Raw genomic sequence first — 57,671 nt, forward strand, 5'->3', positions numbered from 1 at the left:
ACCGGATTGACGCTCTCCAGCATCTTTATCCTCTATTCCGGGCAATCGATCGCCAGCACCTTTGTCATTACGGCGGGAATGTTTGGTGCCATGAGCCTGTATGGCTACACCACCAAACGCGACCTGAGCGGCTTGGGTAGCATGTTGTTCATGGGGCTAATCGGTATCGTGCTGGCATCGTTGGTTAATATCTGGCTGAAAAGCGATGCCTTGATGTGGGCGGTGACCTATATTGGCGTAGTGGTGTTTGTCGGGCTAACGGCCTACGACACGCAAAAACTGAAAAATATCGGTGAGCAACTCTCTGCGGACGACAGCGATAACTTCCGCAAATACGCCATCGTGGGCGCATTGACACTGTATCTGGACTTTATCAACCTGTTCCTGATGCTGCTGCGCATTTTCGGCAACCGTCGCTAAGACGCAACACGATACATAGCCCCGTACGTAATACGTGCGGGGCTTTTTTTTGGCGGTTCACGCCATGTTTCGCCGGAACAACCCGTAGGCCGCGCTGCCGGTCGTCGCTGTGATAGCCAGCAGCGGCCACAGACTGTGCCATACCACGCTGAAATCGGCCCCTTTCAGGTAAATTTGCTTGGTGATGTCAGTGAAATGACGGATGGGATTTACCCAGGTCAGGTTCTGTAACCACAGCGGCATGTTTTCCACCGGTGAGACGTAGCCTGAGAGCAGGATGGCGGGCATCAGAAAGACAAACACGCCGATAAACGCCTGCTGCTGCGTGGCGCACAGCGACGAAATCAGTAAACCAAATCCCACCAGCGACAAACCGTACAGCAGCATCGCGGAATAGAACAGCAGCAGTGAACCGGCAAACGGAATCTGGTAAGCAAAGATCCCTGCCAGCAGCACGATGGTAGCCTGGCCGGTGGCGACGATTAGCGCCGGGACCGCTTTACCAATAAAAATTTGCCAGGTCGCCAGCGGCGATACCAGCAGTTGATCCAGCGTACCTTGCTCACGCTCGCGCGCGACAGAGAGCGCCGTCACAATCAACACGCCGATGGTCGTGATCATGGCGATAAGCGAAGGCACCACAAACCACTTGTAGTTGAGATTCGGGTTATACCAGTGACGCACCACCAGTTCGCTCTGATTACTGCGCGTTTTTCCTGCCATCAGTTCGCGTTCATAATCCTGAACAATCTGCTGTATATCATTTGCCGCAATTTGCGCGCTGTTAGAACGCCGTCCATCCAGAATCACTTGCAGCGAGGTGCTGTTGCCGTTGACCAGGTCGCGGGAGAAGTCGGGCGGAAACCGTACCAGCAGTAACGCTTTCTGGTTGTCGATAGTTGGCGCGATGGCCTGCGGGCTGCGCAGCGTTAATACCTGAGAGAAGGTGCGCGCGTTGGCGATGCGCTGTGTCAGTTCAATCGATGCCGGTCCACTGTCTTCGCTATAAATCGCGATGGTGGCATTGGTGACATCCAGCGTCGCGGCAAACGGAAACAGAGAGACCTGAAGCACTACCGGGAGCACCAGCAGGCTGCGGGTTTGCGGTTCGCGCAGCAACGATTGAAGCTCTTTGACGATCAGCGTCCATAAGCGGTAAAACATCGTTATCCCTCCTAATCCAGTCTGCGCCGCGTTTTCAACGCGGTCAGCCCGATGAAAAACAGTGTGGCAAGGCTTAAAAAGCCCAGATTGACCAGCAAAATGCTGACCACGTTACCGGTGAGGAATAAGCTTTGCAGCGTACTGACGAAATAGCGTGCCGGAATGATGTAAGAGACGGCGCGCACCAACGCTGGCATGCTGTCAATTTCAAAGATAAACCCGGAGAGCATGACCGCCGGTAAGAATGCGGCGTTCAGTGCCACCATTGCCGCATTGAACTGGTTGCGCGTCAGGGTGGAAATTAGCAGCCCCATGCCGAGGGTGCAGGCAAGAAACAGGCTGCTGATGCCAAACAGTATCCACAGCGAACCGCGGTAGGGAACGTGCAGCACGAAGACAGCCACCACCATGCACAGCGCCATGGCTATCATGCCCAGCCCATAGTAGGGGATCAGCTTGGCCAGCAGCAGCTCGGCACGCGTGACCTGGGTGGACAGCAGTGCTTCCATAGTGCCGCGTTCCCATTCGCGGGCAATCACTAACGAAGTCAGGATGGCGCCAATGACGGTCATGATAATGGTGATGGCACCGGGAATGATAAAGTGCTGGCTAACGGCTGCCGGGTTGAACCAATAGCGCAGTTGTACCTCAATGGGTTGCGTAAAGGTTCCCCCCTGAGCCAATGCGCGCTGCTCCTGCCAGACTTTCCAAACCCCTTGCACATAACCGGAAACGAAGTTGGCGGTATTCGGCTCACTGCCGTCAGTGATCACCTGTAGCGGGGCCAGCCCTCCGGGCCGGGACAATTGCTCGGCAAAATTGCCAGGGATGGTGATCAAACCGCGAATGCGTCCCGCTTGCATCAGCTGAATCAATGTCTGGCGGTCGCGGCTGATGGTCGGTTCAATATAGGGGGAGGCGGCAAAGGTTTGGGCCAAATCACGCGCCGCTTCACTCTGTTCTTCCAGCAGAATACCGACGCGTAAGCGACTGGAGTCGAGGTTGATACCGTAGCCAAAAATAAACAACAGCATTAAGGGGATGACAAACGCAATCAGACTGCTGCTGGGATCGCGCACAATCTGCTTGCTCTCTTTACGACACAATGCCCGCAAGCGTCGCCAGGAAAAGGCGGTGCTGCCCGACACGGGGCTGTGGTTGGCGTTAATCATGGGCATTCTCCGCGTCGTAGGCATGAATCAGGGCAATAAACGCCTGCTCCATGCTGGGATCGGGCATATCTGGCGTCACCGTTTGCTGCTTTAAGGCATCGGGTGTACCGCTGGCAATCAGTTTGCCGCGATAAACCAGCCCGATACGATCGCAATATTCCGCTTCATCCATAAAGTGAGTGGTTACCATGACGGTTACCCCCCGACTGACCATGCCGTTGATATGCATCCAGAACTCACGACGGGTGAGGGGATCGACGCCAGAGGTGGGTTCGTCAAGAAACAGAATATCCGGCTCGTGCATTAAGGCGCAGGCCAGGGCTAAGCGCTGTTTGAACCCGAGCGGCAGGGCATCGGGCGTTTGTCGGCTTATTGGCGCAAAATTGAATGCCTGCGTCATGGCCACGACTTTGTCGCGTTGTTGGCGGCCACGTAGACCGTAAACGCCAGAGAAAAAGCGTAAGTTCTGTTCTACCGTAAGATTACCGTACAGAGAAAATTTCTGTGCCATATAGCCCAGATGCTGACGCGCTTTGCCTGAGCTGATTTTAAGGTCCATGCCCAGCACGCGCGCATGGCCTTCACTGGGCGTGAGCAAACCACACATCATCTTGAAGGTGGTTGATTTCCCCGCGCCGTTGGGGCCGAGCAGGCCGAAAATTTCGCCGCGCCGCACGGTAAAATCGACCCGATCGGTCGCGACAAATTCACCAAATCTTTTGGTCAGATGACCGGCCTCAATCACCTTGTCGTCGCCGTCATCGGGGATGAGCGGCATAATGCGCGCCAGTGACGAATCCCCTTTGGGGCCGCCGCCTAACAGATCGATGAAGGCATCCTCAAAGCGGGGGGCTGTCGCTTCGATGTTGTCCGGCGTCAGCGGTAGTGTGTCGCACAGGCTGGACGGGGTTGCGCCAGCCTTCAGCATCAAACGCACATATTTGCCTTGAATGACGCCGTCACTGACGGCGGGGTGCTGCAATGCCTGTTGCAGCAGCGTGCGGTGTGCTACGCCATCGGCATGCGCCAACACACAGCGACCGGCCATGGTGGCGGTAAGATCTTGCGGCGCACCGCGATACAGTAATTCGCCGTTATTCAGCAGCAGCACATCACGACACTGCTCTGCCTCATCAAGATAAGAGGTGCTCCACAGGATCAGCATGCCGTCGTCGGCGAGCTCATGCACCATGCGCCACAGCTCGCGTCGTGAGATGGGATCAACGCCAACGCCCGGCTCATCCAGCAACAGCACATTAGGTTGGCCTAGCAGGGTGCAGGCCAGTCCCAGCTTCTGTTTCATGCCGCCAGAAAGCTTTCCGGCCAGACGCGTGGTAAAGCGCGCGAGGTCGGTAAACGTCAGCAGACGTTCAAAAGTTTCCTGACGCTGTGTACCGGTAATGCCGCGCAGGTCGGCGTACAGCGTCAGGTTTTCCATCACGCTCAGGTCTTCATATAGCCCAAATTTCTGTGGCATATAACCAAGGATGGCGTGCAATTGCCGGTCATCCTGAACCGGATCGAGCCCCATCACGCGCAGCGTCCCACTGCTCGGTGTTAACAGGCCGGCCAGCATGCGAATCAGCGTAGTCTTACCCGCGCCGTCGGGTCCCACTAAGCCGATAACCGCCCCCGCATCAAGCGTGGCCGTCAGCGGTTTCAGCGCCGGCGTGGTGCTGTCAGGAAAGGTTTTCTCTACCCCGTCCAGCGTAATGCGTGGCATGGGGCTGTTCATGGCGTTACGCTGTCAGTAGCGAAACGCAACGTGACTGGCATGCCTTGGCGCAGCAGGTCGTCCGCATCGTTCACGATGATACGCAGCCGATAAACCAGGTCGGTACGCAGCGCGGGGGTTTCTACGCTTTTAGGGGTGAATTCTGCGCTGGGGGACACAAATCCGACCGTGCCGTGGTAGGGGTGGTCGGGGCGGCTGTCGGTGTAAATCAGCACTTCTCGCCCCGGTTTCGCTTGTCCAAGCTGTGGCTCATCAATATAGGCACGAATCCACACCGGGCGGGTCAACGAGAGCGTAAATACGGTGCCGCCCGCGCTGAGCATGCTACCTGCTTCCGCAGCGCGGGTGAGGATCACACCATCAGAAGGGGCCGTTAGCGTGGTATCGCTCAGATCGAGCGTGGCCTGTGCCTGTACGGCTTGCGCCTGTGCCACTGCTGCCTCGGCGGCGGCAATCTCCTGCGGGCGGTTACCGCTTTCGAACTGGCTCAATTTTTCTTTAGCGGCTTGCAGCGTCGCACTTGCCTGTTGACGCGTTGAACGGGCATCATCCAGCGTATTTTGTGCCACGGCACCCTTGCCCCACATGCCTTGCTGGCGTTGATAGAATTTGTCGGCGTATTCATAGGCGGCCTGCGCTTGGTCCACTTGAGAACGCACTTGAGCCACCTCTTCACGCCGATAACCTTCCTGAAGCAGCGCCAACTGGGCCGCTGCGCTGGCAACATTGGCATCAGCCTGGCGCAACGCATTACGGTGCGGTGCGCTATCCAGCGCCGCGATCGCCTGTCCTGCCTTAACGCTGTCACCCTCATCCACCTGCAAGCTTGCCAGACGTCCACTGACGCGAAACGCCAGATTCACCGTGCGAATATCCACGTTACCGTACAGCGTGATGGGGGTGTCACGGCGTGCATAGTGCGCCCAGCCCGCATAGAGTGAGGCTGCCAACAGTAAAAGCACCAGAATGGTCACGCGCGATTTAACTTTACTCATGGAAGGCTTCCCTTTTTGACCGGCTAAAGGCATTCGCGCTGCTGGGCGGCTCTTAGGCCGTCAAGCACCAGCGCGATGTGTTGTGTCACCACATCGTTAATCACCAGACTCTGTTCCAAACCGATATCGTCCCAACCGGCGCGTAGCCGTATGGTTTCTCGGGCAACGCGGAACGCCAGCGCTTCACCAATCAACGCATGGGCATGGATAACGGTTCTGCGATCGCTGCTGTCTAGCCCGGTATAGCCAGCGACCAGTTGCGTCATTAACTGGTGCATTGGCGCGATAATGCGCTCGTGCATCAGCGGGTAGGCGTCCGTCGGTGACAACTGCTCGCGCGACATAAAGCGGCTGAAGTGCAAGGTCTCTGGGCTGGTCATCAGCCGAGTAAAGTTCAGTACCAGTTTTTGCAGATACGCCATGTAGCGCTCTGGCGTGCCTGCGGGCTGTTGCAGATACTCGGTAATTTCTGAGCGTAAAGGGAGATAGGTGTGTGCCACTTCATCGGCAATAGCGCTTGCCACTGCGCGATATAACCCCTCTTTGGAATGAAAATGATAGGTAATGGCGGCGATGTTCTGTCCGGCACGGCGGGCAATGTCGCGCGTGGTTGCGGCTTGCAGGCCAAACTCGCCAAACACCTCCAGGGCTGCCTGTAACAGTCGTTGCTTGGTTTGATCGCCTCGTGTCGGCGACGTTGCCGGGAAAAGCATGGCATAAGCCCCATTTAATCAATCGTATGATTAAATTTAGTGGTTTTTGGGATTTTTTATGTGACCTGATTCTCAGTTAACAGGTGCGGTTGTTTCTTCTATCAGGGGGCCGGCACTGGATTGGCGATTTCCGGCGACAAGCATTTCCCATATCCTTCTAATTTGTAATGAAAAAGAGGTGATTGCTCGCATAACGAAAATATAACGTAAAACTTGTTATTGTTGCTTCGTAATGGTAATAATTACCATTAACAATCTCATTATCGATAGTGCGTGAACATCACCGCATGGCGGCATACGACCTGCCATGCGCTAGCAGTGAATTCTGTCCGTCAACGACATTCCTAATTGGGGTGGTGTTGGGCGGATTTTTTTATGTCGGGCAATGTGGGTTCCCGGCGTCTCATTATCAGGTGAAAACAGGAGGATCGCGTGATTCGGATGCGCATGTTATTGGCGGCGGCGCCGTGGGTGTGGGGGGTATCGCAATGCGCTTATGCAGAAGGTACAAGTCGAACCGCAGGTAATGATGAAATGGTGGTCAGCGCGTCGCGCTCCAACGTGGAACAGCCTAAAGCACCGCAGATGATAACCATCATCAACCGCCAGCAAATTGAGCAGCAGTTGCGCGTAACGTCAGACTCCTCACAGGTGTTGAGTAACTTGTTGCCTGCCTTTGCCCCCAGCCGACAAAAAATGAGCGGCAGCGGTGAAACCTTCCGTGGTCGGTCGGCGCTGATTTTGGTCGATGGTATTCCACAATCAAATCCGCTACGTCCTACCGGACGTGAAATGCATACCATCGATTTTTCCATGATCGAGCGGATTGAGGTTATTCACGGCGCCAATGCCACAAATGGCCTGGGTGCGACCGGTGGCGTTATCAACCTGATCACCCGTCGCCCGGAAAACGGGGCGTTCAATCAGCATGTTTCCGTGCAAACCACGCTGCCCACCGAGAAAGTCCGCAGCGAAACGGCCAGCTATAAAACCACTTACCGCGTCGATGGTCGCGTGGATAAACTCGATTATCTGGTGTCTCTGGGGTACGAAAATCAAGGACTTTTTCTTGATGGTAATGGACGCGCCATCGGCGTGGATAACACCCAGGGCGATACCATGGATTCCCGCGCCTACGATGTGTTGGCCAAGGTAGGGTACTGGCTAAATGACGACCAGCGCGTGCAATTGAGCGTTAATCGTTACCACATTCGCGGAGAAAATGACTACCTGAGCGTCGATGGCGTGCGTGCGCAAGGTATTCCGACTACCTCCGTGCGCGGTACGCCAGCGGGCGATGCGCCGTTTAACAGTGTGTGGAGCACGGGCATTACTTACGATCACAATAATCTGGCGGGATTCAAACTCTCAACGCTGTTATTCAGCCAGGAGTATGAAGCGCTGTTCGGTGCCACCAATTCGTCATCGTTTCAGGACATAACCCTTGCGCCTAACAAAACGCTGTACGATCAATCCCGCGCGGTATCCTCCAAACTTGGGGCAAAAATCGCGCTCACCCGTGACGACCTTCTGGACGATACGTTGAAAGTGACGGCGGGTTTTGATGTGTTGCTGGATAAGAACAAGCAGGATCTCTATCTGACCAAACGCACCTATGTGCCGGAAATCGAATACACCAACTACTCGCCTTTTTTACAAACCGAGTACGCGCTGCTGGATAACGTGACGTTGCATGCTGGCGTGCGCCACGAAATAGCCAAGCTTAAGGTCGATGACTATCGCACACAGTCGGCAGATAAAAACGGTGTTTATGACGGCGTGGCGGTAAAAGGCGGAACCCCCAAGTTTAACCAGACGCTGTATAACGCTGGCATTGTCTATTCACCGTGGGAACCGCTGAGTCTGTTCGCCAACTACTCTGAAGGGTTTGGTATGCCGGATGTCGGGCGTGCACTGCGCGACATTGATACCGAAGGGGTCGATCTGAGCCGGGCGAATAACCTAAAACCGGTGGTGACCAAAAATATTGAGACGGGATTCCGGGTTCAGCAGGGCGCCGTTGATTTTGAAGCCAGCTATTTCCGTTCCAGCGCCAAATTGGGGGATTCTGTGACGCTGAATAGCGATGATGATTTCGTTTCCAAGCGTGAGAAGACCCGCGTGCAAGGGGTTGAGGTCCGAAGCGGTTACCAGATTAATGAGCAGCATAAAGTCAATCTTTCCTATGCCCATACCGAAGGCAAGCGCGACAGCGATGGTGATGGCAAGTTGGATAAAAAGATGACCGGCCTGAACATCGCACCGGATCGGGTGATCGCCAGTTGGTCGGCAAGCTGGACGGAGAAGGTGAACACGTTTGTCCAAGGCAACTACGCCTTCAGCCGCAGTTTTGATGATGCCGGACTAGGGTTCGACGGTTATCTGCTGGTGGATGCTGCGGTGGGCTACAAACTGCCTTATGGTCGTGTGAATCTGGCGGTTGCTAACCTGCTGGATAAACAGTACATCACTTACTATTCGCAGTCAGTGGGGCTGGGGACTGCGGCCAATACCCGCTATTTCTCCGGGCGTGGACGTACCGTGACATTGGGCTACTCCATTGATTTCTAAGTATCACTTATCCCGTCTCGTGGCCCGTGGCTGCGGGATGGGGAGATATTTGAAGTTATGGCTGGTACTGCTGTGCCTGTCGTTATCGGTTACCACAAGCTGGGCGCGTCAGGTGTCACACGCGCTTGGCGTAACTGTGATTAACGGGCAGCCTAAGCGGGTGGTTACCCTGTTTCAGGGGGCAACGGATACGGCTGTTGCGTTGGGGATAACGCCGGTAGGCGTCGTGGATTCATGGATTGAAAAGCCGATGTATCGCTATTTGCGTAGCGCATTAGGTGATGTACCCCATGTCGGCTTGGAAACGCAGCCGAATTTGGAAGCCATCGCATTGCTCAAACCCGATTTGATCATCGCGTCCCGTTTTCGCCATGAGCGGGTGTATACCCTGTTGTCGCAGATTGCACCCACGGTAGCGATGGAGGATGTGTTTGAATTCAAACGCACCGTGCAGTTGATGGGGCAGGCGCTGGGCAGGGAGACACAAGCACAGGGTTTGCTCACCGCCTGGCAGGGGCGAGTGTCGGTATTGCGCGATCGCCTGCGTGCTCATTATGGTTCGCAGTGGCCACTCCGGGTTTCTCTGATCGAGTTTCGTGATGATCACATTCGTCAATATTTAGCACGCAGTTTTGCCGGCTCAGTACTCTCGGAAGTGGGTTTTATCTGGCCGGGAACTCAGGCTGACCCGCTCAGCGTGATGCGCAAACTGAGCACGCCAGAGAGCTTGCCGGTGTTGGATGCCGATCTGTTTTTTGTCTTTATGCGCTCGGAAAAACCAGCGGTGACGCAACTTTACCGCACCTGGACAGCGCACCCATTATGGCAACGCCTGACCGCCCCACAACGCGAGCGCGTCTACACCGTGGACAGTGTGGCCTGGAGTTTGTCGGGAGGCATTTTAGGCGCGAACCGGATACTGGATGAGATCGTACAACGTCTACTGCCTGTGGAGACAACCCCATGAAGCCCGTGTGGGTGTTGTGTGCTGTGGGGCTGCTATTGCTCATTTCCTGCTTTGCCAGCCTGATGGTCGGAGCACAACCGATCGCACCGCGTACCGTGCTAGCCGCATGGCTTCAGCCAGATGCGACGCAGATTGAACATATTCTGGTACAGACCACGCGTCTGGCGCGCACCTTGATGGCCCTGACGGTCGGTGCCAGTCTGGCTGTTGCCGGAGTGCTAATGCAGGCGATGACGCGCAATCCGCTGGCCTCACCGGGGTTATTCGGCGTCAATGCTGGTGCGATTTTTTTCATCGTCCTGAGTAGTGTGTGGTTAGGTGCTGCATCGCTGGCGACGTTGGTGTGGGCTGGGTTTCTCGGTGCGGCATTAGCGGGGGGAGTGGTGTTCGGTATTGGTTCGTTGGGCCGGGGGGCTACAAGCCCTGTGAGAATTCTGCTGGCAGGGGCGGCGATCACGGCGCTTTTCCTCTCGTTTACCCAAGCAATGTTGGTGATTAACCAGGATGGATTGGACAGCGTGCTGTTTTGGCTGGCGGGTTCGGTGGCTGGACGAGAGAGCGATCTGCTGATGCCTTTGCTGCCTTATGTGGTGGTGGGGTTGGTATTCAGTCGGGTACTGGCACCGCATATTAATATTTTGGTGGCGGGTGATGATGTGGCGCGCGGGTTAGGATTGCGTACCGGATGGATTCGCGGCCTGATGGGCGTGTGTGTGATTGCGTTGGCGGGCAGTGCAGTGGCGATCGCGGGTAACATTGGTTTCATCGGTTTGATTGTGCCACACATGGCCCGTCGGTTGTGTTCCCACGACCACCGTTGGCTGATCCCTACCAGCGCCTTGCTGGGTGCGTGTTTGTTGCTTTGGGCGGATATGGTGGCTCGTATAGCGATTTTGCCGCAGGAACTGCCGCTGGGCGTCATGACCGCTGTGCTGGGGGCACCTTATTTTATCGCGTTGGTTCGGCGGGAGGCGCGTCATGGCTAACGCATACTCGCTACGTATCGGCATGTTGTCTCGTCGGGTGGATAGCCGTGCGTGTCTCTGGAATCTTGCACTGCTCGGTATAACGCTGGTGACGATACTCCTGGTGCTATCGCGAGGTACTGTACCGCTCTCACCGTGGGAGGTGATGCACATCCTGTTGGCCCCGCACCAGACCACCGAGGGTAACGCCTTTATCGTATGGGAGTTACGTCTGCCACGTATCGTGTTGGCGGTGATGGTGGGAGGGGCATTAGCGCTTTCGGGGCTGATATTGCAGAGCCTGGTGCGCAATCCGTTGGCATCACCCGATCTGCTGGGGGTTACCAGCGGCGCGTCTGCCGCCGCCGTCGCTTTTCTCACTTTCGGCGCGGGCGTGCTCGGGCAGCGATGGATGCCGTTGGCGGCTATCGCTGGAGCCTGGGGAACGGCACTGCTGATCTACCTGCTGACCTGGCGACGGGGGGTATCGCCTTATCGTCTGGTATTGGTCGGGGTAGGGATCTCCGCCTTGATGGGGGCGGTGGCGACGGGGTTGCTGCTCCTTAGCCCATTCAATACCACACTCTCCTCCTACATCTGGCTGACCGGCAGTGTTTATGGCGCTAACTGGCAGGATGTGACCTCTCTGGCTGGATGGCTGGCGCTAGTGGCACCGCTATTGGCACTACTGGCGCGCCATGTGCCGATCCATGAGTTAGACGATGATGTTGCTACGAGCGTGGGGGCTGCGTTGGAACGGCGACGTAGCGCGTTGCTGTTGCTGAGCGTTGCGCTGGCCGGCACTGCTATCGCCCACGCGGGAGCGATAGGCTTTGTGGGGTTGATTGCCCCCCATATGGCGAAGCGGTTGGTAGGTCGAGCTTTTGTTGGTAGTGCGCTGGCAACGGTACTGATCGGTGCCAATCTGGTTGTGGTGTCAGATTGGGTGGGACGTACGCTCTTTTTACCGTTGGATTTGCCAGCAGGTATTTTTATTTCTGCGTTAGGCAGTCCTTTTTTTCTCTATTTACTGATTCGGCAACGTCATCATTAAGGCATAACGATGAATTCACCAAACCCTTTCCCGCTCTCAGGGCGTGCTCTGACGCTGCAATATGACCGACAGGTGATTATTGAACATCTGGATTTGCAGGTGCCTGCCGGGCGCATCACGGTCTTCGTCGGAAGCAACGGATGTGGCAAAAGCACCTTGCTAAAAGCCTTTGCCCGTTTGCTGTCGCCAACCTCAGGCAGTGTCATGCTCAACGGTGCGGATATTCATCATCAATCAACCCACGCCATCGCGCGGAAGCTGTCAATTTTGCCGCAAACACCGATTGCCCCAGAGGGTATGACCGTGCGTCAATTGGTTGCTATGGGGCGCTATCCTCACCAAAGTTGGTTGCGCCAATGGTCGACGCAGGATGAAGAGAAAGTGGAGCAGGCGCTGAACAGTACTGGTCTGACAGCGTTGGGTGAACGGGTGGTGGATACCCTGTCTGGCGGGCAACGTCAGCGGGTGTGGATCGCCATGACGTTGGCGCAGGATACGGATATTGTGCTGCTGGATGAGCCAACCACCTATCTCGATTTAGCACACCAGATTGAGGTGCTCGATCTGCTGCGCGAACTCAACGAACGACACAGCAAAACCATCGTCATGGTACTGCATGACTTGAATCTGGCATGCCGTTATGCGCATCACATGGTAGCGGTTCACCAACGAGGAGTCTTTGCGCAAGGCGCGCCACAGGCGATCCTGACAGAAACGCTGATAAAAACGGTATTCGATCTCGATAGCCGCATCATCGCTGACCCGGTGTTCGGTACGCCGCTCTGTATTCCATTGGGGCGTTATGCACCAAAGCCGGAATGCGTGCGCGATGTGTGATCTTTCCTTTCACGCTGAAGAGCGGGCACACCTCGCCGCGCGTTTTAACCTGATTGCGGCGGCAGATTATCCGTTCAGCAGCGTGCTCCCGGTGTCGGCAATGCTGGAGACGGCATCTTGTCAGCGTATGTTGCAACAGCTTGCACCACGGTTGGGGGCTCCCTCGCTGGGTATCACCGCGTCGCTGTTAAGCAAACGCGTGGCTTTTCTTACCACGGCGGCTGCCTTTTATCCCTTATCGATGTACAACAAAGGGCTACACATGGCGCTGACGAACTGCCTGTTGGATACGCGCCACGATGGGCATCTTTGGCAGTCGCATATGGTGATGGACGATTTATCGCTTTCAATACCCTTGTCGGATTCGGATCGTGCGAGTTGGCGCGATACCATACTCCGTAGTGTATTCGCGGAACATTTGACGCCGTTGTGGCATGTGCTGTCGGCTGCGTCAGGCATCTCGTCGCGGATTTTGTGGGAGAATACCGCCGTACGGCTGTTTTCACTGTTTGAGCATCGGATGCAACCCGCTGATGCGGCGACAGAAGCGCGTGTAAAACAGGATTTTCACTATGTGGTTCACGAGGCACCCGGCGCACTGTTTGGATTGGACGCTAACCCGCTTACTGGCTATTTTCGCCCGCTAACCTGGGTGGCAGCGAAAGGAGAGTGGGTCCGCTTTCGTCGTACCTGCTGTTTCTACTACAAGGCCTCTCAGCCGCAGGCGTTCTGTCAAGCCTGTCCTTTGCTGAGGCCCGATAAATCGCATCGGCTACCTTTTAGGAATAAGCGCTAATCGGATGGCATATCAGGAAGGTGAAATCTCTGTTACACTAGCGGTCTTATGCACCGTAGTTTGTGCCCGTTCATTGTGGTTGTTGCTCACGTCGTTATTCCTTGGTTGATGGTGGCTCAGCAAACCCGCCTGATGTTCCCCCTGGAAACTGCACCGGCTTTGGCTCGGTCAGGGTGGATCTGGAGTTGTTTTCTCTTATGTCTTTTTCATCTCTCGGCCTGAGCGCCGATATTCTCCGTGCTGTTGAAGAACAGGGCTATCGTGAACCTACGCCGGTACAACGCCAGGCGATCCCGGTGGTGCTGTCGGGCCAGGATTTGATGGCCAGCGCGCAAACGGGCACCGGTAAAACCGCCGGCTTTACCCTGCCGCTGCTGCAACTGCTGAGCACCAAGCCCAGTGACGTTAAAGGCCGTCGCCCGGTACGCGCATTGATCCTGACACCGACCCGTGAACTGGCCGCTCAGATTGGTGAAAACGTACAGGCATACAGCAAGTACCTGCGCTTACGCTCGCTGGTGGTGTTCGGTGGTGTCAGCATCAATCCACAGATGATGAAACTGCGCGGTGGCGTCGACATTCTGGTGGCAACGCCGGGACGTCTGCTGGATCTGGAACACCAGAATGCTGTTGACCTTTCCCATATCGAAATATTGGTACTGGATGAAGCGGATCGCATGCTGGACATGGGGTTTATTCACGACATTCGCCGTGTGCTGGCAAAATTGCCTGCTAAACGCCAAAACCTGCTGTTTTCTGCCACCTTCTCTGATGAGATCAAGGCGCTGGCCAATACGCTGCTGACACGTCCGGCGTCGGTCGAAGTGGTGCGTCGCAATACGCCATCGGAACTGGTGACCCAGAACGTGCACTTTGTCGATAAGAAACGCAAGCGCGAGCTGCTCTCTTTGCTGATCGGCAAAGAGAACTGGCAGCAGGTGCTGGTGTTTACCCGCACCAAGCACGGTGCGAACCATCTGGCTGAGCAATTGGGCAAAGACGGCATTACCGCTGCGGCTATCCATGGTAACAAGAGCCAGGGAGCCCGTACCCGTGCGTTAGCGAATTTCAAGGAAGGGTCGATTCGGGTATTGGTGGCAACGGATATCGCTGCGCGCGGTCTGGATATCGATCAACTGCCGCATGTAGTGAACTATGAGCTGCCCAACGTGCCGGAAGACTACGTGCACCGTATTGGTCGTACCGGCCGTGCAGAATCGACCGGTGAAGCGTTGTCGCTGGTATGCGTCGATGAGCATAAGCTGTTGCGCGATATTGAGCGACTGCTGAAACGCGAAATTCCGCGCATTGCGCTGCCGGGCTTTGAGCCCGATCCGAATATCAAGGCCGAGCCGATTCAAAATGGGCGTCAAAGCCAGCGTGGTGTGCCGCGTGGCGGCGATCGTTCTGGCAGCGAACGCCACAGTACGGCACCGCGTCGCCAACGCAGTGGCGAAGGTTCTCCTTCTGGAGAGCAACGTCGCGGTGGTCAGGGTAAACCTGCCGCATCGCGTCCGCAGGGTAACGGTCAGCGTCGCCCGGCGCGCGCCAGAAGCGAGTAATAACAACCTTCGCAGGGGAACTGCCGTTCCCCTTAACTCGCCCTCGTCATCCTCGGCGAAAGCCGGGGATCGTTGTCAGAAGAAACACGCGCAGTCTGCCAGAGATTCCCGCGTGCGCGGGAATGACGGTGTTAGGCAGGCTTCCCATTACTCTGGATTATCAGTAAGCTGCTTAATTCGCCTTCATCCGCAAGCCGACGCGCTTTGCCTGAATAAAGACTGAATAATGAGAACAGCCGCCCCCGGTATCACTGAAGATGGTCTGCCGCTTCCGCAGCGCCACTACGCCATGTTGACCATTGCCATCAGCATTACACTGGCCGTAATGGATGCTGTGGTCGCCAATGTGGCATTGCCGGTTATTGCTACGGATTTCAACATTAGTGCGGCCAACGCGATCTGGATTGTTAACGGTTATCAGTTGGCGGTGGTGGTATGCCTGATTCCGTTCGCGCGTTTGGGCGAGATTTACGGCTATCGTACGGTGTACATGTACGGATTGACCCTGTTTATCCTGTCGTCGCTGGCCTGCATGTTGGCGAACAGCATGCCGTTGTTAACGCTGGCGCGCGTGGTGCAGGGCATCGGTGCTGCGGGGCTGATGAGCGTGAACACCGCGTTAATCCGCTACATCGTGCCGCGCGCCAAGCTGGGCGGTGCAATTGGTATTAACGCACTGGTGGTGGCGATGGCCGCCACCGTGGGGCCCACGCTGGCGGGGGGCATTTTGTCCGTCGCCTCCTGGCCGTGGTTGTTTGCCATCAATCTGCCCCTTGGCCTTGCGGCCATTCTGTTGGCAATGCGCAGTCTACCGGATAACGATCGTAGTCAGCAGCCGTTCGACGGTGTGAGCGCCATATTGAGTGCTCTGATGATCGGCTTGGCCATTACCGCCATTGAGAGCATCGGTCATAAAAGTAATGCCGTGCTGATCGGTGGACAACTGGCGCTGGCATTGGTTGCTACCTTACTGTTAGTGCGCCGGGAAGCGTCTGCCACCGCACCGCTATTTCCGTTTGATTTGCTGCGCATTCCGGTGTTCAGTTTGTCGCTGGCGACCTCAATCGCTTCCTTCACCACGCAAATGCTGGCCTTTGTTTCTCTGCCGTTTCTGTTTCACCATGAACTGGCACTGACGCCGGCCGAAGTGGGATTAATGATGACGCCCTGGCCGTTGGCAACCGGCGTTATGGCTATGGTGGCAGGAAAGCTTTCCGATCGGATGTCACCTGCCATACTGGGCGGTGTTGGTTTGCTGCTGCTTGCTGTTGGGATGTTGGCATTGAGCCAGCTTTCCCCCGTCACCACCATGGCCGGTATCGCCTGGCGCATGGCCCTGTGCGGCGCGGGGTTCGGGTTATTTCAATCGCCCAACAATCGCCTGTTGGTCACTTCGGCACCGCGCCAACGCAGCGGTGCCGCAGGCGGTATGCTAGGCACCGCGCGCCTGATAGGGCAGTCCAGCGGCACGGCGTTGGTGGGTATGTTACTGGCGCGATTTGATATGCAGGGCGGTTACTATGCGCTTTATATGGGGTGCGGTACGGCGGCGTTGGCATGTATGCTGAGTTTTACGCGTCAGGCCTTCAATCCCTCGGTCGCGGACAAAGGCTAGCGACAGCGTAACGCTTGCTTTTCCTGCCCGTCTCAGTACCATGGCGGGCTGATTTAACCGGAGCGCCGTGCGGCGTCCTGATGAGCTCAATAGCGTTATGCGTATCCTTCTTGCGCCTATGGAAGGCGTTCTCGATGCCCTAGTGCGGGAACTGCTGACCGACATCAATGAGTACGATCTGTGTATCACCGAGTTTTTACGTGTGGTAGATACGCTGCTGCCTGTCAAATCCTTCTACCGCCTTTGCCCTGAATTGCAGCACGCCAGCCGGACGCCCTCCGGCACGCAGGTGCGCATTCAATTGTTGGGACAGTACCCGCAATGGCTGGCGGAGAACGCGGCGCGCGCAGTGGCACTCGGCTCCTACGGCGTTGACCTCAATTGCGGCTGCCCGTCAAAACTGGTGAATGGCAGCGGCGGCGGTGCCACGTTGCTGAAAGATCCTGAGTTGATTTATCAGGGAGCGAAGGCCATGCGCGAGGCGGTGCCACGCCATCTCCCGGTGACGGTGAAAATCCGTTTAGGCTGGGATTCGGGCGATCGTCAATTTGAAATTGCAGATGCGGTTCAGCAAGCGGGCGCTACCGAGCTGGTGGTGCATGGGCGCACCAAAGAAGACGGATACAAAGCGGAGCGCATTAACTGGGCGGCGATTGGTGAAATCCGCAAGCGTTTATCGATCCCGGTGGTGGCGAACGGCGAAGTCTGGGACTGGCAAAGCGCTCAGGACTGCATTGCGGTTACCGGGTGTCAGGACATTATGATTGGGCGCGGCGCGCTTAACGTGCCCAACCTGAGTAAAGTGATTAAATACAATGCATCGCCGCTGGCCTGGCCTGAGGTGGTCGCGTTGTTGCAGCGCTACACCCAGCTTGAGAAGCAGGGGGACACTGGCATGTATCACGTGGCGCGCATTAAACAGTGGCTCGGTTATTTACGCAAAGCCTATGTTGAAGCCGACGATCTGTTTCGCCAGATTCGAACCCTGACCACGTCGGAGGCCATTGCGCGCACCATCTCCGCGTTGGTCTGCTGCGATGATGGTTAACTTGCTCTTCAGCGAGTGTTGATTGTTTTCATCACCTCGCTGCTGGTTTTTTCTCCGTATCTCAATCAGTTTACGGATATTCAATTGCTTTCCTCTCGACGGAGCGGTATAACACGACACACTTTGGAAGTGTAGACGTCTATACGTATAAGGGAACGCATGCAGCAGTACAGAACACCCACTCAGGAAATCCCTGCGCAATCAGGTACCTTTAAACGTGCAATGAAGGCGCGTCACCTCATCATGCTGTCATTGGGCGGCGTCATTGGCACTGGGCTGTTTTTTAACACCGGCTATATTATTTCCACCACGGGTGCTGCGGGCACGCTGCTAGCCTATCTGATTGGTGCGGTGGTGGTGTATCTGGTGATGCTATCACTGGGGGAATTGTCGGTGGCGATGCCGGAAACCGGGGCGTTTCACGTTTATGCATCACGCTACCTTAGCCCGGCGACTGGCTACACCGTTGCCTGGCTCTATTGGTTGACCTGGACAGTGGCATTAGGCTCAAGCCTGACGGCGGCGGGCTTTTGCATGCAATACTGGTTTCCCTCCGTCCCCGTCTGGGTGTGGTGTCTGGTGTTTTGCGTCTTGATTTTTGTCCTGAATGTGATTTCCGCGCGTTTTTTTGCCGAGGGCGAATTCTGGTTCTCGGTGATTAAAGTGATTACCATTCTGGCCTTCATTATTCTGGGGGCTGGGGCGATGATCGGCATCATTCCGCTCAACGATGGCGCACCTGCGCCGCTGTTGACCAACCTCACTGCACACGGTTGGTTCCCCTTCGGTGGCTTGCCCATTCTGATGACCATGGTTGCGGTTAATTTTGCCTTTTCCGGCACTGAGTTGATTGGTATCGCCGCCGGGGAAACCGAGAACCCGCATAAAGTGGTGCCATTAGCGATTCGTACCACCGTTGTGCGCTTGATTGTGTTTTTTATTGGCACCGTGCTGGTGCTGGCGGCCTTGATTCCGATGGAACAGGCGGGGATTGTCAAAAGCCCGTTTGTACAGGTATTTGAGCGCATTGGTATTCCGTATGCGGCGGATATTTTTAACTTTGTCATTCTGACGGCTATTTTATCTGCGGCTAATTCCGGCCTTTATGCCTCGGGGCGTATGCTGTGGTCACTTTCAAATGAGAAGACGCTGCCTGCCTGTTTTTCCCGTCTTACGCAACGCGGCATTCCACTGATAGCGATCTCGGTCAGTATGTTGGGTGGGTTGTTGGCGCTGGCGTCAAGTGTTGTTGCGCCCGATACGGTGTACGTGGCGCTTTCTGCCATCTCCGGGTTTGCCGTGGTTGCCGTATGGCTCAGCATTTGTGCGTCTCATATTGCTTTTCGTCGTCACCATCTGCGTTCCGGGCGTTCACTGTCGGAGCTCAACTACCGCGCACCCTGGTTTCCTTTTACCCCCATTGCTGGCTTTTTACTTTGCCTGCTAGCCTGTGTTGGGCTGGCATTCGATCCCACGCAGCGAATTGCCTTGTGGTGCGGATTGCCTTTTGTGGCTGTGTGCTATGCCGCTTATTATTTCACGCAGCGGCAACAGACACGTCAATTACCTGAGGAGTTGGATAATGTTACCTGAGAATCCCCTTGCTGCGCTGCTGGAACAGTCACCCGTGGTGATCCTGGATGGTGCGCTGGCTACCGAGCTGGAAGCACGCGGCTGTGATTTGTGCGATCCGCTCTGGTCGGCGAAAGTGCTGATGGAAGCGCCCGAGCTAATTTATCAGGTGCATTACGACTATTTTGCTGCCGGGGCGCAATGTGCTATCACCGCCAGCTATCAGGCGACGCCACAGGGTTTTGTGGCGCGTGGACTGAGCGAAGCAGACTCGCTAGCGCTGATCGCGCGCAGCGTCGAGCTGGCGGTGCGTGCCCGTGAAGATTATTGCGCGGCGCATCCCGATACGGGAGCACTGTTAGTGGCGGGCTCCGTAGGGCCGTATGGCGCTTTTCTGGCGAATGGGGCTGAATATCGTGGCGATTATCATCTGCCACAGGAAGAGATGATGGCATTCCACCGGCCACGTATCGCGGCGTTGGTCGACGCGGGCGTTGACGTGCTGGCGTGCGAAACCCAACCCTCGTTGCCGGAGCTGGCGGCCCTGTTGCAGTTGTTGCGCGAGTTTCCCACTGTTACTGCCTGGTTTTCATTTACGCTGCGTGATGAGCAGCACATCAGCGATGGCTCGCCGCTGTGTGACGTTGTGGCGCTGCTGGATAACCACCCGCAAGTTGTCGCGATGGGCATAAACTGTGTCGCATTGGAAAGTGCGACGGCGGCGTTAGCGCATTTATCCTCACTGACAGCGTTGCCGCTGGTTGTCTATCCTAATTCCGGCGAGCATTATGATGCCAACGCCAAACGTTGGAGCGCAACCGGGGAGCAGGCGTGCTCGTTGACCGCGCATGTACCCGACTGGAGAGCTGCGGGTGCGCGCCTGATTGGTGGGTGCTGTCGTACCACGCCGCAGGATATTGCCGCTATTTCTCATGCGTGCCAGCATGAGTCGCATCATTATTGAAGGAGACATCATGACCAACGGGACTGAAAGCGCTCGTCGTGCCTATCGCCAACTGTGTGACACATTGGGGCTCACCTTACCCATCACCTTTCTGGATATTGCTGCTGAGCAAACCGTTGTCGTGTCGTCGCCGGATGCCGCAGCGCTACGGCTGGCATTAGGGTATGAGAAAACCGCCGCGGCTTATTTTCACCATCTGCCCCCGACACCAGACGACATGGAACGGGCAATCATGACCGTAGAGGATGAGGTCACACGCATTCGCCATCAGGTGGATACGCAACACCCCCTTTATCTGTACGATCCGGCATTGGCGTCATTGGCTGAGGCAACCGGTGTGTCGGCCAATGCGCACGGTTGGTACATTGAACAGGACGATATCGAGCGATTGTTTAAGCGTTTCGAACAGGTGATGCTCGGTCGTCCCGCCAGTTGGGAAGCCATTCCGCTGGACAACGCATTCACGGCCCGTTTGTTGATTTTGCGCGAATTTATGCACCATCTGGGCTATTTATCGGTATTTATTGTTAATACCACTGCCAACGAGTCCCCCTAACGCTTGCCTCTGCGCGTGGTATCGCGATAAGGTCAGATTTTCTCTGGCCGTTGGTAGCGTGTTTATGGACATCCACGATCTGCATGATAACCCCGCGCGCATTGCAGCTGTTGCCGCATTGCTCTACGCCGAATGGTCGGCGTTTCCCCGTTGGTCGAATACGTCAGCCATTGAATTCTCGCTACGCCAGCGCGGCGTGGCGCCCGATCGTGCGTTCTCACTGGGTATGTTTGCTCACGATGACCATGCGGTTGCTACCGCCAGTATCATTCGCTATGAACTGGACGATTGCCCAGAACGAGAATACTGGCTGGGAGAAGTGGTCACTGCCCCGTCGCAGCGTGGCAAAGGGTGGGCTACGGCGCTGGTGAATGCCTGCGTGGCGCGCTGCCTGCAGCAGGGTATCGAGATGCTGTATTTGTATACGCCCGACAAGCAGGCACTCTATGCCCGAATGGGGTGGCAACCGTTAGAGCAACGTCAGGTGGCAGGCGAAAGTGTCACTGTGATGTGTTTATCGCTCGGAAAGTGAAACATGCTGGCAGACTATGTGATGAAGTCTATTATCTGTGGTAGGTTTGACATAGTAGCGGATATACAGGCAGTGTTTTATCCAAAGGGACAGCCGCAAGCAATGCCATGAAGGGCTTTTGGCAGCGCGGGCGGCCTCGTCGTTCACCGGACGTGGAGAAGAGTCATGACGACACACTTTTTGGGGAAATATGAGATCGAGCTGAAATTCAAGATTAAGGATATTAGCGAGTTTCGTGACACGTTATTAAGTCTTCATCCAGAAGCTTTTGTGTTTGAGAATAATGAATATGATATTTATTACGATGATCCGCTCGCCTCGTTACAGAAAAGAAATATGAGTATGGTGTTACGGTCTATGTCGCCTTCTGGAATTAAATTATGGATTGTTAAAGGTCCAGAAGAAAGGCGTTGCGAGGCTGTTAATATCGAATCGGTTGAAAAAGCAGACAGCATGTTACACACGTTAGGCTATATTCCTATTCATCACGTAAATAAAACCCGCAGTATCTATTTCCTCGAACAGTTCCATATCACACTCGACTATATCGCTATGCTGGGACACTACGTGGAAATATCGGTCATGACTGATGACGAGGCCGCATTGCAGGACCTGGAAGAGGCCTGCGTGCAGTGTGCGCTGCGTTTGGGGCTGGATATGGAAAATAAAGAGCCTCGCTCATATCGTCAATTATTGGGCTTTTGAGACTGTCAACCTGGATTAAACTCGATGCATAGAATTGGCAAAAGGATTTATCATTCTATGATCGAGTTAAAATAATTATTCTGTTATCAGCGTAGTATCTGAATAAGCACCGTCGTGGCACGTCGTACACCATGATTAAAATCCATGATGGGGCCGCACGGTGTGAATTATGTTGTGAAAACTTTAACGCTTTGTATAAGGATGTTCTGGGGCGAATTGATTTTTGAGATATCGGTGATAAGTGTGGCAGGCAGTAAATATTATATTACCAGCTTTTGTAAGTAAAAAAATCAATCGTGTTTGTTTCATCCTGCAAAATAACAGAATAAAGGAACCGAATTATGAAAAAAAAGGTGCTGTTATTCAGTGCGCTGGCACTCGCTTTTTCTTCCATGGCGCAAAGTGAGACGCCCGAGTCTACCGATCTGGTGATCATCGGTGCGGGTGGCGCTGGCATGTCTGCGGCCATTGAGGCACATAACCAGGGTGCAAAAGTTATCCTGTTGGAAAAAATGCCGTTTGCCGGTGGCAACACGGCGCGTGCTGAGGCTGGGTTGAACGCCGCGGGCACTTCTTATCAAAAAGCCAAGGGCATTCAGGACAGCCCGGAGCTATTCTTCCAGGACACTATGAAAGGCGGCCGCAACATCAACAACCCCGATCTGGTGCGCACGCTGTCTGAACGTGCAAAAGACTCTGTGCAATTTTTGAAGGATAACGGCGCTGAGTTAGCAGATTTAACCCGTACTGGCGGTGCCAGCGTGGATCGTACCCACAGACCTGCCGGAGGCGAACCGGCCGGTAGCTTCATTGCAACCGCGTTAATCAAAAAAGTAAAAGCGCTGAATATCGATCTGCGCACCAATACGTCCGCCACTGAAATTGTGCAAAATGACAAGGGCGAAGTCACCGGTATTAAAGCGAAAGGCAAAGATGGCAAAGAATTTGCGCTCAATGCCAAAAAAGTGATGATTACGTCAGGGGGATTTGGTGCCAACTTTGACATGATCAAGCAATACGACCCGAAACTCGCCAATTTCAAAACCACCAATGCGCCGGGGTCACTGGGCGAAGGGGTGAAGATGGCGGAGAAAATCAACGCCAAGCTGGTGGATATGGAATATATCCAGATTCACCCCAGCACCGTGCCGGGTAAAGGGATCCTGATCACCGAAGCGGTGCGTGGCGACGGTGCGATTTTGATCAATGAAGAGGGCAAACGTTTTATCAACGAATTGCAGACGCGTGATGTGGTTTCTCAAAGTATCCTGAAACAGCCGGGTGCTCACGCTTATCTGATCTTTAACGATGATTTGGTAAAACAAAACAAGACCATCAACAGCTACTTCAAGCAAAAACTGGTGGCTGAAGGTGATACACCGGAAGCATTGGCTACTGCCATCAAGGTTGATAGCAAACAGTTGCCGTTAACCCTGAAAACCTACACCAGCTATGCAAAAGCCAACAAGGATACCGAGTTCGGGCGTGACAGCTTTAAACAAGCGCTGGATACCGGTAAATATTACGCCATTGAAGTCACGCCGGGCATCCACCACACCATGGGCGGTATTGCCATCAACACCAAAGCGCAAGTGGTCAACAAAGACGGGAAAGTCATTCCGAACCTGTTTGCTGCGGGTGAAGCCGCAGGTGGGGTTCACGGTGCTAACCGCTTGGGCGGTAACTCACTGGCGGATATTGTTACCTTTGGCCGCATCGGTGCCGATGAAGCGGTGAAAGAAATCAAAGCAGGAAAATAAGTCATTGTATTCAGGGGACGCCGCTTCGTGAGCAGCGGCGTTGCTGTTATCACAAAACCAGAGAAAGCGAGAAAATGATGAAAAAAACCGTTCCATCGTTGGTGGCTGCTGCTGCCTTGTTGTTTGTTGCCTCAGCCGGCGTTCAGGCTGCCCAAACGTATAAAGACGGTACCTACACCGGCAAAGCGCAGGGTAAAGAAGGGGAGATCGAAGTTTCGGTGAAAGTCAGCGAAGGCAAAATTGCCAATGTGGAAGTGGTAAAACACGAGGACACAGAAGCGCTGATGCTCGGTGTTATTGATAATATCGTGCCGGAAATTGTGGAAAAACAAACGGCAGACGGTATTGATGCGGTAACGGGTGCCACCATGTCCAGCACTGGCGTACTGGAAGCAGCAAAACAGGCGCTGGCACAAGCGAAATCCTAATTGGATAGATAGACGCCTGTGGCCGATGTCACAGGCGTTATTATCGCCCACACTATTTATTTCTCTTTATTATAAATGCCAAGGCTATTTACGCTCTTTCATCGATAATGTCGACGTGAATATTTTTACCATTGAATAATAGTTATCACTGAATGCTTTCATTATGTTGATATCATGCGGAATATTGATAACAAACGTGTTTAATTATGCTGGCGTATGATTTATCGGCAGAGAAAAACGCCGAGGCGTTATCATTTCATGATCGAGTTAAAATAATTATTTTTCTAAGGGTGTATTATTTTAAAAAGCAGCGCCGTTGCACGTCGTAGACCATGATTAAAAACCATGATAGTGCAATTTGCTGTGAATATATTGTGACAATATTATTGAATAAAGGAATATATCATGAAAAGAAAGGTACTGTTATTCAGTGCGCTGGCACTCGCTTTTTCTTCTATGGCACAAAGTGAAAACCGGGAATCTACCGATCTGGTCATCATTGGTGCCGGTGGGGCGGGCATGTCCGCCGCTATTGAAGCACACAACCAGGGTGTTAACGTTATTCTTCTGGAAAAAATGCCGTTTGCCGGGGGAAATACCGCGCGCGCAGAAGGCGGTTTAAACGCGGCGGGAACACCTTATCAAAAAGCCAAAGGCATTGAAGACAATCCTGAACTGTTCTTTAAAGATACGATGAAAGGAGGGCGGAACATTAATAACCCTGAATTGGTCCGTATCCTTTCAGAGCAGGCGAAAGACTCCATTGAATTTTTGAAAATCAATGGTGCTGAACTGGCTGATGTGTCGCGAGCGGGCGGCGCCAGCGTCGACCGCATTCACCGGCCTGTGGGTGGGGAACCTGCTGGCAGCTTCATTGCTACGGCGCTGATCAAGAAAGTCAAAGCGCTTAATATCGATATGCGTACGCGTACCTCCGCGACGGAAATTATCAAAAACGATAAAGGTGAAGTAACGGGAATTAAAGCTAAAGGCAAAGAGGGTAACGTTTACACCATTGATGCCAAGAAGGTCATGATCACTGCCGGTGGCTTTGGCGCCAACTTTGACATGATTAAACACTACGATCCCAAACTGGTCGGTTTTAAAACAACGAATGCGCCAGGCTCGTTAGGGGAAGGGGTTAAAATGGCGGAAAGTATTAACGCCAAGCTGGTGGACATGGAATATATCCAGATTCACCCAACCACCGTTCCCGGAAAAGGTATTTTGATCACGGAAGGGGTTCGCGGTGATGGTGCTATTTTAGTCAATGAACAAGGGAAGCGTTTTATTAATGAACTGCTGACGCGTGATGTGGTCTCGCAAAGTATTTTAAAACAACCCAACGCCCATGCTTATGTAATATTTAATGACGCGCTGGTTAAACAGAATAAAACCATTGACACCTATTTTAAACAGAAACTGGTGTTTGAAGGTGATTCTGTTGAGGCGCTTGCCACCGCCATCAAGATGGATCCTAAACAGCTCTCTGCCACGCTCTCCGCTTATACGGGCTATGCCAAAGCCAAAAAAGACACTGAGTTTGGTCGCGAAAGCTTTAAGCAAGCGTTGGATACCGGGAAATATTATGCCATTGAAGTGACCCCGGGCATCCACCATACCATGGGTGGTATCGCCATCAATACCAAAGCGCAGGTGGTCGATAACCAAGGCAAGGTGATCCCGAACCTGTTCGCTGCGGGTGAAGCGGCAGGTGGGGTACACGGTGCCAATCGCCTGGGCGGTAACTCCCTGGCAGATATCGTGACCTTTGGTCGTATCGGTGCTGATGAAGCCGTAAAAGAAATTAAAGCCGGTAAATAAGCATCACTCAACGCAGCGCCTGTGACTCCGTTCACAGGCGTTATTGTGTGTGCTTGCGTTCGGCGCCTAAGTAGGAAAAATAATCGCTGTTAAACTTTGTCACAAAAGCTTTTTCTGCTGCGCAGTGCGTAGTGGCGAGCGCTAACTTATAATGCCCGGGTTGTTACCAATACCGTAACCGTTATTTATTTAAGACGTTGAATAATGATTAAAAAACATAAGTTTTCTCTGCTTGCATTGCTGTTGCTGTCCGCGCACATGACATTCACCCCCTCCGTATTGGCGAAAACGGCTGCGCCAGCCATTGCCAGTACACATCAGGAGATCGCTTCAGGCAGCGCGATGGTGGTCGATCTGCGTGATAATAAAGTGCTTTATTCCGCTAACCCGGATGTCGTGGTACCTATTGCTTCTGTCACCAAACTGATGACCGCGTTGGTGGTGCTGGATGCAAATTTGCCGCTGGATGAAGTTATCTCGGTGGATATCAGCCACACACCGGAAATGAAGGGGGTTTATTCTCGCGTACGTTTGAACAGCCAGATCAGTCGCCGCGACATGCTGCTGCTGGCCCTGATGTCCTCCGAAAACCGCGCCGCTGCCAGCCTGGCACATCACTATCCGGGGGGCTATCAGGCATTTATTGCCGCGATGAATGCCAAGGCCAAAGCGTTGGGCATGACGCACACCCGCTATGTTGAGCCGACGGGGCTATCGATTAACAACGTCTCTACTGCGCGCGATCTGGTCAAATTGCTGATTGCCAGCAAGCAATATCCGCTGCTGAGTCAACTGAGCACCACGCAGGAGAAAACCGCTACCTTCACCAATCCGAGCTATAGCCTGCCGTTTCGCAATACCAATCATTTGGTTTACAAAAATGACTGGAATATTCAGTTGACCAAAACCGGGTTTACTAATCAGGCGGGCCATTGTCTGGTCATGCGCACAGTGATCAATCAGAAACCGGTAGCGCTGGTCGTGCTGGACGCCTTCGGCAAATACACCCACTTTGCGGATGCCAACCGTCTGCGTCGTTGGATGGAAACCGGGCAGGTAACCGCAGTACCGGATGCCGCGTTAAGCTATAAAAAGCAAAAAGCGCTCGCCTCACGCGCATCGGGTCAAGTGGCGCGCGTTGCAACGGATACTGAATAACGCGTTTTAACGCTGCTGCTTTGTCACAAACCCCGGCAGAGAGTTTCTCTGGCGGGGTTAACGTCTTCGCCGTCGTCAGGCGCGAAAATCCTCTACCACCACACGCGTGCCGTTATTGGTGACTTCATCTTCGTGCGCCGGTTCGCGCCAGGTTTCAGCCAACGCGCTGGTGTACCAACGTTGCATCGCAGGTTGCCCTAACAGATGTTGGCAGTAGGTCTGCACGGTTGATGAAACCGGCAAATTATACGTTTGAATGCGAAATACCACCGGTGCGAAAAAGGCATCCACAGCGCTGAAGGTATTTCCTGCTAAAAACGGCCCGCCAAAACGCGTAAGGCCTTCCGTCCAGAGTACATCAAGGCGGGCTAACTCATTGCGTAATGCCGCTGACAGTTCCGGTAACGCTACGCGTACACCACAGCTCATTGCACACTGGTTGCGCAACGCGGTAAACCCCGAGTGCATTTCCGCTGACGCACAGCGGGCCCAGGTGCGGGCCGTATTCTCTTCGGGCCACACGCCGCGATGGCGTTCAGCCAGATATTCAATGATAGCCAGTGAATCCCACACCACCTGATTATCATCGACCAAACAGGGCACTTTTGCCGTCGGGGAAAAGGCTTTGAAGGCGGTTTGCACCGCGCCTGCGCTAAACGGCGTCAGCTGTTCGGTGAAAGGAATATCCAGTGCGGTCATCAATACCCAAGGGCGCAGTGACCAAGACGAATAGTTTTTATTGGCGATATGCAGTTGATACATCGGTAGTGAGGCTCCAGGCAGTTGAGCGGTGGGCGATATCAGTAGGAGTATCATGAAATGCGCATAATGACACGCGGCAGATGAGAGATGGCGCAGGATTGCGTAATTCTTTCAGTTTTTACTAAAGACAATCAGAACAAATACATTATGATTACGCGCTGGACATTTTGACGACGTTACTGACGTCATTTTCAAACCTCACAGGCGCTCCCCGATGACGTGGAGTGCGGCATGCTTGGGCTAGAATAACGAATGAAATGGCTTACCTCTTTGACGATTGCGATTGGCCTGGCCTGCTCCCCGGCCGGTGCGCAACTGACCAATACTGCACCTGTTGCAGCACAAAGTAATGCTGCACAAAACAATGCGGCCCATCAGGCGCAGCGTGATGCCTTTGTCTCCGATCTGCTGCGTAAAATGACCACCGACGAAAAAATTGGGCAGTTACGCCTGATCAGTGTGGGAACCGATAACCCGAAACACGTGATCCGCGAGATGATCAGAGACGGGCAGGTGGGCGCGATTTTCAACACGGTAACGCGTCAGGACATTCGAGCGATGCAGGATCAGGTGATGGAACTGAGTCGCCTGAAAATTCCGCTGTTCTTTGCCTATGATGTGGTGCACGGTCATCGAACCATTTTCCCGATCGCGCTGGGATTAGCCTCTTCCTGGGACATGAACAACATCGCCAAAAGCGCCCGTGTCTCCGCTTATGAAGCCACCGAAGATGGGCTAAACATGACCTGGGCGCCGATGGTGGATATCACCCGCGACCCGCGTTGGGGACGGGTATCGGAAGGCTTTGGCGAAGACACCTGGTTGACCAGCCAAATTGCCCGCGCGGTGGTGAAAGCGTTTCAGGGAGAAGCACCGACTGACCGACATTCACTGATGACCAGCGTCAAACACTTTGCCCTCTATGGCGCGGTAGAAGGCGGACGCGATTACAACACCGTGGACATGAGTCCCCAGCGCATGTTTCAGGATTACTTACCGCCGTATAAAGCAGCGATTGATGCAGGCAGTGGTGGCGTGATGGTTGCCTTGAACTCCATCAACGGTGTGCCTGCAACCGCAAACCGCTGGTTGTTGAAAGATTTACTGCGCGATCAGTGGAAATTCCAGGGGATTACCATCACCGATCACGGCGCAATTAAAGAACTGATGAAACACGGTGTGGCGAGCGATCCACGTGATGCGTCGCGCATTGCTCTGAAATCCGGCATCGCGATGAGCATGAGTGATGAGTACTTTGTGAAGTACCTGCCTGAGTTGGTGAAAAGCGGTGCTATCACCATGCAAGAACTGGATGAGGCTTGCCGCCAGGTACTGAACGTGAAGTACGACATGGGACTGTTTGCCGATCCTTACCGTATGCTGGGCGCTGCCAGCAGCGATCCGGTGGACACCAATGCGGAAAGCCGCTTACACCGTGCCGAAGCGCGTGACGTTGCTAAGCGCAGCCTGGTATTGCTGAAAAACCGCCTCAACATTCTGCCGCTGAAAAAATCGGGCGTGATTGCGGTGGTGGGGCCGTTGGCGGACAGTAAGCGCGATACCATGGGCAGTTGGTCCGCGGCCGGGCTGGCGCGCCAAACGGTGACCGTATACCGCGGCATTCGCACGGCAGTGGGTAATGACGCAACGGTATTCTATGCCAAAGGCGCGAATGTCAGTAATCACAAAGGCATTATCGATTTCCTGAACCAATATGAAGATGCGGTGCAGGTTGACCCGCGTTCACCGCAAGCGATGATTGATGAAGCGGTGGCGGTGGCGAAGAAATCTGATGTGGTGGTTGCGGTCGTCGGTGAAGCGGCCGGTATGGCCCATGAAGCTTCCAGCCGTTCCAACATTGATTTACCCCAGAGCCAGCGCGATCTTATCGCCGCGCTCAAAGCCACCGGCAAGCCGTTGGTGCTGGTGTTGATGAACGGTCGCCCACTGGCGTTGGTGCGCGAAGATCAGCAAGCGGACGCGCTGCTGGAAACCTGGTTTAGCGGTACGGAAGGGGGCAATGCAATCGCCGATGTGCTGTTCGGAGATTATAACCCGTCAGGCAAGTTGCCGATGTCCTTCCCACGTTCTGTTGGTCAAATCCCAATTTATTACAACCACTTGCCCTCTGGTCGTCCGTATACGCCGGAAAATCCCGGCAAGTACACCTCGCATTACTATGACGAAGCCAATGGCCCACTGTATCCGTTTGGCTACGGCTTGAGTTACACCACCTTCAGCGTGTCGGACGTAAGCATGTCCAGTCCGCTGATGAAACGTAACGGCAGCGTGAACGCGAGCGTAACGGTCACCAACACCGGTAAGCGCGCAGGCGAAACCGTGGTGCAGCTCTACTTGCACGATGTCGTCGCGTCTATCAGTCGTCCGGTCAAGGAACTGCGTGGCTATGAGAAAGTGATGCTGCAACCGGGTGAAAGCCGCGTTATCAGCTTCACCATCACGGAAGAGGACCTGAAGTTCTACAATGCGCAAATGCAGCAGGTTGTCGAACCGGGCAAGTTTGAGGTATTTATTGGTCTGGATTCACAACGTGTGAAACAGCAGAGCTTTACGCTGCTCTAACACCTATCGCGCACCAACGATCCTCGGCTTATGCCGGGGATCGCCTTCACTATAGCGGCATCGCGGGTGCGGTGGCATCAACCGCCGTGAACCAGAATGATATAACCGACCAGCATCAGACCGCTAATCCCGCCTAACGTCATCAATGAGAACACGCCGATCATGGCGATTTTGCCGAGGTTCATAAAGTTATCCTTTTGTTAATCGCCATAAATTATAAAGCCTATCGCGTATGAAACAAGCGGCCTGCGCGATTAACGGTGTCAGTCCAGCCATAACGCCAGCAACAGATAACCGCCAAACAGCATCAATATAGCGCCTGCGCCACGTTCAATCAGATAAAGGTAGCGTTGCAACGTCTGCTGTATCCGCTGTTGCCCTATCATCGCTGCCAATGCGATATCCCACAGTAATACCACACTGAACATCCACCCGCCGCTGACGGCTTGTTGTGTCAGCGTGACGGATGGGCCAAGAATACTGGCCATCAGGCTGATATAAAACAGCATATTTTTGGGGTTAAGCAACGAAGAACCCAGACCGAGCAGCAACTGATGTGCCAGTGACGGCACGCGCTGCGCCTCTGTGACTGCTAGCGCGGTGGTGCGTGCCGAGCTGCGCACCAGCTGTGAGCCGATCCACAGCAGATATAGCGCCCCGGCGAGTTGCAACAGAACAAAAGTCTGTGGCATTTGCGAAATGGCTGCACCGCCCATAATGGCTAGCAGGATATAGCCGCCGTTGCCCAGCGCGATGCCGATACAAATTCCGATACTGCCGCGCAGGCGGTGGCGCAGCGCGTAGGCCGCCAGCAAGAAGAAGTCGGGGCCAGGGCTGAGCAAGGCGACAAAATGTGCCAAGGCGAGTGCGGGGAAATGGGCAGGAAACAGGGTATCAATAACCATAACAGTGACCTCAACGAAATAATCGAGGCCAAGTCTAGTGAGCTTGTTGGGCTAATTATTGTCAAATAGTGATCGTGGCGGACGGAGATTCACTCGCTTGCTGATATTGCCCCGGTGTCGCCGCCGTGTGCAGCACAAAGATTTTGTGAAAATGACTTTGATCGCTAAAGCCGCTTTGGTATCCGGCATCGGCCAGCGGTACGCCTTGCTTAATCAGTGTTTTTGCATATTCAATGCGCGCATTATTCAGGAAAGCCATGGGCGTGATGCCGGTATCTTCACGGAAATGTCGTACCAGCGTTTCTCGGCGCAGGTGCAGCTCCTGTGCCAGCGTGGTCAGCGACGGCGATGTTTGCAAATTGCTGAGCAAACGCTGGCGCATATAGCGCGTGGTGGATTGCTCCACGAGTGGCTGCTGTGCAGCGCAGTAACGAGATAGCAGTGTGGATACCAGCGCGTTCAACTGTGGTGTCGCGTGGGTTATATCGTGGCGATAGAGGCTGTTGATCAGTTGCAGTCCATCGCTAAACAGGGCGTTATCTTGCACGCGCACAGGGTGGCAATGGATCGCGGCCACCGGCTGCCCGTACTGTTCGGCTAAAAGCGCCCGACACCAGGCTGCGTCGAAGTAAAACATGTGATAGCTGCGGGTCTGTCCCGGCAGTGGGGTACAACTGTGCGGCGCATGCGGGTCGATCAACACCATATCCCCGGCGTGTAACAGATGGTCTGCCCCGCGATAGTGGCAGACGGTACTGCCCGCCACGACCAGGCCGAGGGAGAGCTGGGTGTGCGAATGGGTTTTATACCCCTGATTGCTACGCCAGGTCGAACGGCATTCAACCTGAGGCAGATGAGGAGAAAACCAATAGGTTTGTTTGACGCGGTACACCGCCGACATGGGAAAGACTCTTTATCACGATTTACTTTACCCTACTGGCTGCATGCAGGTTTGTCGAGGGGAATGGCGGCTGACGTTTGCCGCTGTCTGTGGGACAATAGTCGCAGAATTGGACAGACATAGAGAAGGCATGGCGCTCACCCCCACCATCAAGCAGCAAATCGACCAGTGGTATAAGGCGCTGCAACAACATATTCCTGATTTTATCTCCCGGGCTCCACAGCGACAGATGATCGCCGAAGTGGCGAAAACCCTGGCGGGTGAGTACCCGCGTCACGCAGTGATTGAGGCACCTACCGGCGTGGGCAAAACCTTGTCCTACCTGATCCCCGGTATCGCGATTGCGCGCGCAGAGGGCAAGACGCTGGTGATCAGCACCGCCAACATCGCGTTGCAGGATCAGATTGTCACCAAAGACCTGCCTCTGCTGAAAAAATTCATTCCGGAACTTACCTTTACCGCCGCTTTTGGCCGGGCACGTTATCTCTGCCCACGCAATCTGGCGGCGTTGACCTCCGAGACCGCGCAAGGGGATTTACTGGCATTTCTCAGTGATGAACTGGAACCGGCCAGCAAAGAAGAACGCGGGGCGTGTCTCAAGATGGCGAAAGCGTTTCAAGGGTATGAATGGGATGGGATGCGCGACCATTACAGCCTGACGATCGACGATGCGTTATGGCGCAAGGTCAGTACCGATAAAGCCAACTGCCTGGGTAAAAATTGCCACTATTACCGTGACTGCCCGTTTTTTATCGCCCGTCGTGAGATTGAAAATACAGAAGTTGTGGTCAGTAACCATGCCTTGGTGATGGCGGCAATGGAAAGCGATTCGGTGCTGCCTGCTGCGAAAGATCTGCTGTTGGTGCTGGATGAAGGGCATCACGTGCCGGATGTGGCGCGCGATTCGCTGGAAATGGCAGGGGACATTACCCCGGCGTATGTCAAAGCGCAGATGGACACTGTGATCCAACTGGTGGCGACCTGTATGGCGCAGTTCCCGCCAAAATCGCCGCCACGTCTGACGAATCCTGAACGGTTGACGGCGCATATTGAAGAGATGATCGAGCAGAACGCCGCCTTTGTTGCCATGAGTGAGCTGTTTCTCCAGGGGGAAGGGCAAGAAAGTGACTATCGCTTCCCGATGGGGGTGATGCCGGAAGAGATGCGCCAAGTGTGTGTGCGGCTGCATAAGCTAACGGACGGTCTGCGTGGCTTAACCGAATACCTGTCTCACGATCTCGGCGAGAAAACTGGCAAGCACGATGTAGTGCGGGTTCATCAGGCGCTTTTGCGTATGAGTCGCGCCATGGGCTATCTGGAGAGTAAAACGCAACTCTGGCATCTGGCCGCGCTGGAGAAAGTGTCCAATGCGCCGGTGTCCAAATGGCTGCATCGGGAATACCGCGAAGGGCAGTGGCGGCTATCGTTACACTGTGCGGGAATACGCGTCTGTGACCAGCTCGACCGTCTGCTGTGGCGCAATGTCTCGCACGTAGTGCTGACCTCCGCGACCTTACGTTCCCTGAACAGTTACCAGCGCCTAAAAGAACTCTCAGGTCTGGATGAGGAGGAGGGCGATCGTTTTATTACGCTGGATTCACCTTTCAACCACTGTCAGCAAGGCAAGCTGGTGATCCCCAAAATGCACTGTGAACCCTTGTTGGAAAATGAGGTGCCACATATTGCCGAAATGGCGCGTTTTTTCCGCCAATCATTGGCCCAACAGGCGCACAAAGGAATTCTGGTGTTGTTCGCCAGCCAAAGAGCGATGCAGCAGTTTCTCTCTCAGGTCACCGATTTGCGCTTAATGCTGTTGGTGCAAGGGGATCAGCCGCGCTCGCGCTTGATTGCGTTGCACCGCCAACGCGTAGAGGCGGGCGATGTCAGCGTACTCGTTGGTTTGCAATCTTTTGCCGAAGGGCTGGATTTGAAAGGCGAGCTACTGTCGCAAGTGCATATTCACAAGATTGCCTTTCCCCCGATCGACAGCCCGGTGATCCTGACCGAAGGAGAGTGGTTAAAAAGTCAGAAACGCCATCCCTTTGTAGTGCAAAGCCTGCCTGCCGCTTCATTTAACCTGATCCAGCAGGTTGGGCGTTTGATCCGCAGCCATACCTGTTTTGGTGAAATCGTTATCTATGACAGACGCTTGTTGACCAAAGGATACGGTGCGCAGCTGCTGGCGGCGTTGCCGGTTTTTCCCATTGAACAACGCGATGTGCCAGCCTGAGATAAACATGCTATTTTTGCTGAAAGAGATCGACAGTCTTTTTCACGGGGGAACGCATGGACTTTACCACCATCATCAAAGAGATTGGGCGGGGGAAAAATCACGCACGTGATTTGGATCAGGATGCTGCCTACACGCTATATCGTCATATGCTGCAAGGGGATGTGCCCGATCTGGAACTAGGTGGTGTACTGATTGCCTTGCGAATCAAAGGGGAAGGTGAGGCAGAACTGCGTGGTTTCTATCAGGCGGCCAGTGAGCAGGTGTTGCGCTTGCACGCGCCTGACGGTCGCCCTATGCCTATTGTCATCCCTAGCTACAACGGCGCGCGGCGCCAGCCCAATCTGACCCCGTTGCTGGCGTTGTTGCTGGTTAAATTGGGCTTTCCTGTGGTGGTTCACGGCGTTGAAAATGACCCAACGCGGGTAACCAGCGCGGAAATTTTGCAAGCGCTTGGGGTGAAAAGCGTGAGCAGTGCCAAGGCGGCGCAGTCATTGATTGATGAGGGGTTCCCGGTGTTTATTCCGATTTCAGCGCTGAGTCCCGCCTTGGATAAACAGTTGCAACTGCGCTGGCGCATGGGCGTGCGCAACAGCAGCCATACGCTGGCTAAATTGTTGACGCCGTTTGGCGAGCAAGAGGCATTGCGTTTGACCAGCGTCTCTCACCCGGAATACGTCACTCGGCTTAATCAGTTTTTCCTTGATATCGATACCAGAGCGTTGCTGATGCACGGCACGGAAGGTGAGGTCTATGCTAATCCACAACGCTGCCCTGAAATTCACTTCATTCAGGGGCAACACAGCGTAGTGCTGCAACAGCGTCAGGATATTGTTGTGGCACCGGATAAGTTGCCGATTGCCCGTGATGTAGCGACGACTGCGCGTTGGACAGCGCAGTGCCTGGCGGGAGAAATTGCGGTGCCTTATGCCCTGCGTTTGCAACTTGCTTGCTGTCTGGTCGCTGGTGGGATGTCTCCAACGATGGAACAGGCGGTGGCGACCATTAGCAAACGGTTTGGCTAAAATGCCTGCACGTATAATCTGACGTCATCATTTCAAAAGGTAGGATTAAGAAAGCCTTGTTAAGCCTGACTTTCGTGGTAAGTGAGAGCAGCAAAGCGGCTTGATGTTTACTGACAGACGTTTTGAACGACGCTGGGGTCAATGTTAAAAAGGATGCGTATGCAACAGGCTTTGGACTACTTTAATGCCTTGAATCGTGACTATCTCGCTGTGCATCAAGAGAAAGAAGCGTGTTTTTGGCAACACTATATGGGCATTGGTGATGACAGCGCGGCACAGGTATTCTCTGCCGCAGAACGTGCTTATAAACGCTTCATCGCTGAGCCTGAACGTTTGAAACAACTGCGCGCTTATATCTCGGCCCTTGAATCATTGCCAAACCTGGATCAAGACGCACAGGCGGCTGCGTTACTTCATGGTTTGCAGGGGTGGTATCGTTTTTTTGATTGTAATGTGATTGAAGATCCACAAGCACAAGCGCTGATGGATGAGATTATCGCTGCGGAAAGTGCGCTCTATACGCGGCGAAAAGGCTATGAAGTGACTCACCTGAATGCTGACGGCGTCAACGTTTCTGCATCTTTGGGGGAACTGCTCACCAACCAGGCTACCAACGACAATGAGTCTTATCGCCAAAGTTCACAACAGGCTCTGCGCGATGTGGAACAGTGGTTGTTACACCATGGTTTCCCTGAACTGATTACCCTGCGCAACCGTTTTGCCCGGCAGATGGGGTATCGCAATTATTTTGACTATAAAGTGAATAAAACGGAGCGGATGACCCCAGAGCAGTTGTTTGCCATCCTCGACCGTTTTGAAGCGCAAACGCGCGATGCGAATGCACGCAGTCTGGCTGCACTGGCGAGTGAGAAGGGCGACAGTGCGCTGCAACCGTGGAATATTCGTTATGCCAGTTCAGGGGATGTCACCCGTCAACTGGATCCTTACTTTCCTTTCTCGGCCTCGTTAGAACGCTGGATTAACAGCTTTAAGCGGCTGCACATCGGGTTCAACGGTGCAGAGATGCAACTGGACTTGCTGGTGCGCAAAGGCAAGTATGAAAATGGTTTTATGCACGGTCCGGTTCCTCCCTTTGTGCAAGAAGGGCAGTGGCTGCCAGCAAAAATCAATTTCACCAGCCTGGCGAAACCGGATCAAGTGGGCAGCGGTGCTATGGGCATCAATACCTTGTTTCATGAAGGTGGTCATGCGGCGCATTTTGCCAATATTCGTCAAAATGCCCCTTGTTTCTCACAGGAGTTCCCGCCTACATCGATGGCTTATGCGGAAACGCAATCCATGTTTTGCGACAGCCTGCTGCATGACGCCGACTGGCTGAAACGCTATGCGAAGAATCGCCAGGGCGAAGCCCTCTCCGATGCGTTGATCAACGCTGATATTGCTGTGCGTCAACCGATGCGTGCTTTTAACGAGCGCCACATTCTGCTGGTGCCTTACTTTGAATGGCAGCTTTACAGCATGGATGATGATGCACGCACGCCAGCAGCTATTACACAATTAGCGCGTGACATTGAGCAGCGTATTTTAGGTATTGGTGGTAGCCCTCGACCTACCATCGCCATCCCGCATCTGTTATCGATGGAATCAGCCTGTTCCTACCAAGGCTATCTGCTGGCGCTGATGGCGGTAGAGCAGACGCGGCATTTCTTTCTTAAGCGCGATGGTTATCTTACAGATAACCCGGCCATTGGCCCGGATCTGGCACTGCATTACTGGCGTCCTGGCAACAGCGTCAGCCATGATGACACGCTGCGCAGTTTGACCGGGGAAGGGTTCAATCCGGCTTATCTGGCCGAAGCCTGTAATTTGACTGTTGAGCAGGCGTGGCAGCAAGCACAAGCGGCTATTCAGCATGTCGCCCAGCACCCGCAACCGGAGGCTGATGCCGATTTGAATGCCCATATTCGTATTGTCGATGGTACGCGCATATTGGCAGACAACCGGGATGGCGATAGTGCGATGTGTGAAGCGTTTGCGGCGTTCATTGAACGCGAATACCCGTATATAGCGTGAGTCTCTAAACCGGGTGCGTATCTGGCCGGAGCGTAGTAATTTCGGGCGGTAACGTAAGAGATGGTAACAAAGAAAAGGGGAGCCCGGTAAGGTGCTCCCCTTTTTTAGGGCCCTAGTGGGACAGCATCAGGAGACATGCTGCAAGAACTCACGCAACCGCTCACTGGGAGGGTTGGTGATCAGTTCTTCAGGATCGCCATCTTGGGCGATACGGCCTTTATCAATAAAAATCAACCGTGAAGCGACCTTATGAGCAAATCCCACTTCGTGCGTAACGATGACCATGGTCATGCCTTCGTCCGCAAGATCTTTCATTACGGTCAGTACTTCGTGACGTAATTCTGGATCGAGTGCCGAGGTTGGCTCATCAAACAGCATCAGTTTGGGTTTGACGGCAAGTGCACGTGCAATGGCTACGCGTTGCTGTTGACCACCAGAAAGCTCGGAGGGAAAGTGGTGCGCACGTTCCGACAGACCCACTTTCGCCAACAGCTCCAGTGCCAGTTTTTCGGCTTCCGCCTTGCTGGCACCGCGCACGCGAATCGGGCCAAATGCCACATTTTCCAACGCGGTCAGATGCGGGAAAAGATAAAATTGCTGAAACACCATACCCGCTTCCTGACGGATAAGGCGCTCGTCAACTTTAGGATCGTTCACTTTGAGACCGTCGACAATCAGCTCACCGCTGGTAATTTCTTCCAGCTTGTTGATGCAGCGCAGCAGCGTAGACTTACCGGAACCGGAGGGGCCGATAATCACCACCACTTCACCTTGGTTGATATTCAGATTGATGTCATGCAACACCTTTGTCTGACCAAAGTGTTTAGAAACGTTCTTGAATTCAATCATATAATCTTAAGTTTTCTTTCCAACTGACGCAAAACGAAACTCAGCACCAAAGTAATGACAAGGTAGATCACTGCAACCGCACTCCAGATTTCCAGTGCGCGAAAATTACCCGCAATGATTTCTTGCCCGGAACGCGTCAGTTCCGCCACGCCGATAACGATGAACAGCGAGGTATCTTTGATGCTGATGATCCATTGGTTGCCTAATGGCGGTAACATCCGACGCAACGCCAACGGCGCAATCACATGGCGTAGCGTATCGCGTTTTGATAACCCCAGTGCCAAACCCGCCTCACGAAACCCTTTGTGAATCGACAATACCGACCCGCGCGTAATTTCCGCGATATAGGCACCTGAGTTGATCATGATCGTGACCACCGCAGCCGCAAAGGGATCGATACGCACCGACGTCAGGATCATCGGCAAGGCGAAGTAAATAAACATGACTTGTACAACAATCGGTGTACCGCGGATGATCTCAATAAACACCAACGCGATTTTGTTGGAAATCCAACTCCCGTAGACGCGGGCAAAGCCCGCGACAACACCGATAACCAAGCCACCCAGCAGACCCAGCACGGAAATCAGCAAGGTCATTTTTGCCCCTTCTAACAGAAGAGGCAGAGAAGGCCAGATGGCACTCCAATCAAACTGCATGAACGTTCTCCAGACTGATACGGCAATTATTTCGGTTCAGTGCCGAACCATTTTTTATAAATTTCAGCATAGGTGCCGTTGTCACGCAGCGTTTGCAGTGCTGCATTCACTTTTTCACGCAGTTCGCTGCCTTTCGGGAAGGCGACACCGTATTGCTGTGCCTTGATGGAATCACCTACCGCTTTAAACTGACCGTTGCCTGCTGTTTTGATGAAGTACAGGATATTCGGCGTATCATGCAGTACAGCATCGGCACGACCGACACCTAACTCCATGTAGGCATTGTCAATATTCGGGAACTGGCGCAGTTCTTTGGTCTTGATGTTGGCCTTGGCGTAGTCAACCGAACCGGTGCCACTTTTCACTGCCACCACTTTGCCAGCCAGATCCTGCTCACCCTGAATGCTGGTGTTGTCTGATTTTACCATGACCAGCAAGCCGCTGTTGTAATAACCCTCAGAAAAATCGACGGCGCGTTTACGTTCTTCGGTAATGGTGATCCCAGCCAGCGCCAAATCAACGTTGCGGGTTTGCAGGGCAGGAATAATACCTGCGAAATCCATCGGTTTCAGGGTGTATTCCAGTTTCAACTCTTTCGCGATAGCATCCCAGAGATCGATGTCAAAGCCGACGTATTTATCGCCTTGCTTGAACTCAAAAGGAACAAACGCTGTGTCTGTGGCAACGATGAGAGGCTTGTCCGCCGCGTAGCTGGAAACGCTCATGGTCAGCGCCAGCGCTGCCAATGAGGCCTTAAGTAGTGATTTCATCCGATCCTTCCTAATTAGCCGTTTGTGGGAAGCCTGTTTCAAGCAGGCACTACTAATAATAGTATTTAAGGAAAAAGCTGTAGAAACAGAGTGTTATATTTTATAACTCTTTGTTTTTATTCAGTGTCGCCAATGCACGCAAACGTCGCCTCCGGCACGGGACGCCGCTATGAATAACTGATTATGCTGCGAGACACAACCGTTGATTGTGTTTGAAGGGATAAAAGCTAACTTTTTGTACGAATTTTAAGAGGAAAATGTATGAATGGCAGGATAGATAAACCACAAGGGAAAAAGTAAGCCACCACGAACGCTATGCCGCGATGGCCTGATGTTATCTATTTATAGCATGCCACAGTTATTCTGCGATGTTGGCTTCGATAAACCACAGGAATTTATCCAAGTCGCGAGAAGCTGCTGTTAACATATCCGCACTGTCTTCATCGTCTGTTTTCGCAATAGCATTGCGCACTTCATTCGCGACAACGCTGTAACGCTCCGCCAGCGCTTTCAGATGATCCTGTACACTGTGAATATTGGTCGGATAGCTCTTTAGCGAGGTTTCTTTATGAATGACCTGCACCGTACCCAGTGCAACGCCACCCAGTTGTACTACGCGCTCTGCCAACGTATCCAGATGGTCAGTCAGGGCGGTACGAAAGCCGTCCAGCATTTCGTGTACGGCGATGAAATTGGCACCGCGCATGTTCCAGTGGGCTTGCTTGGTGATCAATGACAAATCGATTAAATCGACAACTAACTTGTTCAATAGCTTGATGGTAGACGTTTTGACGTGCTCATCCAGATTATTGCGTGTATAGATGAGGTCGGATGCAGCTGCTTTTACCAATTTAGCCGTAGCCATAAGGTATCTCCTACTGACAAATGAAATAATAATCTGACTGCTCAATGGAGATAACTATAGCAGAGTTCGAAACCGACAATAACAAGGTAATACCTATTATAGAAATTGTCCTTGTATTATGCAGGTGTATGTCTTCTTGATTGATTTTATTATAGAAAGTGCACGTCATTATTACAGTAAATAACGATAATAAATGAGAATTATTTGGCTGTTGTACTAACCTGCGCCTATTAAGATACCGGTGTCATCCTTGATGCGATATATCTGAAGTGGTTCTTCTCTTGCGGTAGCAGGTTGCCTGCAAGAGAAGAAATACGATTGAATTCAGAAAGGCGTGTGTGTCAGCCTTGCGTGCTATCGGTGATGCGTGCTCGTTTTGCCGTGAGGGTCGCGCCGAGGGAAGCGGCGATGATGCAAAACAGCGCTAACCATTGCGTCAGCAACAGGTGCTCTCCGAGAAACAGAATCCCGGATAGGGCTGCTATGGCTGGTTCCATGCTCATCAACGTGCTGAAGGTCTTGGCGGGGAGACGGGTCAGTGCCATCATCTCCAGCGAGTAGGGCAGTGCCGTGGAAAGAATGGCAATGGCGATGCCAAGCGGCAGAATGGCAGGGGAGAGCAATGAGGTATCTGCAAAATAGGCCCCTAATGGGCAAAACACGATGGCCGCAACCAATGAGCCAATTGCCACTGTCGCCGGACCATGGTTAGCGCCAGCGCTTTTTCCAAACACAATATATAACGCCCAGCAGGCACCTGCGCCGATGGCACAGAGTGCGCCTTGCATATCGACGTTGGCAATGTCGTTATCCAGCGGTAAGAGAAACCACATACCGGTTAGTGCCAAAAGAATCCAAAGGAAATCAAGCGCCCGGCGCGACGAGAAAATGGCTACAGCGAGCGGGCCGGTAAATTCGAGGGCGACCGCGACACCCAGTGGAACCGTGCGAATAGAGAGATAAAACAAAAAGTTCATGCCGCCGAGGGTCAGGCCGTACAGTATCAGCGGCAATCGATTCCCTTGAATACGCATGCGCCACGGTTTAAAAACAAGGCATAAAATCAACGCACCAAGCCCAAGGCGCAGCGCTGTGACGCCGGGAGCCCCTATCAGAGGAAATAGGTTTTTCGCTAACGCAGCCCCACTTTGGATGGAAAGCATCGCAATCACGATAAGAAGAACCGGCAGCAGCGTCGAGCCGCGCAAAGCAGAGAAGGTCATCCTTTGGGCCTTGATAAGCAGGGAAGAAGTCACGATGGTGTGGGAATAAATACCCATAAATTAGGGGTATTCCACACTAATCTATTGTAAATGATTTGTCGGCATTGCGCTTACTTTAATTGACTTTTATTTACGATATATTTATTTGCAGTGCGGAATGCATCTCGGTCTGTATATTAACTGAACGCGTAATTAAGATTTTTCTGTATTTTACTGCCGGGTGGAAATTAATTTTGGTTTTGTGGTCATCGTTTTTTAATGATTAAAAATCATAGCCTTATGCGTTTATTGAAAATATTTGTTACATCTATAGGCGGTTTGATAAATATTTAATGCGCAGCACATCAGGTTTTTTTTGTTATATTAATCCTGCTTAAACTTCTTTCATAAGATGAATTCGAGGCAGTATATGAAAAAATTTGCGTGTCTTTCCGCACTGGCTTGCGTATTTGCAGTAAGCGCAGGTTCCGCATTCGCCGGCCAAAGCACCGTATCCGCCGGTTATGCTCAGGGTGATGCCCAGGGCGTGGTGAACAAAGCGAAAGGTTTTAACCTTAAATACCGCTATGAGTTTGACGACAGCCAGGTTGGCGTAATCAGCTCCTTCACCTACCTGGAAGACAGCCAGTCCAACGACGGTTACTACAATAAAGGCCAATACATGGGCTTTACTGCGGGTCCGGCTTACCGTATCAATGATTGGGCAAGCGTCTATGGCGTGATTGGCCTGAGCCACGGTAAATACACTTACAATGCGGCAGACGGTACTGACAACAACCATAACGATGATTATGGTTTCACCTACGGTGCAGGTCTGCAATTCAACCCGATTCAGGACGTTGCCCTGGATGTTGGTTATGAGCAAAGCCGTATCCGTAGCGTCGATGTTGGCACTTGGGCGGTTGGCGTAGGCTACCGTTTCTAAGCGTGTCGCGCGGTCAGAATATCGAGCCTGAACCGCAATATGATGCTCTATAAAAATCCGCCATTATTATGGCGGATTTTTTTTGTCTACGGCACGGAGGGTCGACGAGGGGAGTAATAATTATTATCTTGACGTTAAGGTAATTTGTGCAAAAATACGCACGAAGAACGTAAGCGTTCGTCTGCATTTTTAGTAACGCCATCCTCAGCACGAAGAAAACCATCACAGGATCATTTTATGCCCGTTTCCCCCAGGCACTCACGCCACTTTCTGTTTATCGCCATTCTACTGCTCGGGATAAATCTGCGCCCGATTCTGGCGGTGGTGGGCCCATTGCTTGAACAAATTCAACAGACTACTGGTCTGGACGACAGTCAGGCCGGCCTGTTGACGACGCTGCCTATTCTGGCAATGGGAATTTGTGCGCTTTACGGCGGCTGGTTGCAACGTCACCTAGGGGAGTATCATGGCATTCTGCTCGGCATTACCATCATTACGGTTGCTTGTCTGGTGCGCTTTCCTTGGGATACGCGCATTGGGCTGTTGGTGAGTGCTGCACTCGGCGGGGTAGGCATTGCGCTGATTCAGGCATTAGTACCGTCGTTTATTAAGCGCTTCTTTCTTCAGCGCAGCAGCCTGTTGATGGGGCTTTATACCACGGGGATTATGGCCGGGGCCGCCGTTGCTGCGGCAACGGCCTCGCCGCTGTCGGGTATCACTGGCTGGTCGGGGGCGCTGGCATGTTGGGGGATCGTTGCCTTTATCGCACTGTTGGTCTGGCGCAAAGCGCCGTCTTCACGTGAGGAGCACGAGCAGAATGCGATTTATCGTCCCGCGCCGCACGGGATACAACATTGGGCCTTAATGCTGTTCTTTGGGATAGGGACGGGGGCTTATACACTGGTACTCGCTTGGCTGCCACCCTATTACATGCAGTTAGGGTGGAGTGCCGCGCAAAGTGGCTTTTTGCTGGGGGGATTAACGCTGACTGAGGTGTGTGCCGGGTTGGCCGTTTCCGCAATGATTTCACGCTTTCCCGACCGACGTGTGCTGCTGGTGCCAATACTGGTATTACTGCTGTCAGGCATGATACTGCTGTTGATGGCACCGCTGTCCTTGGCTTTTGTCGCGATGATCCTTCTTGGAATGGGTATCGGGGCGCTGTTTCCTCTTTCGCTAATTGTTGCACTCGACCACGCTACCAATGTGCAAGAAACGGGGCGATTGATGGGCTTTGTTCAAGGCGGAGGTTATATCCTGGCGAGCGTGATGCCGACGCTCGCGGGAGTCATTCGACAGCACACCGAAGGGTTGGAGCAAGCCTGGACGATCATGGCATGGGGAGTTGTTGTGCTTATTGTGATGGCATTTCGCTTTCGGCCATTAAGCGCTCGCAAAACGCTCGGGCGTTAATGTGGTGTCGAGCCAATAACGTCTATCGCGCGTTAAGCGGCGGGAGGTCGGTAGCGCCACAGCCACCGGCCGCTGACCATACGGCGATAATACAACAGGCCGCGCACGATCCAGTCAAAGAACATGCCCATCCACACGCCGATAACGCCAAAACCGAGCCAGATACCGAGGATATAACCCGCTACAATGCGGCATCCCCACATGCTGGCCATGGCTACCCACATGGTATAGCTGGCGTCTTTTGCCCCCTTCAACCCCGCAGGCACTACCCAGGCGGCTGCCCAAAAGGGGGTAAAGAGTGCGTTCAACCACAGCAACTTCTTGGCAACCTCAATAACTTCGGGCTCGTTGGTATACAGTGATGACAGGAAACCTGCCGAAGGGATTGACGATAAGGCGAGGATGCATAAACCGATATTGGAAAGCACAAAAATATACTGTAACTGGCGAATCGACTGAAAAATCTGCCCTTTGCCTAAGCGTGTTCCAACGATGATGGTGGCTGTCGACCCGAGGGCATTGCCGGGTAGGTTGATCAGTGCCGCGATAGAAAAAGCGATAAAATTTCCCGCGATAACTTCTGTGCCCATTCCGGCGACAAACCGTTGTGTGATCAGCTTGCCCAGATTAAACATCACGGATTCCACGCTGGCAGGAACACCGATGCTTAACACTTCATACAGAATCGTGTAGGTGAAAGGCGCAAAATAGGATTTGAAAGGGATGCGCAGTGCACCGTTAAAGCCGTGCATTAACGTAAGAATGACAAACACCGCACCGATATAGCGTGACAGCGTCGTGCCGATACCTGCACCATAGAACCCCAGACCATCCCAGGAAAAAATCCCGTATATCAGCACGCTACTGATCAGAATGTTCAGGATATTCATGCCGATATTGATGAACATCGGTAGCTTGGTATTCCCGGCACCGCGCAGTGCCCCACACCCGACCAAGGCAATCGCCATTGCCGGGTAGCTCCACCCTGTTTGCCGCAGGAACACCAACGCCAACGCTTTGACATGTTGGTCTGCCGATCCGGCGATCAGATTAATAATGGCTTCACCGGCCAATTCAATCAGCAGTACCAACAAAAAGGAGACCAGTACCAGCAAAGACATGGACTGACGCGTTGCTGAACGGGCCTGTTTGCGATTGCGTTGGCCCAGACTGAACGCAACTACGACCGCGGTGCCCAGAGCAACAGCGGTAAAGAAAGCAATGATGAGCATGTTGAAACTGTCGGCCAGGCCCACGGCGGCCATGGATTCCTTGCCCAACCAACTGACAAGAAAGGTGCTGAATACCCCCATCAACACCACGCATAGCCCTTCAATAAAAATGGGCACGGCTAATGGTGTGATCTCGCGCCAGAGCAGAACACGGTTTGAGTGCCGCTTTTTATACCAATCCGTTTGGTGATATCTATTGACTAATCGAGAGAAGTTTTTCATGCACCGCTTTGAAATTATTCTGAATAAGACCAGGTTGCGCAACAGCGACATTGCGATAACGCTACCTGCTGGTGTCATCACGCAAAGCCGCGATAGTGTGTCTTGTTTTACTACTGGAAACGTTGATCTGGCTAATGATCGCCCCCAACAGTACGTCAGATGCAGAAGAAATCTGAAACAGTGGACCGATTTTTAATAGAGTAACAGCCAACCGAAAGATGCTCCAGCCCTGGTCACACTTTTCAGCGAAAACACTTGATTTGTTTTGATAGTAATTTTAGTATTCTCTTAATTAAGTATATTCTAAAATAAGTGATGATGCCAAATACAGTAGGTGAATTGCAGCGGCGTGCCCATGACGCTGCGTTGTTGTTAAAAGCGATGGCGAACGCCAATCGTTTACTGATCCTTTGTATGTTGGTTGAGGGGCAGCAGGTGAGTGCTGGCGTACTTGGGCAGGCTTGCGGCTTGAGTCCTTCTGCCACATCGCAGCATCTGGCGCGTATGCGTTCTGAAGGGCTGGTCATTGCACAGCGCGAAGGCACCACCATCTATTACGCGATTGCTAACCACGATCTGGAACGTATTATCACGACACTCAAAGACATTTACTGTCCTTGAAAGAGAGGAATACCATGGTAACGTTACCCTACCTTTCCCCTATCGAAGCTCGGCAGCGCCAGTCTGACGGGGCGTTGATGGTTGACATTCGCCAGACAGATGAATTCCAGCGTGAGCATATTCCGCAATCACGTCTGTGTTCGCTGGGGGAGCATGCCAATGCATCGCCGGGAATAGCACTACCTGCAAATAAAACGGTTATTTTTTACTGCCTATCGGGAGCGCGTTGCGAACTGCATGCACAACAGATAGCAGCACTCATTCCCGGGCAACGTGCATTTTTGCTGGAAGGGGGGCTCAACGCCTGGAAAAAAGCGGGTTTGCCGGTTGAAGTCGATCGCTCGCAACCGCTGCCTGTCATGCGTCAGGTACAAATTGCTGCCGGCGGGCTGACACTGATAAGCGTTATCTTGGGGTACACGTTGCACCCGGCTTTTTTTAGTGTCGCCGGCTTCATCGGTGCAGGATTGGTGTTTGCCGGTGTCAGCGGATTTTGCGGTATGGCCAGATTACTGATGCACATGCCTTGGAATAAGCGCAGTGGTCTTAATCGCTAAAACAGTGGTCTGGTGCGTTAATCCGGGTGGTTTCAGATAAAAAAAACCCCGACTGGAGTCGGGGCAAAGGTATCTAGAACCTTACTTATAAGGCGGAACGGAGTATATAATTTAAAACGCCGTTCATACAATATAAAACGGCGTTTTGTTTTTTGAGATTGTGACGGCTATCTTGCTTTGACATTCGGTCACGTCAGGCTCGGTTTGCTCAGCAAGGTCAGCGACATAGGACCAAGGCTAGAGTGACGCTATTTTTACCGAGCTCTCATCGAGACGCGTAGCATCCAATACCTCTTTCAATTCGACATTATCCCCCTCAATAGAAATACAGCGAAACAGGGTGCGATCTTCTATCAACACTTCCGCTTCATGCAGGTTACGGGTAAACCCACTGATGGCGTGTGCAGCATGGGTGACATGGATTTTGTACAAGGCTTGATGAGGTCCTTTACCGGCCTTGTGGGCCATTGCGATCTGCTTATCAGCGGAGGTGGATAGAAACTTTTTAACCAGAAGGGTATCTCCGGGTTTTAAAGTAGCCCGTAGCTCCGGAGATAACTCGCCGCCGCGATATACCACACCGTGAAAACGGGGCAGTTTATTCAGCAACGACCGTATATTTGTCACCATTTGCAATGATTGTTCAGCGAACATCGGACTCAAAAAGTCCTCAGGCATGTCAAGTTCAAGATACTCATTGATCATGTCAGAAACATTGCGCGTGTAATCGCTAATGGCGCGCCGTTCGGCGGCGTTTGTCTGGTATTGCCCTCCATCGCGTTCTCGATAGTCGTTATAGAGGCTAGCGGCTGGGCGGGAAGCGCCTAGTGTCTCCATTATCGCTTCTGTTGGTGTGTGTATATACTGTTCACCCTGCACTTGGCTGAATTGAAATGTGGCAATCTGTTTGCGGCGTCGAAAAGAAGATAACAACCCCGTTCTTTTCCGGGCATAGATGGTAAACACATTCTCCTTTTCTTTTATTCTGAAAAACCGGTCATCAGAACCGATATATTTGTTACCTTCAATATTAATAAATAAAGCCGGGTGAGTAGGGTCTCGGCCAATGATCATGGCATCTTCTTTGGTCAGCCCCTTATTTCTGTTCCGGGCGAGCGCTTCTTGAATTGACACTGATAGACGAGTACAAGATGCGCCTGGCGATCGGCGAGCACGGCATTCTGTATACCTAACGCGCTCAAGGGGATGCTGCTTTCTTTCTACGTAGCTGCCATCAAAAAAAACGATTTCGCGCTCGTCATCAAGAATATACATGTTTTGAACGGTGCCGGGGCGGACCGTATAAAAACGGTTTTCAATGCAAATTGCCAATTTCTCGGTTGCAGAATGGGGATCTGAATAGCGAAAAATGCCCTGCGCATTGGGTTTGGCTTTAGAAAAAAGGGCGTTATCCAGTTCGGGAAGGCGGTGTGTGCTTAGGCTAATCTGCGGCGTGGCTGACAGTATATCCTCTTCGGGCATATTGAGGTTGAAGTGTTCAAAGGAGAGGTTTTTTTCAAGCACTGCCGAGCGACTTTCTTGTGCCAGTGAGTTTTTTATTTTATCAATAAATTCATAGCCATCGGTGTTAAAGCGACTGACCTTGTCCAACGTTATCATCAGAACAAGATTGACGATATCGTTCGATACCTTGTTCCATTCTTGTTGCCTCTCCGCGCTGGTATCGCCTTCGAAAGCGTGTTCGAGATGCAGTGCCAGTGCAGCAAGGGGCGTGATTGGATTGGGCAGAATGGCAGAGGCATCAATATCTCTTTCCCAGATGTCACGAATGACTTCGGCATCTGATTTGACCCGTGTATCCAGATCGCTGAAAAAACGTTCACGCTGCCTGTTTGCCATGGAGGTGAAGAATGCTGAGGGAGCAATAATCATGCGCTGTGCACCTATTTTATTTTTATCCCGTTCGCGATTCACACTATTGCATTGCGACGTTAACCAATTATCTATACCTGAGTAGATGACCCCATCCTGCCGATCTTTGAGTGAAAAGTGAGATGTAATACTTTCTTGGCGGGTTTTATTATGACAACTATCGAGTACCCAATTTCGCATATCGTCTATACGGTTAAACTCAGCAAATTTATTTTCAGCTCTTGGTAGATACAGCGTAATCCGGCTATCGGTGCTATTGTAAAAAATAATAAGGTCAGCAGCGTGATAGCCATTAATATCAAACACTGAAACCGTTACATTGCCATTTTTAGTCAACCCAGTCCCTGACAATAAGTCCGATAGAGCACGGTGAGTGAGTGGTTGAGATGTGAGGTTGATAATAAAATCGATGAAATTTTTTTTGCTATGGATACCTTTGTTATCAAATATGTGAGTATAGAAGGTTCGTGCTTGTTGATAAAAATTGATATCCCACACTAACTGGATGAATGTGGTTGGCAGTAATGGAACCTCGTTTTCCCTGCCAAAGGTATTTGCCATATCGGGCGAGACGCGATAAATACCGGATTGACTGTTTACAGAAACCAGATGCTCCTGGGCGTCAGCGGGAAAATTTCGTAGCAGATAACTTGATAATGTTCCGTATTCTATCGGTTTACCTGAGAAGCACCACCCTGTGAAGCACTTTGAACAACTCATTGCTGAATTAAATAGCATAAAGTAATTTTTATCTGGATCGATGTCCAGATTGAATTTCTCCTTGAGGTTTTTCTTCATGATTGAAGACGCCAGAGTTATTAAAGGAGGTTTTTTTTTCTGGTAATCATCATAGAATTTCTTCAATGACAGTCTTGCATTATCAAAAAAAACATCACCTCTCTTTTTATCTGTCGTATAGTAAGTTTTTTCATCATTAGTGATGATGCCCGTTTTGCCAAACACATAGATCTTTTCGGGCAAGGACATTGTTGAATGTGTTACTTTGTCAGCTATTGAATAGGCTGCTTCTCTGATCTCTCGACGGTTTTTTTTTCGTTATTATCGGCATGGTGCCGGTAATCTGGTGTAGCCGCCACTTTGACGGGTAAACGTTCATTTAACGGCAGCAGTGTTTGGTTATATTGTCCTAATGGCTGTGGAGGCGGGGAGATATCGGTATTTTCGCCCGCAAGTACTGTGTGTGCACGAACGTGATTCAGTAATAGTATAAAGCATATTATTTTTTTTAATTGTAAACGGCGTTCTCTGTGCTGACAAACGTGATATGAGGGTACGATATCTTTGATATTCAGCGTGAGTGATTTTTTTTGAATCGTATTATTTACGGTGTTTGATACTCTCTTATTGCACCGTCTTTCGTTTGCTTCCATTTTACCATGATGATAATTCCCTATGCTCATTCTATGTTGATTTATGGTTATTGCCATTAAGGGGGATCTCCTTTTAAGTTAGTCATAGACACGGTGACCAGTGGAAATACGCAAAGTAAGATTTTCTTGGCTGTGTGATAAAACGATCATAGCGTTTAGGTGAAAAGAAAAAAAACCATTTTCGCTTTTTCCTCGAGCGAATAGGAGATGATGATTACTGTTGCTAACCTGATAATGCCTTATGGAAATAATCCGCAATGAAACTGTTAGCGCAGTGGTATATGACAGATGAATCGCCTATGATGGCATCTGGTTAACCACTTTATGTCCTGTCCATGACTATTTCTGTTAAAAATGATTATCACATTGAGCCATTATTGAGCGAATGGCGCACCTTGGTTGAAATCACACAACCAGAAGCCCATACACTGTTGATATCTCTGAGTGATGATGAAATACGCTATCTGGTAGACCGCTTTTATGATTACATGCTTAATGACGAGCATGCACATCGCTATCTCAATACCCGGCAGGTCACAGAACAGTTAAGTATCAGTATGTTTCACTGGTTGCGCAGCGTGTTGGGCAGTTCTCAACAAGATTTGGCTGCGCTACTCGCCCAACAGCACCATGTGGGCGTTGTGCACGCACGTATTGGCCTCCCTATTGATTTGGTGGCGCGCGGGGCCCGTAAATTAAAAAACGATCTTTATCCGCTGTTAACCAACAAAGGGGAACAATCCCCGTTTGTAATCAATAGTGCACTTTGTTTTAGCGGATTAGCGATGGATACCGCTCTGGAAGCGATGACCATAGCTTATTCCCCCACCTATAAAAATGCCATGCGCGATCAGGAACGATATCGCGTATTGAGTGTGTATGATGACGTTAGCGTAGAACGCGAAAGGCAGTTAGGTGCGTTAATGAACTGGGAAAATCAGTTTATTTATCACGTGGCGACAGAATTACCCTTGGCCGACATTACGCGCCTGGGGCATTCGGAATTCGGATTATGGTTCTCACACAAAGGAAAGCACCTGTTTGGTTTTCCCGATCTGTTGCGTGAAACGGATACCTTGATCGACAAGGTTGACAGTGAAATTGGCATCGCCGCATCAGGGCTGGCCTCTCAGGCGGAGGTGCGCATGCGTCTATTACGCAATGTGCGACAACTGACCGGGCAAATTACGCTGATTATCACTTCCCTGTTTGACGAACTGGTCAAGTTTGAAAACGGCAAGGATCCTCTGGCAAACCTGCTAAACCGGCGTTTTATTCCAACCATCATGCGTCGGGAAATCGCTTTGGCGACCAGTACCAGAAAACCCTTTACGCTAGTAATGATGGATGTGGATCATTTTAAACAGGTAAACGATCGCTACGGTCACGACACGGGCGATGCAACGCTGAAAAGTATTTCATCCATGATTTACGATCACGTTCGTAGCAGTGATTATGTCTTTCGCTATGGTGGTGAAGAGTTCATGGTGCTGTTGGTGGAAACATCGCTGCATCAGGCGAAGGTGATCGTCGATACGCTGCGTGAAAAGGTGGCTTCTACAGCGATCAACGCCTTCGGTAGCCAATCATTTTCCGTTACCCTCAGCATTGGGGTGGCAGAGTTTGATTATCACCCTGATTACCAGCGGCTGATCGATAACGCGGATGCAGCGCTCTACCACGCCAAGACCAGCGGGCGTAATCGGGTCAAATTACACGGACGAGACCCGATTTATTCGTAAGGGCCATGCTTCATGTCTATGGGCAGCATTAGTGTATCGGCTAGCATCGAAAGCGGCAGATCGATAATCACCAGGTATTTCCACCAGCGATCTTTGAGCAGCCACTGAACGCCAGGATAGTATTGGTGACCCTGGCCTTGTCCTTTGACCGTTCGGCTTATGATGCTGCCGCAGCCAGAAAGTTGGCTGGTGATGATGAATGCAATCAGGAGTCGTTTCACGGGATAAACTCGATTAGCCACTGAGTGGTGAGAGTGTGATGAGGTATAGTCTACCTGATAATTATCGCGATGTGAGGTAGTGGCCCGCAGTCAACAGACGTTCAATGCATCTTGCGTCTGCGTTGCTCTTTTTCTTCATAACTGGCTCTTGTGTAGTCTATGTGATGCCCCTCGAGCACCAACACCGCGTTTTTACTGCCTTGCCGGTGTTGAATGAGGTCCGCACACACGCAAACCTCATGGTTATCAAACAACGAAGGCGATTCGTTGCAATGGCCTGCGAAGCTTCAATGGTGTTGATTGCCGAGTGTTATCGCTTTTATTCAACCCACTTCAGGCCAGAATCCGTGATCTCAATATTTTCAGTATCACACTCTGAACCATCTGTGTAATTGCAGGTGCTGACCATCAGGAGAGATACCGTTGGATTTTTACCACAGGTCTTTCCGTAAGCTTCATTGGACAATGTACGCGATTCGTTGGGTTGAATGGGTTTACTGAAACTGAAATGCGCGGCATCACAGCGGAATTTGCCCTGTTCATTTTTGACGGTGATATAGGCTTCGAATCGCTTTAGTGGGCTGCTTTGCAGATTTTTTACGGTATAACTGCACGCACAACCCCCCTGTGTATCCTTGAGTTTAGCCTCGGTGATCGCCAACATTTTGGTTTCCGATTGCTCTGCTGTTTCTGTTGCATGAACCCAAGTGGGCGCCACTAAAGATACCGTAAATAGCGCCAGTAGAATGCGTTTCATTATATCTTCCCTGTTGAAATGATTAGACTTTATGTCTAGGTGATTATAGGGAAATAGGCAGTAATGTTGAATGTATAAAGCCAGCAATGCGCTGATATGGCTTTTTATTCTGTTAGTTTTTTATTGTTTAGGGGGTTCAACTTTTGTGCGGTGGGATGCATTTGAATGAGCGGATGATACGCTGTCATTCAGTGTGTAGGGTTCGGTGTAAGGTTTTATTTTATAGTTCAATTTATTTGAAAGATGATAACAGTTTTCTCTGATATTCACCTCTGAATGATGGCGCTATGATTTATCCCATCAAAGGCAAACGGCCTTTACATCAAACATCGAACAGAAGGGTTTATATCATGAACGTTATCAAAAAATTTGCCGCAGTTGTTGCTCTTGGCCTGGTGTCTTTCGGTAGCTTTGCTGCACAGGACATGGGTACTGTGCAAGTGAGTGGTGCAGAAACGCTGAGCGCCTTTGAAGCTCAGGTAGCAGCAAAAGCGGAAGCGGCAGGCGCATCTTCCTACAAGATTGTTTCTGTTGTTGGTAACGATCAACTGCGTGGTACGGCAATCCTGTACAAATGATTTCGGGATTGTTGGTGGGATGGCAAAAGAAAGGGAGCGAAAGCTCCTTTTTTTGTTTTGTGCGTGCCTGTTCAACGCGCGCCGTCTGGCATGTAACCCCAGTCAAATTTCAGGCATAAAAAAACCAACCGTAAAAGGTTGGTTTTCTTGGGATTATTTGGTCGGCACGAGAGGATTTGAACCTCCGACCCCTGACACCCCATGACAGTGCGCTACCAGGCTGCGCTACGTGCCGACGCTATGGGGCGCTATATTACCGTCTCCTGAACCGATTGCAATAGCCAGCTGGCGCGATCGCTTTAGATTTAGGCAGTTAGTTGGCAATAAATCGCCTTTCGCTGGTCAGTACCTGTAACAGCAGCGGTAAACTTGGTTTCTCATCACGCAATTTTTCACCGTCGCTGTTGTAGGCATCGTAGCTGCCATTGGCTTCCAATTGAATGATCTGCTCTGGCGTTGTGATTAGCAACGCACCGCGGTTGCCGTTCACCAACCAGTTATTACGTCGCTGTGCTGCAAACAGGTCTTCTCCTTGCGCGTAATCCGTGGCGGACGTTTTGACATGCAGCAAACGTTGCATCAGCGTGACCATAACGTCTTTTTGATCCGTCATTTTGCTGATGGTTTGCGCCGGTGTACCCGGCCAATGCACCACCAGCGGGATCTGCCACTGTGAGCGACGGTAGCGGCTGCCTTTGTCCTGTTCGCTGGATTTTGCCGTAATAATCACCACGGTATTATCCAGTTTGCCTTGGCTTTGCAACGTATTCAGTATTGCACTGATGTTTTGATCGGCGGCTTTAGCATCCGTTAAGGCTCGGGCGCCATTGCTGCCAAGCTCAATATAAGAGAACCACGGCGATGTGGGCTGCGTACCGGTTTCCAGCCATGTCTGCCACTGTTGAACGGTATCAACATCACGTTGAATTATCGGTGCTGAAAGCGAAAAATCTGACAACAGTGCCTGGCGATAAAGCGGGTTATCGAAGCCGTTGCTTGAGAACAGACCAAATTGATAGCCCTGTTGGTTCAGAGAACTCATCAATGCGGATGGCGTGCGCGCACTCAATACCCCATCCATGTAGGTGGTCGAGATGCCATAAAACAGGTTGAACAAGCTGCTTTGTGTATTCTGGCTGACATTGAAATGGTTGCTAAAGTGCACATTTTCTTCTGCAAAACGCATCAACTGCGGCATACGGGTGAGCGGCAGTTGGTCTGCCACCACAATCAACAGATTGTAGCCGCTGCCGGCATCGCGGAACTGAATAGTGTTCAGTGGGTATTCCAGCGTAATCGCCTCAGGGTTGCCCTGTAGCGCAATACGACGCTCATACGCTTGTGCGTCCAGCAGGCCATGTTTTTCCAGAAAACGTCTTGCTGTCATCGGATAGGATAACGGCAATGTCGCGCGCTGCATGGTGATTGGGCGATAGAAGTTGGCATCAGCCCAGATATACATCATATGCGAGGCGAAAAACGCACTGATAAACACTGCGGCGACCGGCATGCCAATGCGGTGACGGTTCAGGCTCCGCAGTTTTTGCCAGCACCAGGTGCCAAACAGCATCTCAACCATGAAAATCACGGGGATGCCGATAAACATCAGTTGCCAGTCACGGGCCAGGTCGCTTTGCGCTGGATTGATCACCAGTTCCCAAACGGTGAGGTTCAAGTGCAGGTGGAAGCGGCTAAACACCTCCATATCCAGCAACAGCAGCGTCAGCCCTGCGGTTGCCAACGCCGCAGAAAGAAAACGCAGCAAACGCTGAGACATCACCACGAACGTCAAGGGAAAGACAATCAATAGATAGGCGGCGAAAACAATAAAACTAAAGTGCCCCAACCAACTGACAAGAGCATAGCTACGGCCAAGTAACGACGAGGGCCAATCCGCTACGAACAGATAGCGGCTGCCCACCCCCAGACTCAACAGGATATTAAATAGCGCGAACCAATGCCCCCAACTGATCATCTGGGAAACTTTTTCGCGATAGTTGTGACGGTTGCTTACCATAGCCTCTGGTCGGTGTTAGTGCGCGTTATGGGTAGTGATGGATGCCTGCAACGCATCAGCAAAAGAACGAGCCAATACCTGACGCTGCCCCGGTGCTACGCTGGTGTTGATAAGGTTGGTGACCATGTTGCCCAAAACCATCAAGGAGAGGTCAGTGGGGGCATGGTGTTTTTCCAATACGCTTACCAATTCGGAAAGCACTTGTTCGACGAGTTCGTCACTGTAACGGGATAATTGTGCCATAAAAGGGCGATTCTCAAGCTGATAAAGGGGAATATCTTACCGTAACGACCTGACGTTTTCCGCAATTTTATCATTTTAGCCTCAACCTCTGGCGGCGGGAGGCTTTCTCTTGCAGGGGACCTGCGTTGGTGTTTGAATACGCTCCTTGCCAAAAGGAGAGTTTATCATGAGTCTGGATATCGACCAGATTGCCTTGCATCAGCTTGTCAAACGCGATGAGCAAACGTTGGAGTTGGTGTTACGGGATTCGTTATTGGATGCCACCCCCGCCGTTGACGAGATGATGGCCGAGTTGCACCGCGTCTACAGTGCGAAAAACAAGGCCTACGGCGTGTTCGAGGAACAGAGCGAACTGGCCCAGGCACTGCGTGGCTGCCGTAAAGGGGAGGAGGATTTCCTCGGGTTTAGTCGCGCGGCTACCGCTCGGTTGCGTGATGAACTGGCGAAATATCCCTTTGCGGAGGGGGGCATCGTGCTGTTCTGCCAATACCGCTATCTGGCGGTTGAGTATCTGCTGGTGGCAGTGCTGAGCAGTTGCAGCAGCATGCGCGTCAATGAGCAGTTGGATATCAGCAGCACACACTACCTGGATATTCCCCACGCGGATATTGTGGCGCGTATCGATCTTACAGAATGGGAAACCAACCCGGAATCTCAACGTTATCTGACCTTCCTGAAAGGACGGGTAGGGCGCAAGGTTGCGGATTTCTTTATGGATTTCCTCGGTGCCAGCGCGGGGCTTGACACCAAAGCGCAGAATCGCGGCCTGTTGCAGGCGGTAGACGATTATTGTGCCGATGCGCAGTTGGATAAAAACGAGCGTCAGCAATACCGTCAGCAGGTATACAGCTATTGCAATGAGCAGTTGCAGGCAGGGGAAGAGATAGAGGTTGCTGCGTTGTCGCAGGAACTGGCGCCGTTGGGAGAGAAAACCTTCCATGCTTTTTCGCAAGAGCAGGGCTATGAATTGGAAGAGAGTTTCCCGGCGGATCGCAGCACGCTGCGCCAATTGACCAAGTTTGCTGGCAGTGGCGGTGGGTTGACGATCAACTTTGATGCCATGCTGCTGGGCGAGCGTATCTTCTGGGATCCGACAACCGACACACTTACCATTAAAGGAACGCCGCCGAATTTGCGCGATCAGCTACAGCGCCGTTTAAGCAGCGGTGATAAGTAAGTGGTGATAGGTTAGCGACCAGAAAACGAAAAACGCCGCATAAGCGGCGTTTTTCTTATCGACATTCTTGCTTGCTAGGAAAACGCGCGGCGTCCCACGGGTTTCCCTAAACGATTAAGCGCGAACGAAGTCGATGTGAGTCAGTTTTGGCTTGTAAGCGTGACGCTGAACAGCCTGAACTTTCACTTTTTCTTCTTTACCATCGACAACCAGGGTCAGAACTTCGCCGTAAAAACCTTCTTTAGCTTCCAGGTTTTTAACGCTGTCGTGATCCAGAGCGATAGATACCGGCGCTTCCGCACCACCGTAGATGATGGCTGGGAATTTGCTAGCTGCGCGCAGGCGGCGGCTCGCACCCTTACCCTGCTCTTTACGTACTTCAACATTAATCGTGATCATGATTTTCTCTACTTTAGAAAATACACCTGCTACAGGCGACCCAGCAACAGGTTAGGTTATTCGCAATGGAATGTATTATTCACAATGGAACAGAGTGGCTTTTGCATGACAAAAGCGGGCTGCATTCTAACGGAATATCCGCGTGGCGGCAAATGAAACCGTGTTACGCTGGCTAGCGCAATTCATTGGCGCGGCGAAAACGGCCTTCATAATCAAACAGTTTTTCTCTCACTTGCCAGAAGCCTTGCCGCTGTTTGCCTTGGCGTCGCGCCACCACAAAGTCCGGCGCACGCAGGGCGGTCTGCTGGCGCAAGATATCCTGTGCAGATTGCCATGTCAGCGCCAGCCCCGGCGCACGTTGGTGCAC

52 protein-coding genes and 1 tRNA gene (1 of these 53 running past the window's edge) are annotated in these 57,671 nt (G+C 52.3%); 30 read left to right on the plus strand and 23 right to left on the minus strand.

Features of this window, described 5'->3' with window-relative positions:
• Nucleotides 1-420, plus strand: a 420-nt coding sequence (locus J5224_RS11700) for a Bax inhibitor-1/YccA family protein (protein WP_264625545.1), incomplete at its 5' end; no start/stop codon positions are given.
• Between the two features lie 57 nt (nt 421-477).
• On the opposite strand, the gene J5224_RS11705 is transcribed toward J5224_RS11700, so the two are convergent.
• Genes J5224_RS11705 through cecR form a run of 5 tightly spaced genes read right to left on the minus strand, consistent with a single transcriptional unit; the run spans nt 478 to nt 6,199 of the window.
• Nucleotides 478-1,584 carry an ABC transporter permease gene (locus J5224_RS11705; RefSeq protein WP_264625546.1) on the minus strand — a complete coding sequence of 369 codons (1,107 nt, stop codon included), beginning with the start codon at nt 1,582-1,584 and terminating at the stop codon, nt 478-480.
• An 11-nt stretch (nt 1,585-1,595) separates the two neighbouring features.
• A complete protein-coding gene (locus tag J5224_RS11710) occupies nt 1,596-2,756 on the minus strand; it encodes an ABC transporter permease (RefSeq protein WP_264625547.1) in 1,161 nt (386 codons plus the stop codon).
• Nucleotides 2,749-4,491 (minus strand): ATP-binding cassette domain-containing protein, encoded by a 1,743-nt coding sequence (locus tag J5224_RS11715; RefSeq protein WP_264625548.1) that lies wholly within the window; start codon nt 4,489-4,491, stop codon nt 2,749-2,751. Before J5224_RS11715 ends, J5224_RS11710 begins: the two co-directional genes overlap by 8 nt.
• A complete protein-coding gene (gene hlyD / locus J5224_RS11720; RefSeq protein ID WP_264625549.1) occupies nt 4,488-5,486 on the minus strand; it encodes a secretion protein HlyD in 999 nt (332 codons plus the stop codon). Before hlyD ends, J5224_RS11715 begins: the two co-directional genes overlap by 4 nt.
• 23 nt (nt 5,487-5,509) lie before the next feature.
• The gene (cecR, locus tag J5224_RS11725; RefSeq protein ID WP_264625550.1) at nt 5,510-6,199 is read right to left on the minus strand and encodes a transcriptional regulator CecR; all 690 of its coding nucleotides are present in this window, start codon (nt 6,197-6,199) and stop codon (nt 5,510-5,512) included.
• A 441-nt stretch (nt 6,200-6,640) separates the two neighbouring features.
• Between cecR and J5224_RS11730 the strand changes: the two genes are divergently transcribed.
• From J5224_RS11730 to pbpG, 18 genes are all read left to right on the plus strand, one after another.
• Entirely contained in the window at nt 6,641-8,770 is a 2,130-nt protein-coding gene (locus J5224_RS11730; protein WP_413544670.1) for a TonB-dependent receptor, read from the plus strand.
• A 49-nt stretch (nt 8,771-8,819) separates the two neighbouring features.
• Nucleotides 8,820-9,737 carry an ABC transporter substrate-binding protein gene (locus tag J5224_RS11735; protein ID WP_413544669.1) on the plus strand — a complete coding sequence of 306 codons (918 nt, stop codon included), beginning with the start codon at nt 8,820-8,822 and terminating at the stop codon, nt 9,735-9,737.
• Nucleotides 9,734-10,723: a FecCD family ABC transporter permease gene (locus J5224_RS11740; RefSeq protein WP_264625552.1), complete on the plus strand. Its 990-nt coding sequence runs from the start codon at nt 9,734-9,736 to the stop codon at nt 10,721-10,723. Before J5224_RS11735 ends, J5224_RS11740 begins: the two co-directional genes overlap by 4 nt.
• On the plus strand, nt 10,716-11,756 hold the full coding sequence (locus J5224_RS11745; RefSeq protein WP_264625553.1) for a FecCD family ABC transporter permease: 1,041 nt from the start codon (nt 10,716-10,718) through the stop codon (nt 11,754-11,756). Before J5224_RS11740 ends, J5224_RS11745 begins: the two co-directional genes overlap by 8 nt.
• A 9-nt stretch (nt 11,757-11,765) precedes the next feature.
• Nucleotides 11,766-12,593 carry an ABC transporter ATP-binding protein gene (locus J5224_RS11750; RefSeq protein WP_264625554.1) on the plus strand — a complete coding sequence of 276 codons (828 nt, stop codon included), beginning with the start codon at nt 11,766-11,768 and terminating at the stop codon, nt 12,591-12,593.
• On the plus strand, nt 12,586-13,389 hold the full coding sequence (locus J5224_RS11755; protein ID WP_264625555.1) for an IucA/IucC family C-terminal-domain containing protein: 804 nt from the start codon (nt 12,586-12,588) through the stop codon (nt 13,387-13,389). The genes J5224_RS11750 and J5224_RS11755 overlap by 8 nt, the downstream gene beginning before the upstream one ends.
• 197 nt (nt 13,390-13,586) lie before the next feature.
• Nucleotides 13,587-14,951, plus strand: a complete 1,365-nt coding sequence (gene rhlE / locus J5224_RS11760) for an ATP-dependent RNA helicase RhlE (protein WP_264625556.1) — start codon at nt 13,587-13,589, stop codon at nt 14,949-14,951.
• Nucleotides 14,952-15,177: 226 nt separating this feature from the next.
• Nucleotides 15,178-16,566: an MFS transporter gene (locus J5224_RS11765; RefSeq protein ID WP_264625557.1), complete on the plus strand. Its 1,389-nt coding sequence runs from the start codon at nt 15,178-15,180 to the stop codon at nt 16,564-16,566.
• Between the two features lie 97 nt (nt 16,567-16,663).
• Nucleotides 16,664-17,614 carry a tRNA dihydrouridine(16) synthase DusC gene (dusC, locus tag J5224_RS11770; RefSeq protein ID WP_264625558.1) on the plus strand — a complete coding sequence of 317 codons (951 nt, stop codon included), beginning with the start codon at nt 16,664-16,666 and terminating at the stop codon, nt 17,612-17,614.
• Nucleotides 17,615-17,773: 159 nt separating this feature from the next.
• Nucleotides 17,774-19,207, plus strand: a complete 1,434-nt coding sequence (gene mmuP, locus J5224_RS11775) for an S-methylmethionine permease (protein WP_264625559.1) — start codon at nt 17,774-17,776, stop codon at nt 19,205-19,207.
• A complete protein-coding gene (gene mmuM / locus J5224_RS11780; RefSeq protein ID WP_264625560.1) occupies nt 19,197-20,150 on the plus strand; it encodes a homocysteine S-methyltransferase in 954 nt (317 codons plus the stop codon). The genes mmuP and mmuM overlap by 11 nt, the downstream gene beginning before the upstream one ends.
• Nucleotides 20,151-20,160: 10 nt before the next feature.
• Nucleotides 20,161-20,706: a hypothetical protein gene (locus J5224_RS11785; protein WP_264625561.1), complete on the plus strand. Its 546-nt coding sequence runs from the start codon at nt 20,161-20,163 to the stop codon at nt 20,704-20,706.
• Between the two features lie 64 nt (nt 20,707-20,770).
• Nucleotides 20,771-21,238 carry a GNAT family N-acetyltransferase gene (locus tag J5224_RS11790; RefSeq protein WP_264625562.1) on the plus strand — a complete coding sequence of 156 codons (468 nt, stop codon included), beginning with the start codon at nt 20,771-20,773 and terminating at the stop codon, nt 21,236-21,238.
• A gap of 165 nt (nt 21,239-21,403) precedes the next feature.
• Nucleotides 21,404-21,943: a class IV adenylate cyclase gene (gene cyaB, locus J5224_RS11795; RefSeq protein ID WP_264625563.1), complete on the plus strand. Its 540-nt coding sequence runs from the start codon at nt 21,404-21,406 to the stop codon at nt 21,941-21,943.
• Between the two features lie 341 nt (nt 21,944-22,284).
• On the plus strand, nt 22,285-23,703 hold the full coding sequence (locus tag J5224_RS11800; protein ID WP_264625564.1) for a flavocytochrome c: 1,419 nt from the start codon (nt 22,285-22,287) through the stop codon (nt 23,701-23,703).
• Between the two features lie 74 nt (nt 23,704-23,777).
• A complete protein-coding gene (locus J5224_RS11805; RefSeq protein WP_264625565.1) occupies nt 23,778-24,131 on the plus strand; it encodes an FMN-binding protein in 354 nt (117 codons plus the stop codon).
• A gap of 405 nt (nt 24,132-24,536) precedes the next feature.
• Nucleotides 24,537-25,955, plus strand: coding sequence for a flavocytochrome c (locus J5224_RS11810; RefSeq protein ID WP_264625566.1), 1,419 nt, complete (start codon nt 24,537-24,539; stop codon nt 25,953-25,955).
• 204 nt (nt 25,956-26,159) lie between these two features.
• Complete coding sequence (pbpG, locus tag J5224_RS11815; protein WP_264625567.1) at nt 26,160-27,113, plus strand: D-alanyl-D-alanine endopeptidase; 954 nt, start codon at nt 26,160-26,162, stop codon at nt 27,111-27,113.
• A gap of 75 nt (nt 27,114-27,188) precedes the next feature.
• Here pbpG and J5224_RS11820 read toward each other — a convergent pair whose 3' ends face one another.
• Nucleotides 27,189-27,875, minus strand: coding sequence for a glutathione S-transferase family protein (locus J5224_RS11820; RefSeq protein WP_264625568.1), 687 nt, complete (start codon nt 27,873-27,875; stop codon nt 27,189-27,191).
• A gap of 252 nt (nt 27,876-28,127) precedes the next feature.
• Between J5224_RS11820 and bglX the strand changes: the two genes are divergently transcribed.
• On the plus strand, nt 28,128-30,458 hold the full coding sequence (gene bglX, locus J5224_RS11825; protein ID WP_264625569.1) for a beta-glucosidase BglX: 2,331 nt from the start codon (nt 28,128-28,130) through the stop codon (nt 30,456-30,458).
• 263 nt (nt 30,459-30,721) lie between these two features.
• Here the strand turns inward: bglX and J5224_RS11835 are convergent, their stop codons facing one another.
• Both J5224_RS11835 and J5224_RS11840 read right to left on the minus strand, forming a co-directional pair.
• The gene (locus J5224_RS11835) at nt 30,722-31,363 is read right to left on the minus strand and encodes a LysE family translocator (RefSeq protein ID WP_264625571.1); all 642 of its coding nucleotides are present in this window, start codon (nt 31,361-31,363) and stop codon (nt 30,722-30,724) included.
• A 61-nt stretch (nt 31,364-31,424) separates the two neighbouring features.
• Nucleotides 31,425-32,264: an AraC family transcriptional regulator gene (locus J5224_RS11840; RefSeq protein WP_264625572.1), complete on the minus strand. Its 840-nt coding sequence runs from the start codon at nt 32,262-32,264 to the stop codon at nt 31,425-31,427.
• 130 nt (nt 32,265-32,394) lie between these two features.
• Between J5224_RS11840 and dinG the strand changes: the two genes are divergently transcribed.
• The 3 genes from dinG (at nt 32,395) to J5224_RS11855 (ending at nt 37,553) form a co-directional block, all read left to right on the plus strand.
• Nucleotides 32,395-34,494: an ATP-dependent DNA helicase DinG gene (gene dinG / locus J5224_RS11845; protein ID WP_264625573.1), complete on the plus strand. Its 2,100-nt coding sequence runs from the start codon at nt 32,395-32,397 to the stop codon at nt 34,492-34,494.
• A 56-nt stretch (nt 34,495-34,550) separates the two neighbouring features.
• The gene (gene ybiB, locus J5224_RS11850; protein ID WP_264625574.1) at nt 34,551-35,519 is read left to right on the plus strand and encodes a DNA-binding protein YbiB; all 969 of its coding nucleotides are present in this window, start codon (nt 34,551-34,553) and stop codon (nt 35,517-35,519) included.
• Between the two features lie 159 nt (nt 35,520-35,678).
• Nucleotides 35,679-37,553: a M3 family metallopeptidase gene (locus J5224_RS11855; protein ID WP_264625575.1), complete on the plus strand. Its 1,875-nt coding sequence runs from the start codon at nt 35,679-35,681 to the stop codon at nt 37,551-37,553.
• 126 nt (nt 37,554-37,679) lie between these two features.
• Here the strand turns inward: J5224_RS11855 and glnQ are convergent, their stop codons facing one another.
• The 5 genes from glnQ to rhtA all read right to left on the minus strand — a co-directional run bounded on the left by glnQ (nt 37,680) and on the right by rhtA (nt 41,916).
• Nucleotides 37,680-38,402 carry a glutamine ABC transporter ATP-binding protein GlnQ gene (gene glnQ / locus J5224_RS11860; protein ID WP_264625576.1) on the minus strand — a complete coding sequence of 241 codons (723 nt, stop codon included), beginning with the start codon at nt 38,400-38,402 and terminating at the stop codon, nt 37,680-37,682.
• The gene (glnP, locus tag J5224_RS11865) at nt 38,399-39,058 is read right to left on the minus strand and encodes a glutamine ABC transporter permease GlnP (protein WP_264625577.1); all 660 of its coding nucleotides are present in this window, start codon (nt 39,056-39,058) and stop codon (nt 38,399-38,401) included. The genes glnQ and glnP overlap by 4 nt, the downstream gene beginning before the upstream one ends.
• A 26-nt stretch (nt 39,059-39,084) precedes the next feature.
• A complete protein-coding gene (glnH, locus tag J5224_RS11870; protein WP_264625578.1) occupies nt 39,085-39,828 on the minus strand; it encodes a glutamine ABC transporter substrate-binding protein GlnH in 744 nt (247 codons plus the stop codon).
• A 358-nt stretch (nt 39,829-40,186) separates the two neighbouring features.
• Nucleotides 40,187-40,693: a DNA starvation/stationary phase protection protein Dps gene (gene dps / locus J5224_RS11875; protein WP_264625579.1), complete on the minus strand. Its 507-nt coding sequence runs from the start codon at nt 40,691-40,693 to the stop codon at nt 40,187-40,189.
• A 341-nt stretch (nt 40,694-41,034) separates the two neighbouring features.
• Nucleotides 41,035-41,916: a threonine/homoserine exporter RhtA gene (gene rhtA, locus J5224_RS11880; protein WP_264625605.1), complete on the minus strand. Its 882-nt coding sequence runs from the start codon at nt 41,914-41,916 to the stop codon at nt 41,035-41,037.
• Between the two features lie 409 nt (nt 41,917-42,325).
• On the opposite strand from rhtA, the gene ompX reads away from it, so the two are divergent.
• Nucleotides 42,326-42,841, plus strand: coding sequence for an outer membrane protein OmpX (ompX, locus tag J5224_RS11885; RefSeq protein WP_264625580.1), 516 nt, complete (start codon nt 42,326-42,328; stop codon nt 42,839-42,841).
• A 237-nt stretch (nt 42,842-43,078) separates the two neighbouring features.
• A complete protein-coding gene (locus tag J5224_RS11890) occupies nt 43,079-44,254 on the plus strand; it encodes an MFS transporter (RefSeq protein ID WP_264625581.1) in 1,176 nt (391 codons plus the stop codon).
• Nucleotides 44,255-44,286: 32 nt separating this feature from the next.
• On the opposite strand, the gene J5224_RS11895 is transcribed toward J5224_RS11890, so the two are convergent.
• Nucleotides 44,287-45,708, minus strand: a complete 1,422-nt coding sequence (locus J5224_RS11895; RefSeq protein ID WP_264625582.1) for an EmmdR/YeeO family multidrug/toxin efflux MATE transporter — start codon at nt 45,706-45,708, stop codon at nt 44,287-44,289.
• A gap of 318 nt (nt 45,709-46,026) precedes the next feature.
• On the opposite strand from J5224_RS11895, the gene J5224_RS11900 reads away from it, so the two are divergent.
• Complete coding sequence (locus tag J5224_RS11900) at nt 46,027-46,329, plus strand: ArsR/SmtB family transcription factor (protein ID WP_264625606.1); 303 nt, start codon at nt 46,027-46,029, stop codon at nt 46,327-46,329.
• A 14-nt stretch (nt 46,330-46,343) separates the two neighbouring features.
• A complete protein-coding gene (locus J5224_RS11905; RefSeq protein WP_264625583.1) occupies nt 46,344-46,886 on the plus strand; it encodes a rhodanese family protein in 543 nt (180 codons plus the stop codon).
• Between the two features lie 237 nt (nt 46,887-47,123).
• Here J5224_RS11905 and J5224_RS11910 read toward each other — a convergent pair whose 3' ends face one another.
• Both J5224_RS11910 and J5224_RS11915 read right to left on the minus strand, forming a co-directional pair.
• The gene (locus J5224_RS11910) at nt 47,124-49,742 is read right to left on the minus strand and encodes an ADP-ribosyltransferase (protein ID WP_264625584.1); all 2,619 of its coding nucleotides are present in this window, start codon (nt 49,740-49,742) and stop codon (nt 47,124-47,126) included.
• Nucleotides 49,743-49,789: 47 nt separating this feature from the next.
• Nucleotides 49,790-50,227, minus strand: coding sequence for a hypothetical protein (locus tag J5224_RS11915; RefSeq protein WP_264625585.1), 438 nt, complete (start codon nt 50,225-50,227; stop codon nt 49,790-49,792).
• 278 nt (nt 50,228-50,505) lie between these two features.
• On the opposite strand from J5224_RS11915, the gene J5224_RS11920 reads away from it, so the two are divergent.
• Nucleotides 50,506-51,912 (plus strand): GGDEF domain-containing protein, encoded by a 1,407-nt coding sequence (locus J5224_RS11920; RefSeq protein WP_264625586.1) that lies wholly within the window; start codon nt 50,506-50,508, stop codon nt 51,910-51,912.
• Here the strand turns inward: J5224_RS11920 and J5224_RS11925 are convergent.
• Entirely contained in the window at nt 51,903-52,133 is a 231-nt protein-coding gene (locus tag J5224_RS11925; RefSeq protein ID WP_264625587.1) for a YceK/YidQ family lipoprotein, read from the minus strand. The two genes, J5224_RS11920 and J5224_RS11925, sit on opposite strands and share 10 nt — an antisense overlap.
• A gap of 319 nt (nt 52,134-52,452) precedes the next feature.
• Nucleotides 52,453-52,890, minus strand: coding sequence for a hypothetical protein (locus J5224_RS11930; protein ID WP_264625588.1), 438 nt, complete (start codon nt 52,888-52,890; stop codon nt 52,453-52,455).
• A gap of 350 nt (nt 52,891-53,240) precedes the next feature.
• Between J5224_RS11930 and J5224_RS11935 the strand changes: the two genes are divergently transcribed.
• Nucleotides 53,241-53,468 (plus strand): YdgH/BhsA/McbA-like domain containing protein, encoded by a 228-nt coding sequence (locus J5224_RS11935; RefSeq protein WP_264625589.1) that lies wholly within the window; start codon nt 53,241-53,243, stop codon nt 53,466-53,468.
• A 158-nt stretch (nt 53,469-53,626) separates the two neighbouring features.
• Here the strand turns inward: J5224_RS11935 and J5224_RS11940 are convergent.
• From J5224_RS11940 to J5224_RS11950, 3 genes are all read right to left on the minus strand, one after another.
• Nucleotides 53,627-53,703, minus strand: a tRNA-Pro gene (locus J5224_RS11940).
• A gap of 78 nt (nt 53,704-53,781) precedes the next feature.
• Nucleotides 53,782-55,485 (minus strand): LPS biosynthesis-modulating metalloenzyme YejM, encoded by a 1,704-nt coding sequence (gene yejM, locus J5224_RS11945; protein WP_264625590.1) that lies wholly within the window; start codon nt 55,483-55,485, stop codon nt 53,782-53,784.
• A 15-nt stretch (nt 55,486-55,500) separates the two neighbouring features.
• Entirely contained in the window at nt 55,501-55,728 is a 228-nt protein-coding gene (locus J5224_RS11950) for a YejL family protein (RefSeq protein WP_195312827.1), read from the minus strand.
• Nucleotides 55,729-55,894: 166 nt separating this feature from the next.
• Here J5224_RS11950 and yejK point away from each other — a divergent pair, with 166 nt between their 5' ends.
• Nucleotides 55,895-56,905, plus strand: a complete 1,011-nt coding sequence (gene yejK / locus J5224_RS11955) for a nucleoid-associated protein YejK (RefSeq protein WP_264625591.1) — start codon at nt 55,895-55,897, stop codon at nt 56,903-56,905.
• A gap of 114 nt (nt 56,906-57,019) precedes the next feature.
• Here yejK and rplY read toward each other — a convergent pair whose 3' ends face one another.
• Both rplY and J5224_RS11965 read right to left on the minus strand, forming a co-directional pair.
• Nucleotides 57,020-57,304 (minus strand): 50S ribosomal protein L25, encoded by a 285-nt coding sequence (gene rplY, locus J5224_RS11960; protein WP_222160321.1) that lies wholly within the window; start codon nt 57,302-57,304, stop codon nt 57,020-57,022.
• A gap of 172 nt (nt 57,305-57,476) precedes the next feature.
• On the minus strand, nt 57,477-57,671 hold the final stretch of the coding sequence (locus J5224_RS11965; protein WP_264625592.1) for a DEAD/DEAH box helicase. 1,572 nt of this gene lie beyond the right edge of the window; the window shows 195 of its 1,767 coding nt (coding positions 1,573-1,767); the start codon falls outside the window, past its right edge; its stop codon occupies nt 57,477-57,479.

The sequence above is a fragment of the Candidatus Symbiopectobacterium sp. NZEC135 genome (genome assembly GCF_025962695.1).

Bases quoted from the DNA above. Each gene is read 5' to 3' on its own strand.
- J5224_RS11705 (WP_264625546.1), bottom strand. From the start codon at position 1,584: ATGTTTTACCGCTTATGGACGCTGATCGTCAAAGAGCTTCAATCGTTG.
- J5224_RS11710 (WP_264625547.1), bottom strand. From the start codon at position 2,756: ATGATTAACGCCAACCACAGCCCCGTGTCGGGCAGCACCGCCTTTTCC.
- J5224_RS11715 (WP_264625548.1), bottom strand. From the start codon at position 4,491: ATGAACAGCCCCATGCCACGCATTACGCTGGACGGGGTAGAGAAAACC.
- hlyD (WP_264625549.1), bottom strand. From the start codon at position 5,486: ATGAGTAAAGTTAAATCGCGCGTGACCATTCTGGTGCTTTTACTGTTG.
- cecR (WP_264625550.1), bottom strand. From the start codon at position 6,199: ATGCTTTTCCCGGCAACGTCGCCGACACGAGGCGATCAAACCAAGCAA.
- J5224_RS11730 (WP_413544670.1), top strand. From the start codon at position 6,641: ATGCGCATGTTATTGGCGGCGGCGCCGTGGGTGTGGGGGGTATCGCAA.
- J5224_RS11740 (WP_264625552.1), top strand. From the start codon at position 9,734: ATGAAGCCCGTGTGGGTGTTGTGTGCTGTGGGGCTGCTATTGCTCATT.
- J5224_RS11745 (WP_264625553.1), top strand. From the start codon at position 10,716: ATGGCTAACGCATACTCGCTACGTATCGGCATGTTGTCTCGTCGGGTG.
- J5224_RS11750 (WP_264625554.1), top strand. From the start codon at position 11,766: ATGAATTCACCAAACCCTTTCCCGCTCTCAGGGCGTGCTCTGACGCTG.
- J5224_RS11755 (WP_264625555.1), top strand. From the start codon at position 12,586: ATGTGTGATCTTTCCTTTCACGCTGAAGAGCGGGCACACCTCGCCGCG.
- rhlE (WP_264625556.1), top strand. From the start codon at position 13,587: ATGTCTTTTTCATCTCTCGGCCTGAGCGCCGATATTCTCCGTGCTGTT.
- J5224_RS11765 (WP_264625557.1), top strand. From the start codon at position 15,178: ATGAGAACAGCCGCCCCCGGTATCACTGAAGATGGTCTGCCGCTTCCG.
- dusC (WP_264625558.1), top strand. From the start codon at position 16,664: ATGCGTATCCTTCTTGCGCCTATGGAAGGCGTTCTCGATGCCCTAGTG.
- mmuP (WP_264625559.1), top strand. From the start codon at position 17,774: ATGCAGCAGTACAGAACACCCACTCAGGAAATCCCTGCGCAATCAGGT.
- mmuM (WP_264625560.1), top strand. From the start codon at position 19,197: ATGTTACCTGAGAATCCCCTTGCTGCGCTGCTGGAACAGTCACCCGTG.
- J5224_RS11785 (WP_264625561.1), top strand. From the start codon at position 20,161: ATGACCAACGGGACTGAAAGCGCTCGTCGTGCCTATCGCCAACTGTGT.
- J5224_RS11790 (WP_264625562.1), top strand. From the start codon at position 20,771: ATGGACATCCACGATCTGCATGATAACCCCGCGCGCATTGCAGCTGTT.
- cyaB (WP_264625563.1), top strand. From the start codon at position 21,404: ATGACGACACACTTTTTGGGGAAATATGAGATCGAGCTGAAATTCAAG.
- J5224_RS11800 (WP_264625564.1), top strand. From the start codon at position 22,285: ATGAAAAAAAAGGTGCTGTTATTCAGTGCGCTGGCACTCGCTTTTTCT.
- J5224_RS11805 (WP_264625565.1), top strand. From the start codon at position 23,778: ATGATGAAAAAAACCGTTCCATCGTTGGTGGCTGCTGCTGCCTTGTTG.
- J5224_RS11810 (WP_264625566.1), top strand. From the start codon at position 24,537: ATGAAAAGAAAGGTACTGTTATTCAGTGCGCTGGCACTCGCTTTTTCT.
- pbpG (WP_264625567.1), top strand. From the start codon at position 26,160: ATGATTAAAAAACATAAGTTTTCTCTGCTTGCATTGCTGTTGCTGTCC.
- J5224_RS11820 (WP_264625568.1), bottom strand. From the start codon at position 27,875: ATGTATCAACTGCATATCGCCAATAAAAACTATTCGTCTTGGTCACTG.
- bglX (WP_264625569.1), top strand. From the start codon at position 28,128: ATGAAATGGCTTACCTCTTTGACGATTGCGATTGGCCTGGCCTGCTCC.
- J5224_RS11835 (WP_264625571.1), bottom strand. From the start codon at position 31,363: ATGGTTATTGATACCCTGTTTCCTGCCCATTTCCCCGCACTCGCCTTG.
- J5224_RS11840 (WP_264625572.1), bottom strand. From the start codon at position 32,264: ATGTCGGCGGTGTACCGCGTCAAACAAACCTATTGGTTTTCTCCTCAT.
- dinG (WP_264625573.1), top strand. From the start codon at position 32,395: ATGGCGCTCACCCCCACCATCAAGCAGCAAATCGACCAGTGGTATAAG.
- ybiB (WP_264625574.1), top strand. From the start codon at position 34,551: ATGGACTTTACCACCATCATCAAAGAGATTGGGCGGGGGAAAAATCAC.
- J5224_RS11855 (WP_264625575.1), top strand. From the start codon at position 35,679: ATGCAACAGGCTTTGGACTACTTTAATGCCTTGAATCGTGACTATCTC.
- glnQ (WP_264625576.1), bottom strand. From the start codon at position 38,402: ATGATTGAATTCAAGAACGTTTCTAAACACTTTGGTCAGACAAAGGTG.
- glnP (WP_264625577.1), bottom strand. From the start codon at position 39,058: ATGCAGTTTGATTGGAGTGCCATCTGGCCTTCTCTGCCTCTTCTGTTA.
- glnH (WP_264625578.1), bottom strand. From the start codon at position 39,828: ATGAAATCACTACTTAAGGCCTCATTGGCAGCGCTGGCGCTGACCATG.
- dps (WP_264625579.1), bottom strand. From the start codon at position 40,693: ATGGCTACGGCTAAATTGGTAAAAGCAGCTGCATCCGACCTCATCTAT.
- rhtA (WP_264625605.1), bottom strand. From the start codon at position 41,916: ATGACCTTCTCTGCTTTGCGCGGCTCGACGCTGCTGCCGGTTCTTCTT.
- ompX (WP_264625580.1), top strand. From the start codon at position 42,326: ATGAAAAAATTTGCGTGTCTTTCCGCACTGGCTTGCGTATTTGCAGTA.
- J5224_RS11890 (WP_264625581.1), top strand. From the start codon at position 43,079: ATGCCCGTTTCCCCCAGGCACTCACGCCACTTTCTGTTTATCGCCATT.
- J5224_RS11895 (WP_264625582.1), bottom strand. From the start codon at position 45,708: ATGAAAAACTTCTCTCGATTAGTCAATAGATATCACCAAACGGATTGG.
- J5224_RS11900 (WP_264625606.1), top strand. From the start codon at position 46,027: ATGCCAAATACAGTAGGTGAATTGCAGCGGCGTGCCCATGACGCTGCG.
- J5224_RS11905 (WP_264625583.1), top strand. From the start codon at position 46,344: ATGGTAACGTTACCCTACCTTTCCCCTATCGAAGCTCGGCAGCGCCAG.
- J5224_RS11915 (WP_264625585.1), bottom strand. From the start codon at position 50,227: ATGGCAATAACCATAAATCAACATAGAATGAGCATAGGGAATTATCAT.
- J5224_RS11920 (WP_264625586.1), top strand. From the start codon at position 50,506: ATGACTATTTCTGTTAAAAATGATTATCACATTGAGCCATTATTGAGC.
- J5224_RS11930 (WP_264625588.1), bottom strand. From the start codon at position 52,890: ATGAAACGCATTCTACTGGCGCTATTTACGGTATCTTTAGTGGCGCCC.
- J5224_RS11935 (WP_264625589.1), top strand. From the start codon at position 53,241: ATGAACGTTATCAAAAAATTTGCCGCAGTTGTTGCTCTTGGCCTGGTG.
- yejM (WP_264625590.1), bottom strand. From the start codon at position 55,485: ATGGTAAGCAACCGTCACAACTATCGCGAAAAAGTTTCCCAGATGATC.
- J5224_RS11950 (WP_195312827.1), bottom strand. From the start codon at position 55,728: ATGGCACAATTATCCCGTTACAGTGACGAACTCGTCGAACAAGTGCTT.
- yejK (WP_264625591.1), top strand. From the start codon at position 55,895: ATGAGTCTGGATATCGACCAGATTGCCTTGCATCAGCTTGTCAAACGC.
- rplY (WP_222160321.1), bottom strand. From the start codon at position 57,304: ATGATCACGATTAATGTTGAAGTACGTAAAGAGCAGGGTAAGGGTGCG.